The organism is Bradyrhizobium sp. 147 (assembly GCF_023073935.1).
GTDB lineage: Bacteria > Pseudomonadota > Alphaproteobacteria > Rhizobiales > Xanthobacteraceae > Bradyrhizobium.
This window is the reverse complement of the sequence record NZ_JADPKL010000055.1, coordinates 111,454-168,252: the sequence shown is the minus strand read 5'-3', so window position 1 is coordinate 168,252 and position 56,799 is coordinate 111,454. Positions and strand designations below refer to the sequence as shown.

Genomic DNA, 56,799 nt, shown 5'->3' with positions numbered 1-56,799 from the left:
CACGATATCTCGCGTATTTTAAATTATTTAATGGGTTGAGGGATGATGAGTACCTTTGATCAAGTTGTTTTCTATCGCGCCATTTCACTGCAGAAGCGATTTGCATTTCTCGAAGGTCAGATGGCCGAATTGGCCAACCTGCGGAATCGACTGGCGCACGCTGAGTTGCGGCGTTTTCGGTTGAGGGCGAGCAAATCGGCTTTCAAGAAGGTGGCCCGGCGCCGCACCTGTAGATAACCTTCCCTCTCAACCTACACAGAATTGCCAGGCTCCCGCTTCTAAGCCCAAGCTATGGCAACGCGTGGTCGGGTGATTCATGGAGCGGAAGCCGTTTGAAAGCATGTCTCTCGAAGAACTGTGGCAACTGCACACGGTCCAATGATGTTCTCGCCCAGCGGCTAGTGGCGAAGAAAGAAGAGCTCGAACGACGACTGGAGCTGCTTAACCGAGAATACAAGGCTCCGCATTAAGCCGCCTCAGTGGCCCGCCGGTTCGGGGGCCGCTTTGTTCTCGATTCTGGCACTGGGCCTGTTTCCGACATTACTGGCCCCTTTTGATTTCGCAAGGGCCTAATTTGAGTTGTGTATCGTTTGATACTTTGCTGGCCAACGTGCCTTGCTAGTCTTTCCCAAACAGAGGGGGTATGCATGGACCGGCTAAAGCACGCGCGGGGGCAGTTTGAAGTGCCGATCTGCCCTAATTGCCAGATCGGCATGAGGTGGTTTCGATCCGAGTTGGTGCGAGACAATCCACCGACGATGATCGCTCACCTCTTCGTCTGCCCTAATTGCAAGCGCGCTCAGCGCCAGGACCGCGAGATCTCGCCGGTTTGCGTTTCTCCCGGAAAGCTAGCGAGTCCGCGCCTTCGTGTAGTCGGCGAAAATAATTAAGGCCGCCTCAGTTGGCGGCCTGTTTCGCCTGACACGCGGCGCACGATCAAGGGCGACTGACGCATAGGCTTACTAGTGGGGAGACGGCCCCGGCTTCAGGGGGGCCTGTAGGGGTAGGCCGGGGCCGCTCCGCCAGCTCGGCAGGGAGCTAGCGGGACTCACAAGCTCCCTATGGCGGCCTTTGTTCCTCAGGAATCGGCGCGATGCCCCAAGATCGCAAGTCGGGAATTGCCTCGCTCAAAGTCGGGCCGGACATCGGCGCCGCGGCTTCCGCACCCCTGACAGACGAACCGCGGTTCGATATCAGATAGCCGCACCTCATCAGCCCAACGATCCGCGTCCAGTGCAACGTGATGGCCGCAGTGGCAATAGACCAGCACACCGCGCACTCCCATGCTCCGCATCTGGCCGAAGGTAATCTTCATCGGGCGGCCGTCTGCGTGTATTGGCGTGTGGCGTTTCGGGCGAGGCATGCCGCCATCAAAGCGGGTTCGTAAGTACCTCGTAAATTATGGATTCCTAGTGGCTCGGAACGCGCGCGAGCTACTGCAGATCGTATTGTGGAAAGGTCGGCTCAATCGGCAGCTAAGGTAAACATCCGGCTCACTTGGACAGACAAAGCAGCAAGCCCAGGACGAGATCCCGAGAGACAGCCAAACTTTGACTAAATGGGGGCTTGTGCTCGCCGAAAGGTTGCATGATGCTCACGCCCATATTTCTGGGGCGAATCATGGCGAAACTCTCAACCAAAGTCGCGACGCGGATCATCACTCAACTCAAGAGATACCAAAGCGTATTAGCGGGGCTGCTGAAGCGCTCTCCGATGACGCCGCCACGGTCACTGTCGTCAACGATATGCTTTCCGACATCTGCGGCTATGACAAATATCTACATGTCACCAGCCAATATGCGATCCGCGGCACCTATGTTGATCTTGCTGTGAAAGTTGATGACGACATCCGGTTCATTATCGAGGTCAAGGCCATTGGGATCGATCTCAAGGATGCCCATGTCAAGCAAGCCATCGATTACGCTGCCAACGAGGGTATTGAGTGGGTAGTGCTCACGAACGGCGCCCACTGGCGAATCTACAAGGTGCATTTCCGCCAGCCGATTGAGAAAATCCTCGTTTGTGAGTTTGACGCTATCGAGGAAAGCGCCAAGAGCCCTGAAGCTCTTGAATGCTTCGGAAATCTGAGCCGCGAGGGCTTCTCAAAGAGCACAATGGCCGAGTTCCTGCTGCACAAGCAGGTCACGAACAAGTTCACAGTCGCAGCCGTTCTGCAGACTGACTTCATCCTGGAGATTTTGCGCCGCGAGATTCGTCGGATGAGCTCCGGCGTGAAGGTGGAGGTCGACTACCTGAAGACGTTGTTGCGCGAGGAGGTCATCAAACGCGACTTGATTGATAGTGATGAAGCGAAATCGGCTCTCCAGAACATCAAGCGTTTGCAGCGGGCTGCGACGCGGAAAAAGGCTGCACCGAAAGCTGCAGATGAAGAAGCTCCGATAGTCGCCCCGGTTGAAGATGCTTCCACGTCCACGCCGCGAGCGGTCGCCATTCCTTGACTAACGGGGAGTTTTCGTTTGGGCGGTTTGATGGTTAGTGCGTTAGAGCGGTTTGATCGGAAGTGGGCTGTTATTGAATAAGAGCGCTGGAAGTGCCGAAGCCTTTCAACCAGTCCTTCAATTCGATTGAGCAGTTGGAGAGAGCGACGCCTGAGCAGGTCGGTGTCGCAATAGTACTTCATATGCAGGTAAATGGTGGGCGGTTCTCACCGCACAACTTTCAATCCGAAATCAACCACTTCTTCGGCCATCAAGGTTCGCCGCCGTGGCTGATGCAGAGGGTTTCGGAAGGAATGATGTGGGCCCAGCAGATGCTCCTCGCGGTGCCTGACCTGAGCCAGCCTCACGCCGTATGGTACGTTTTGAGCAGAACGGGCGTTGAGTTCGAGCCGACGACTGATCTGGAGAGACTTCAAATCGAGCGGCTTCTTCCGGAGTTTCTGTTACATCCCGATGTGCGAGACGCATCAGCGGAGATATTCAAGATAGGCCGTTACGACGCTGCCGTGTTCGAGGCGTTCAAGCTAGTGGAGACTAAAATACGAGAAGCCGCAGACTTGCCGGCGGAGGCACATGGCATGCCGATGGTGGCCAAGGCGTTCAATGCGGAGAACGGGCCCTTGATGCTCTCAGCTGATCCCGCCGGCGAGCGTCAAGGGATGCAGCAATTCATGACGGGTGCAGTGAGTGTGTTTAAGAACCCAAGAAGCCATAGGAACGTTGATCTTTCAGACCCTAAAGAGGCGGCTGAGATGCTCATCATCGCCAGTCACCTTCTGCGGATCGTTAACAGTAGGCGTGCTCAATCGAGCGCCTAGTTCAAGCGGCGATGCAAGAGGCCATTACGCTACGGCGGCTGGTAGGCTGATGCGGCCCTAGAAGGTGCTGTAACTCAAACAAAAAGGGCCCGCAAAGCGGACCCTGTCCAAGCACTGCAAAATAGAAACTCTTAATGGAAATTAGCCATTCTCGCGTCTTGATGTTGGCGTTCAGAGGTCACCTGCTCATCATCTTGCAAAGCGACACGATCATGGGCGACGACGACGCGCTCATTCGTGCGCCTGGCTGTGCGCTCGGCGACCTGCCTCACCTTTCCAGATCTTCCTTCCGAATTGGGACCTTTGCCACTTTCCCCTCCTGATTTGGCCACGAATCAGATTGCACTGAATTTTGATAAGGTTCCCAATGACGTCCACGACCAAACCGACACTTTTGCCCGAGCTGGTATTCGGCATCGTGGGCCCCACGGGGTGAACATCGACGCAATCCGCGACAGTCTGACCGCCGCGTTACGCGCCCTTAGCTATGAGGCCTTCCCGATACATCTGACCAAGGAGATGCTCAAGGCGCATCAATACCAGTTGCAGAAATTTCCTGTCGAAGATCCGTCGGAGCGGAAATTTCTATGCTGAGGTGACGTACAAAATCGGGTACGCAAACGCTCTGTGCAAGGAATTTGGTGATGCGGCAACGATCGCGCGGATCGCGATGCGGGCCATCTCAGATGAACGTCGAAGAATTTCCCGCAATCCCGCGACCCATCTCGTTTACACCGATCGGCTTTTCACTCGCGGCGAGAACCCTCAACAAATTTAATGCACGTTGAACGGTCGTAACCTCACTGCCGGTTCGATGGCGATCGCTTGGGGGACGTTTGCTCATCGAAGCACCTCAGATTGCTTGCTCGAGGCGCAATAGACCGCCGCCGGCGGCGCTGGGCCACCGTAGGGCCGGTCATCCCGCACATAAGCCCAGATCCGGCCGGTCGTGCACTTGCTCTTGGAACGACGATCATTGGCTCGAACTACCTGCTGCCCGGCAACAATCCGTTCTACGAGCTTTCCATGAAGCTGTGGGAAGGGCTGGAAAGCACCCTTGTCAATTCGCTGTAACAACATGGCTTCTTGCAGAGTTTATCGCGCGCGAAGAAGCGGCAGCTGGCGAGGGCGCGCTCAGGGAACGGGAGCTGCGAGGCCCAAAAAGGGAATGCAGAAGCCTCACTGAGTAGGTGAGGCAGATCAACCGGCGGTACCGCGCGCCCGCGCCGCGCGATTCCCGGAGAGAACGATTGCCGGGCTGTGCAGGCCACCGAACTCACAACGACCTTGTCGGATATGACGCAGCCCCGATCGTCAGCCTTGAGACAATTCGTGCACGTGACGCGACGCTCGATTCAAGCGTCTCGCCGATAGTTGTATCAAGCGCTTGCAGAAGCGCCGCGATTTCAGTTCGGCACGCCGCTTGCTTCATGCAAGGAGCATCACGAAGCAACCGATGATGTAGGGGCGGACCCAGCGCGTGTACCCAGCGCATCTACTCTGCGCCGGGGCCGCCTCTTCTACTCTCTCAACGCGGCACGAGCCGATTACGTTTGTCTGCTAGCTCGACTCATGCATTCAACGCACCGCCCGCACCATTTCTAGTTGGTCGTGAAGAGGGCCGGCACATGGGAGCTTCATCGCATGTATGACGTAATTGGTATCGGAATTGGTCCGTTTAATCTCAGCCTTGCCGCTCTCATGAAGCCGACCGGACTACGGTGCTTATTCCTTGACGATAAGCCGAGTTTTGCCTGGCACGCCGGGATGGCATTTTCGAACGCTAAGTTACAAGTGTCACATGTCAAAGACTGTGTGTCGCTCGTAGATCCAACCAGTTCGTTTTCATTTCTCAACTTTTTGCACCGAAGTGGGCGGCTCCACGCGTTCGTCAATCGACGGTCCGGTGCAGTCTCTCGCAAGGAGTTTTTTCAGTATTTCGCCTGGGTCGCAGATCAGCTTCCGTATCTTAGATTTGGGCAAAAGGCACTGGATGTGCGGCCCGAAATATCACATTTCCGCGTCACGACCACTGAGGCGGAATATCAGGCCCGACATGTCGTACTTGGGCTCGGAATCTGCCCCGACGTGCCGGATTGCGTGCGTCCCTTGTTGGGCGAACGCGTCTATCACGTGGCAGACTATCTCAATAGGGCGCCACCGGCCGCAGGAGAACGAGTCTTGCTCGTCGGCGGGGGACAAAGCGGCAGCGAGGTGATGGAACAGCTGCTCGCGGGCCCACCCCTGAAGCAGATACTTTGGGTTACGCCGCGCGACAACCTTGAACCGAGGGACGACTGCGCATTCACCAACGAGTATTATACGCCTGCCTATTTCCGCCACTTTCAAGCTCAGCCGCTCTCACGTCGGCGCGAATGGGTGCAGGTCAAGAGGCTGAGCAGCGACGGCGTATCGCTGGATCTCGCAAATCAACTCTTCGACAAAATCTATGAACGTCGCTTCGTCGACAGTGAGAACGACGGCGTCCGGTTGATCGTCAGTGCTTGCCTCGAAGGTTTGCGGCAGAATGGAGCGGGCTTCGAAGTTACGCTCAAGTGCACCGAGACCGCAGCAACACGCAGGGCGCCGGTCGACCGTGTGATCTTGGCCACCGGTTTTGTCCCCCACACGCCGCCATTCTTCGACTGCATCATGCAGCTCGCCTGTATTGAGGATAGTTTGCCCAGGATCAGATCGGACTATTCACTGGAGAGCCGGATAGCCCTGCCAGGCAAGATCTACTTCCAGAACAGAACCAGCATCCAGCATGGTTTGCAGAACGCGAATCTGTCTCTCGTCGCCTATCGCAACGCAACGATCGTCAACAGCATCATGGGAAAGGAGTTCTATCCGGTGGACATGGATCCATCGATGTTGTCGCGTCTGGCTGAGCTGGAGGAGGAATGATGAGAAAGCTGCGCGATAACATCGTGGCACGCCATTTTAGGGCCTCTAAATTTGCCCTCGAGAGTGGCGAGTCCACGCGCTTGGATTGCCACGCCGACAACGAGATGTTGTTCGTGTTCTCCGGCACCGGCTCCGTCACCTATGGCGACGGGTCGCTCTCTACCACACAGCTCCGCCCCGGAGACATGCTGCTGATGTCTCCGTTCACTGCCCATCTTATCAAGAACGATGGGGCGGAACTCCTGGTCGTGGGAAATGCTTGGTGGGAAGACCCGCAGACCGTTGACGAAAGCGTCAAAGCCCCCACCAAGGCGCCGCGCACCCGCCTCGTTTTGCCGAGCTTTACAACGCCGAACGGGCGGATGCATGTTGGGCATCTGGCGGGGCCGGTCGTCGCTGCCGACATGTTTACGCGAGCGCAAAGGACACTTGGGCTCGACTGTTACCAGCTTTGTGGGACATTGGGCTTTCAGACGCATGTGGCGATCACCGCTGCGCGCGAAGGGCGGAGCTACCACGAAACCTCGCGCGCCTACTCGGATGATTTTCTCGCTAACTACCGTCTGCTGGGGGTAGACTTCGATGTGTTCGCGACGCTCGACGAATTGCCGCGTTTCGAACGGGTCGCTCGCGAGTTCTTAGCCACGCTGGACGCCGGCGACCATCTCATCGAGAAAACTGCCCGCGTTCCGTATTGTGAGTACGGACACGGATACTTGTTCGAAGCCCACGTGCGCGGCTCCTGCCCGCACTGTGGCGAAGGGATCAGCTCGGAATGCGAGAACTGCGCGCTGTTCGTGCCGGATGAAGAGCTGATGGATCCGGTCTGCAATCATTGCAACCGGCCGGCAGCGTGGCGGCCGCTGAAGCGCATGTTCGTGCCGCTGGAGCCGCATCGCGCCGTGCTCGAGCGATACCTGATGTCGGGGGCCTACGTCGGCAAAATGCCGGATTTCGTCGCCCGGGTGTTGCAGCGCAAGCTGCCGGACATTCCGCTCGGAATCTGTTCATCGGACGGACTTGCTCTCCCGTTGCACGGGCAAGAGGACCAGAACCTCTATTCGGCCGTCGAGCTCGCCCCCCGCTTCTTGACGGCACAGGATATGCTTGCCTCCCGTGCGGAGCTCGGCTCGGACGAGGTCGAGCTCGTGCTCTTTTTTGGCTCCGACAACGCGTATCTGCGCTGCATCACCTTCCCAATCCTGCTCCACCTTTACGACGCGAGCAGATTTCGCATCGTGGGTTTTTTTGGCAACGAATTCTACCAGCTTGACGGCCGTAAGCTCTCCACCTCGCGGGGCCATGTCATATACGCCGACGATCTCACCCGCCAGGGAATTCCGGCCGACTGGCTGCGCCTATATGTCTGCCATACCCGTCCATCGGTTGCCCCGACGAGCTTTAGCTTTCGTGAGGCCTTTGACTGGATCGAACGGCGCCGCGGCCTGCTGGCATCCGTCATTCATCACATCAGCCAGTCGGTCGAAACGCGTCACCGCGGGACGGTGCCGGAGGCCGGCACTTGGGAACGCCTGCATCGCGCATTCTATCAACAGCTTTGCGAGCGTCAGCAAGAGGGCCGGCGGCTATTCTCGGTCGAAGGATTCGACCCGCGGCGGATCGCGGAGCTAATCGACCGCTTGCTTCACGACCTTGATGGATTCGCAACAGAAGCGCTTGGCGCGCGCTATCACCCGGGCATCGAGCGCGCCGCCTGCGCCCTCAGCGTTGCCGGCCTGCGGCTGTGGGCGACGCTTGCCTGGCCGGTGATGCCCGGGCTCTGCACCGCCCTCCTGGGGCGCCTTGGCATTCGAGAACCGCCATATCTGAACCACGCTTTGCAATGGGTTCCGGCGGGGCGATCCTTCGACACCGGAGGCTGGGCTGTATGACGGAGTTTCTCCTCTATATCAATTATCGCCGACTCATACGAGAAAGCATTCGTGCATTCGAAGCGGCACATCGGCTCGGATACCACGTCGCTGTGCTTGGTCAGCCGCTGCCACCGGAACTTGCCTGCTACGTCGACGAGTGGCGCCAATGTAATCCCGCAAGCCTTGTCTCGCTCGAGAGCGCCGTCGAGGAGATCAGAAAGTGTATCCAAATTGCCGGTGTGGTCTGCTTTACGGAAACTGCTGTGGAAGCCTGCGCCATCCTTGCCGCGAAATTGCGGCTGCCCGGGTTGCCGCACGCATCCGTGTCCGCGGTGCGGGACAAATCGATACTGCGCGAGCGAACTCAGTCGGTTTCCGGCCTCACGCACCGCCTTTTGCAGAATGATAGCGATCTGGAAGAGTTCATCAGTGTGGCGGGACTCCCGGTCATCGTGAAACCGGTGAACGCCTCGGGCAGCACCGGAATCTACCTCCTTCGCGAGCCTGCCGACCTGAATGTCTTTCATTCCACTAGCAAGAAGATCGCCAATCCGTCGTACGACCCGACTTTGCGACGGGAAACGCTTACGTTCCTGGCGGAACGTTATATCGGCGGGCAGGAGGTGAGTGTGGAAGGGTACGTTTGCAGCGGTGAAGTCACCGTTGTCGGGATCACGCACAAGCTCACCTCGGATCCTTATTGCCTGGAGGTGCGGCATATTTTCCCTGCCGACCTCGAGGGTGAGATGCGCAGCATGATTGAAGCAAAGACCAAAGATTACGTGCTGGCGCTGTGCCTGGACAATGCATCCTTCCACCTCGAAGGCAAGTACGACGGCCCGCAGTTCGCGCTCATTGAGGTTGCTGCCCGGCCGGGAGGCGATTACATCGCGTCGCATCTGGTCCCGCTTGCGTTGCACTATGACTTCTACGAAAACCTTGCTCGCATTGCGGTGGGCACGGCGCCTCTGCCTCCGCCCGCGCCGCAGCGGGTGGCCGGGATCCATTACGTCTTGGCCAAACAGGAAGGGCGGCTGCTCGGCTACCGCGGCCTCGAGGCGGTTCTCGATCACCCTTGGGTCGAGCAGGCGATCGTCGAAACATCGATTGGTACACACATTGTACTTCCGCCGAGCGATTTCCGTCTTCAACGTCTGATCGCGGTGATCAGCACCGCGCCGAGCCAAGCGCTGCTCACGAAGCACCTCGATTGGGTATCGGAGACGATCACCCCAGTCTTCGCCCTCGAGTGAAACATGCAGACGGACGTCATAGGCGCTGGTGCGATGGGCAGGGGAATGGCGGCGCTGCTGCGCGACGCCTTTCCGCACTGGACGGTCCGCCTCATCGACCGCGATATGAGCGCGCTCACGGCTGTGCGCGAGGCATGGAAATGTGAGATATTGTGCACCGACCAGCCGCAGCAGGCAGAACTCGCCCCCGTCGTGATCTGTGCCGCCACTTGGCCGGTCACGCTGGGTGTGATCGAGAGCCTAGCGAGCCACGCTGCACGTGGTTTGCTGGTGAGTATCAGCCGGCCTGCTGCCGAGGACGTGCCACGCGTGCAGCAAGCGCTGATCCAAGCTCCGAGTCTTGCGACGGTTCTGCCCTGCGGGCTGGAGCCGGGGCTGACGGAGATCCTGGCGGGCTATCTGCTGGAATCCACTGAGGAGGTGCAGTCCCTTCGTATCTGCTGCGGTGGGATCGTAGTGCCACGCCCGGCCAATCCTCTCGGCTACAAAAGACTCTTCGGCACTTCGCACCTCCCCCTCGCCAAGCGCGACGCCTATTGCATCCGCGATGGCGCCCTTTGCGTCGTTCCGCGGTTTTCCGATGTTCAACAACTCGCTTGGCCCGGCATCGGGGTGCTCGAGCACTGGCATGACGGGATGCAGCCGCGGCTCTCGGAGCATCCGAAATTGTCGCGGCCGGGTGTCGATGCCGACCAACGCACATTGCGTTGGGCCAGATATGTCGAACTGGTCGCATTGCTCGATCAACTCGGCGTATTGGCCGAGGATGCCGTGGACCAAAATACGGGCCTCACCCCAAAGCAGCTTTTCGAGCGGGCCACCCAGCGCACCTTCGGCTTGGCGGAGAACGAACAGACAAAGACGCTTCTGGCAATCGATCTCGCCGGAAGTCGGCACGGGCGACGGTCTGTGCAGGGTTTGCGGCTCACCTTCACCGACCGCGTCGACGTGCGCTCGATGGCTCTGGCCACCTGCTTGCCCGTGGTGTTCCTGGTCAACTGGCTGACGGGCGCCGGAAAAGCCGTTGGCGGATTTCACTATCCGGAGACCATTATCACCCCGCAGATAGCGCCGGTCATGCTCGACTGGCTCGAGCGTCGAGGTGTCGAGATAACAATGGACAGATGTGATGACGATGCGGAAGAAGGCACTGCTGGTCTTGGGCGGAGAGAGCGAGATTCAGTCCCGTCACCTCTATGATCAGGCGCGGGCGCAAGGCTTGCGGGTGGTGTTGACGGACACGCCCAAGCGTCTCGAGCAGGCCATTCAATTGCATGATCTCGCCGATGAGGTCCACCCTCTCGACTTCGAGGATGTGAGCGGCTGTCTCAGGTGGGTTGGCAAATATCCCCGACGCGAGCTTCTTGCCGGAGCATTCAGCTTCAAAGAAAAAGCGCAGCCGGCGATCGCCGCGCTGGTTCGCCGCTTTGGATTCAATGGCCCCAGCGAGCGTGCGCATGAGTGCACCACTAACAAGTTTGTCTGCCGAGACACCTTGCGGGCGGCCGGATTTGCCCAGCCGGAAGCTAGGCTGTGCCGATCCGGCGAGGCAATCGATCAGGCGTTCGCCGAGCTCTCGCGCCGGCATCGCAAACTCATCCTTAAGCCGATGATCGGGTATGGCAGCGAGAACGTCTTTCTGGTGGATAGCGCGACGGCTCTTGCCACTGCGCTTGCGCAGCTCAGGCCGGCAAGCGAGCGGCCCTTCTTGCTCGAATCGTTCGTCGAGGGCCGGGAGTTCAGCGCGGAGGGCTTGTGTGTCCGTGGCTTGCCGAGGGTCTTGAGCTTGACGCAAAAATTCGTGATCGGCGGTGGCAATTTCGTCGAGTGCGGCCATGTGGCGCCGGCCGATCTTCCGCCTGCTTTGTGTGAGCGCGCGATCACGGTCGTGCAGAGCGCCGTGCATTCCGTCGGTCTGACTTTCGGCATGTTTCATGCGGAGTTCTGGGCTTGCGATGCCGGCGAGATCGTCATGGGGGAAATTCACTCCCGACCCGGAGGCGACTACATTACGCACCTGACACAGCACGTGACCGGGATCGCTTATTACGGCAGCGTGTTTGCCCAGATGCTGTGCGCTGATGCCGGCGTGGTGATGCTTCCCGCGGCCCACTGCGGAGCCGCCGGCATCCGATACTTCGTCCCGCCCGCCGGCAGGGTGACGGAAATCACCGGATATGATCGTCTGCCCGAAATGCCTGGCTATGCCGGTGCCGCGCTGTTGATCAAAGTCGGTGACACCGTGAAGCCCGTCCGCCACTCGTTCGACCGCGTTGGTCATGTGCTTGCCACCGGGGCGAGCGCCACCGAAGTTAAGGACCGGCTCGAGCGCATGATCATGGCGGTCGCCATCACCGTTCAATGATGAACAGCCCGCGCGCAATCATGCTCAAACCGAAGCCCACGCAGCGTATGTTCTGGAACGTGTTCGCCCAGAATTTTCTCAATAACTACGGCTACTTTGCGCCGCTCTCTGTGCTCGGCATCTATCTCCTCGACCGATCGCTCTCGGCGGCTCAGGTCGCTACTCTGTTGCTGCTCCTGTCCGCTTCCGGCCGAGCGTCGCGCGCCTTATTCGCTCCACTACTGGACCGCATTCCCACGCGTTATTCCCTGACGACAACCTATCTCGTGATGGGGGCGGGCTATATCATCGTGGCGGAGAGCGCCGCGTTTGTCGGGACCGCGCTCGGACTGTTTATGGTCGGCACCGCTTACGGGTCGTGTAGCTTGCTGCTGCGCGTAATTACGGTCCGCCTGCGCGAGGATCAATCTCTCCGTTTGATGCTAGTGAAGCTCGCCGTGGGGACGAATATCGCTGCCGCGCTCGGACCGTTGCTCTCGAGCCTGCTGTACGTGCAAATGGCGCCGAGCGCCCCCTTTCTCGTCACCGGCTTGGTGATGGTGTCGGGTGGGTTAGTCTGCCATGCCTTTTTGGGGAACGAGCTGCCAGTACTGGACCGCGGCGGCAAGTGGTGGAAGTCGCTGCTGCACAGTGCAACGCGGTCCGACCTTCGCTTGGTATTCGTGGCGACTGCCTTCACGTGGTTCGCCCTGGCACAGATCTTTTCGTTTGCGCCGATCATGCTAGGCCGCTTGTTGGCCGGCCCGGAAATCGTTTGGACGATTGCCGGCCTCAATGCCGCCTTGGTGGTAGGGGCATCGATGCCGCTGATGAAGGCGCTCGAGCGCGCGCATGTCGACGACGTCGGGTCGCTGATCTTGTCGGCGGTCCTGGTCCTGGCGTGTTTCGCGCTGCTATCAGGGTTCGTGAACCTGTTCACGCTCTACCTCGCCGTCGCATTGTTGACGGTCGTGGAGATTGTCGCCCTGCCGTCGTTGTCGGTGTTGCTTGTCCAGAATACCCCGGGAAGGGATCACCTAGCCTTGCTAGGCATCAACGCCATCGGTATGGGTCTCGGAGAAGCACTCGGCAATTTTGTTGGCGCTGTGCTCGGCAGCGCGGAGCTTCACAACACGTTCGCTTTCGCGGGAATTGCCGCCCTTTATGGTCTGGGTGCGATGTGGCTGTACCGTTTTCGCAGCAAGATGCTGGATATTGGTGGCCGGAAGGCCACGCAGGATGGCATTGACGTCGAGCGATCCTAGAGAATGCGTTTTCACCGCCGGCCTGGACTTCAACGATCGGCTCGACAAGCACGTGGTCCTGCTGCGCGGTGGCCCCCAGTCGCCGCGCAAAGCTATTTCTAAGACGGCTATCTGCTATCGTTCCGTGCTGGCCATTGCGCTATTTGTGAAGATGGGCATCCCATCCGAGTACTAAGATCGTTCTTCGTAAGGGGTGCATTTACCTGTCAATCACGTTAGCGGCTTCTACCTAGCTCGTGCAGCTCCACGGAGGCGCGATCACCGGATGCTCGTTCCGCTTGATCACGGCAAGAAAGAAGTTGGATAGGGGAAATAGGAGCACACTTTAGGCCGCCCGTTGTAGGCTCGATCGGCAGGATCCGATCGTCATCATCGCAATCAAACCGCGCCCACAAACCGACGAATAAACCGCGGGAACAACAAGCAACACCGGCTCGGAAGTTGGGCTTTCGCCCCGCTCCAAGGAGGCGCCCTGATACTCCGAAAGCACAGTTAGAAAACATTCATGGTACTGGCTACGAACTGTCCTTGTTCAATTCACTCAACCGATACTCACCGTTTTCTTTGACCAGCACATGAGCGGCGGCAATTAGAGCATTTTCCGACCGGAATGAATCGGTGGGGATTCCCAAAGCGGCACGAGTCAAATTCAAGGGACATGCTGACGAAGGAGGTCAGCATGTATGACCAGCGCGCGTTTTCAGTTGATCTTCGCCAGAGGGTGGTAGCCGCGATTGACGGTGGCTTGTCCTGTCGACGGGCTGCTGAGCGTTTTGGTATCAGCGCGGCCAGCGCGATCCGTTGGCGCAGTCGCCTCGAGGAAGTGGCGACGTCGTTCCTAAACGTCAGGGCGGGGACCGCAAATCGCAGCGCATCTAAGCACACGCACAATTGATCTTAGACGCGGTGACAGCGAAGCCGGATATCACGCTCGCCGAGCTACAAGAGCTATTGAAGCGTTGTGGCATATCGGCCGGCATCGCGTCGCTCTGGGTGTTGCGTGTCCCTACAATCAAGAGTCTAGGTGCATCCCAAGCAAAGTTCAAACCCAAAGCGATGGCGCTTGCTGAGGAAGGTGCCTCTATGCAAGACAATCGGCTCCGAAGTGCGAGAAGTGCAATAAGAGAAATCCCCCTGTGACAGTATCTCTTGACGGCGAAATTCGCGATGGCCGCCATCATATGCAGGTCCGTATCTATTTCGAAGATACGGACGCCGGCCAGATTGTTTATCACGCGAATTTCTTGCGCTTCATGGAACGCGGCAGAACAAATTACTTGCGTCTGCTCGTAACGGATCAGCAAGAGCTCCTCAAAGAAGCGCAGGAAGATGCGCCAGGCTTTGCTTTCGTAGTCCGTTCGATGAGTATCGATTTTCTAAAGCCAGCAATCCTGGACGACCTACTTGAAGTTGTCACGGTTCCAGAAGAGGTAAGGGGGGCGTCGATTACCCTGCTGCAGGAGTGCAGGCGCGGGGACGATCTTTTGGTCACGGCCCGCGTGCGCGCGGCGTTTATCTCAGGCGGAAAAGCGCAACGTATCCCGAAGGGGCTGCGGTTCGCCATGGGAGGAGCATAGAAATCTACGTTTGTTTACGCTATAGCCCTCCAACGTCCCAATGAAATCAAGGCGCTGTGTTGCGATGTTGGCAAGCCAGAGTTCTCCGGCATCGTCTATCATGCCAATTATCTGCGCTATATGGAGCGCGGGCGGACCAATCATCTGCGGCTGATGGGCGCCGAGCAGCAGGCGCTATTCGATCAGCCCGAGACCGACGGCGCCGGCTTCGCCTTCGTGGTGCGCTCGATGCATCTGGACTTTTTGAAGCCGGCGCGGATGGACGACGTGCTCGACGTCGTGACCTGGCCGATCGCGGTGAAGGGCGCTTCCATCATGCTGGCGCAGGAGGTGCGCCGGGCTGAGGATGTGCTGGTGAAAGCGGAGGTGCGCGTCGCCTTCATCAGCGGCGGCCGCGCGCAGCCGATTCCGAAATCGATCCGCACCTTGATGAAGGCCGATCAGATTTCGTGATCGCCCGATTTGCAGTGGCCTATCGACTCCGCCAATTGCAGCGATAGATTGCGGCCCCAACCAACCGATGAGGCCATCATGTCGCGCCCGCCGCTTCCGCCCTTCACGAGAGAGACCGCTGCGCAAAAGGCGCGCATGGCCGAGGACGCCTGGAATTCGCGCGATCCGGCGCGCGTCGCGCTCGCCTATACCGAGGACAGCCGCTGGCGCAATCGTTCTGAAGTCTTTCAGGGCCGCGAGGCAATCGTTGCATTCCTCACCCGCAAATGGGAGAGGGAGCACGACTACCGCCTGATCAAGGACCTCTGGGCGTTCGACGGCAACCGCATCGCGGTGCGCTTCCAGTACGAATGGCACGATGCCGGCGGCCAATGGTATCGCTCTTACGGCAATGAGCAGTGGGAGTTCGATGAGAACGGCCTGATGAAGCGGCGCGAGGCTTCGATCAACGACATTGCGATCGCCGAGAAGGACCGCCGCTTTCACTGGCCCGCGCCGGGGCCGCGGCCGGCGGATGTGCCGGGGCTGGGAACGGATCCGTTCTGATGTTTCGCGAGATAGGGCGGCGAGCGCGCTGCACCCTCTCCCCTTGTGGGAGAGGGTGGCTTCGCGAAGCGAAGCCGGGTGAGGGGTCTCTCCCCACGAATTCAATTCTTATTTGGATGCGCTGAGACAGACCCCTCATCCGGCGCTTCGCGCCATCTTCTCCCACAAGGGGAGAAGGGAAGAAGTGCTCGCGGCTAGTGGGTGCGACTAAGGCGCCGAGCGCCTCGTCAAGAACCTTGTGATCGCCCCACCGAGCTTGGCGTTGTCCATCGGCTCTGACAGCGATGCCCGCGCTGTTGTGACGACATCATCCGGCGCCTTGCCGTCGCGCAGGTCGCAACACACCTGTGCAAACGCCACGTCGAACTCCGGATGCGGCTGCACGGTCAGCGTGGTGCCGTTGGCGTAGAGCAGGCCGGCATGCGGCGTGAAGTCCGACGAGAGAATCGTCAGCGCCTCGTTCGGGGGCTCGATCACCTGGTCCTGATGCGAGGCGGCGATTGCGATGGCTTCGCCGTCGATCACGCCGTTCTCCGGCAGCACCTGATAGACATGCCGGCCGATGCCCCAACCCTTCTCCGACTTGCGTACAGTGCCGCCGAGCGCTCGTGCGATCAGTTGATGGCCGAAGCAGACGCCGACCATCGGCGTCTTCTTGGCGTAAGCCGTGCGCACGAAATCTTCCAGCGGCGCGATCCAGTCGAGCCTGTCATAGACGCCGGCCGCCGCGCCGGTGATCAGGATGGCCTCCAAGCCGCGCGGATCGGGCAGTGCATCCCCATTCGGAATGCTGACGATGTCGATTGTAGCCATGGGGTCCTCGGCGCGGATCATGCGCTCGAACATGTCCGGAAACGAGCCGTGCCGCTCGCGATGCTCTTGAGGAACCAGCCCGGTCTCGACGATGGTGATGCGTGCCATATGCTACCTGCGGGGGCAGGCAGCATACAACGGGACCCGCACGGCGTCCAAATCAACCAGGCGCAAAACCATTTGCGGACTTGTCCTCGAGCTCAGTGAGCGCCTTGCGCATGGTCTCGACCAGATCCAGCGCCACCGGCGAGGGGCTGCGCTGGGCCGGGAAGACGGCCGAGAACTCGAAGTCGATGCGCGGCAGGAAGCGACGCACGACGACGCCGCGCGTTGCAAATTCCCGTGCGGTGAAGGGATCGCAGATCGACACGCCAAGCCCCGACGAAACCATGCCGCACATGATCTCCGACAGCGTGGTCTCCACCCGCAGCACGCGGCGAACGTCGCTGCGATGGAAGACCTGGTCGACCAGGTGCCGGCTCGATGATCCCGCAGAGAGCGAGATGAACGTCTCGCCCTCGAAATCGCCCGGCTCCAACACTTCCTTCTCCGCCAAACGATGTCCGGTCGGCAGCACCGCGACACGCGCCAACGCCGGCAGCCGCAGGCTCGGCAGGCCGGAATGGGCGATCGGCACCTCGGCAAAGCCGATGTCGCATTGATTGTTCAGCACCCAGTCGACCACGATCGGCGAGATCACGCCGAAGAAGGCGAGGTTGAGGTTGGGCCGCTCCTTCAAGAACTGCCCGGCGAGCCGCGGCAGATAGCCGTTCGCGAGCGCCGGCAGCGCGGCGATGCGCAGCGAGCCGGTGCGCCGGCCGCGGATTTCTTCGGCCGCCGCGGTGATGCGTTCGAGACCGACGAACGAGCGCTCGACTTCGGTGTAGAGCGCCATCGCCGCCGCGGTCGGCACGAGACCGGTGCCGCGTCGTTCGAACAACTCCATCTTCAGCAGCGCCTGGAAATCGCGCAGCAACCGGCTGACGGCGGGCTGCGTCACCACCATCAGCTTTGCCGCCTCGGTGACGCTGCCGGTCAGCATGGTCGCCCGGAAAGCCTCGACCTGCCGCGAATTGATCCGCGCCATCTCGAATTCCACTCATAACATTTCGGCATGCAGAGGGTGCCATTATTCATTGGACGATGGAAGCTTGGGTTTGCGATCTTTTTCATCAGAGCTGGAGCCAGCCCGCTTTTTCGGCAGATTGGAGGCGTTCAAACCTCCAAATCGCGCCAAAACCCGCCGAGCAGGGGCCGGAGCCCTGGTCGGAGAAGGGTTTGCGCGGAAGGAAATGCGGAAGGTGCTTCGGCCGGAGACTTGTCGGCACGTCACCTCATTCCGGTATGGAGATCGGTCCACATGAAGACTTTTCGCCTTCTGACCGCGGTCAGCATCGCGGCGCTAATTGCCGCCCCGTCGGCCGCATCGGCCCAGCAAAAGACGCTCTATGTCGCGGGCTATGGCGGCTCATTCGAGAAGACGATCCGCGACGAGGTGATCCCCGCTTTCGAGAAGGAGAACGGCGTCAAGGTCGAGTACGTCGCCGGCAACTCGACTGACACGCTGGCAAAGCTCCAGGCGCAGAAGGGTAACCAGCAGATCGACGTCGCCATCGTCGATGACGGCCCGATGTACCAAGCGATCCAGCTCGGCTTCTGCGGCAAGCTCGACGGATTGCCGGCCGATCTCTACGACACCGCCCGCTTCAAGGATGATCGTGCGGTCGCGATCGGCATCGTCGCGACAGGCCTGATGTACAACACCAAGGTGTTCAAAGAGAAAGGTTGGGCGCCGCCGACCTCGTGGAACGATCTGAAGGATCCGAAATACGCCAAGCAACTCGTCATCCCCCCGATCAACAACACCTACGGCCTCGAAGCCCTGGTGATGCTGTCGAAGATGAATGGCGGCGGCGAGACCAACGTCGATTCCGGCTTCAAGATCTTCAAGGAGCAGATCAATCCGAACGTGCTCGCCTATGAGCCGTCGCCCGGCAAGATGACCGAGCTGTTCCAGTCCGGCCAGGCCGTGATCGCGGTGTGGGGTACCGGCCGCGTGCAGAGCTTCGCCAATACCGGCTTCCCCGTCGACTTCGTCTATCCGAAGGAGGGCGCTGCGACGCTGCTGACGACGGCATGTCCGATCGCCAAGCCCAACGCTTCTCCGCTGGCCGCGAGCTTCGTCAAGATGCTGCTCGATCCCAAGATCCAGCTGGTGATGCTGAAGGACTATGGCTACGGCCCGGTGCTGAAATCGCTGGTGATCCCGCCCGAGCTCGGCAAGATGGCACCGATCGGCGAGCGCGCGGCGAAGCTCTATAATCCCGACTGGACCGTCATCAACGAGAAGCGCGAGGAGTGGACCAAGCGCTGGAACCGCGAGGTCGAACGCTGATCTGATCGTCAGTAGCGGAGACAGCGCATGGCCTATCTCGAGCTTGATCGGGTCGCAAAACAGTTCGGCGCGCAGACCGTGGTCGATGACTTCAGTCTGTCGGTGACGAAGGGGGAGTTCATCTCCTTCCTCGGGCCCTCCGGCTGCGGCAAGACCACGACGTTGCAGATGATCGCGGGCTTCCTCGATCCCACCCGCGGTGCGATCCGGCTGGAGGGCAAGGACCTCACCGCGATCCATCCGGCCAAGCGCGGCCTCGGCATCGTGTTCCAGAGCTACGCGCTGTTTCCGCACATGACCGCGGCGGAGAACGTCGCCTTCGGCCTTGAGATGCGCAAGGTGTCGCGCGCTGAAAAAGCTGAGCGCGTCCGGGCCGCGCTGGCGATGGTCGGCCTCGCCGGCTACGAGGACCGTCATCCGCGCCGCATGTCCGGCGGCCAGCAGCAGCGCGTGGCGCTGGCGCGCGCGCTGGTGATCAAGCCGAGCGTCCTCCTGCTCGACGAGCCGCTGTCCAACCTCGACGCAAAGCTGCGCGAGGAGATGCAGATCGAGCTGCGCCAGATCCAGCGCACGGTCGGCACCACCACGATCCTGGTCACCCACGACCAGAACGAGGCGATGTCGCTGTCCGACCGCATCGTGGTGATGAGCCAGGGCCGCATCGAGCAGATCGGCACGCCGCAGGAGACCTATGAGAAGCCGTCCTCGGCCTTCGTCTCGCAGTTCCTCGGCAAGACCAACGACTTTGCGGCGGTGATCGATCGGGCCGTCACGCCGGCGCGGCTGACCGCGGGCTCCTGGAGCGCGCCGGCGCCGGCGGGTTTCAGCGGCCCTGTCACTGTCAGCATTCGCCCTGAAAGGATCGGCTTCGGCGATGCCGGCCTTAGCGCCAAGATCGTCACCCGCATCTTCCAAGGTAATCACTGGCTGTTCCAGTGCGAGAGCGAATGCGGGCCCGCCATCGTAATCCATCAGAATGACGGCAAGGCGCAGCCCGCCGAAGGCGAGGCGGTGCGTCTGGCTTGGCGTCCCGAGGACATGAGTGTGCGTGCGAGGGCCGTCGCATGAGCGCGGCCGCCGAGGAACGTAACGCGCGTGCGCCGTGGGCTCTGACTGCGCCCGCCCTGATGCTGTTCGTCGGCGTGCTGCTGATTCCGCTGGCGATGACCGTGATGCTGTCGTTCCACGATTGGGGCCAGTACAAAGGCATCGAACCGGTCTTCATTCTCAAGAACTGGCACGAGATCGCGACCGATCCCTATTACGCCGAAATGTTCTGGCGGACCTTTCGAATCGCGATCCTGACCACATTACTCACCGCCGTCCTCGGCGCGCCTGAAGCCTACATCCTCAACCGCATGAGCGGTCGCTGGAAGAGCTTCTTCCTGCTGATCATCCTCGGGCCGCTGCTGATCTCGGTGGTGGCGCGCACGCTCGGCTGGGCGCTGCTGTTCGGCGGCAATAACGGACTGGTCAACAAGCTCTTGATGTCGCTCGGGGTGATCCGCTCCCCCATTCCCTTCATGTTTACTGAAACCGGCATGGTCGTTGCGCTCGCGCATGTGATGATGCCGTTCATGGTGCTGTCGGTATGGGCCGCGCTGCAGCGGCTCGATCCGCAGGTCGAGAACGCCGCGCTGTCGCTTGGCGCGGGACCCGCGACCATCATCCGCCGCATCATCATGCCCCAGATCATGCCGGGCGTGCTGTCGGGCGCCATCATCGTGTTCTCGCTCTCGGCCAGCGCCTTTGCGACGCCTGCGATCATCGGCGGCCGCCGGCTTAAGGTCGCCGCGACGCTCGCCTACGACGAGTTTCTCAACACGCTGAATTGGCCCCTCGGTGCAGCGGTCGCGACGCTCCTTCTCGTCGCGCTGGTGCTGATCGTCGTCGGCAGCAATGCGCTGATCGAGCGCCGCTATGCGGAGGTGTTCCGATGAGACGGAACGGGCCGCTGGCGTTGATCTTCCACACCATCTTCGTCATCGTCATGGTGTCACCGATCCTGGTGGTCTGCCTCGTCGCGTTTACACCCGAGGGCTTCCTGTCGCTGCCGATCAAAGGATTTTCGCTGCGCTGGTTCAGGACGATCGCCAACTACCCCGAATTCGTCCATGCGTTCTGGGTCAGCCTTGGGCTCGGCGCGTTGTCGTCCTTGGTGGCGCTGCTGTTCGCGGTGCCTGCGGCGCTGGCGATTGCGCGCTACCGCTTCCGCGGCCGCGATGCGCTGGCCGCGCTGTTCCTGTCGCCGCTGATGATTCCGCATGTCGTGCTCGGCATCGCCTTTCTGCGTTTCTTCACCTCCGCAGGCATGAGTGGCAGCTTCGCGGCGCTCATCATCGCGCATGTCATCATCGTGTTTCCGTTCGCGCTGCGACTAACGCTGGCGGCGGCGACCGGCATGGATCTTTCTGTCGAGATGGCCGCGATTTCGCTCGGTGCCAACGGCTGGACGTTGTTCCGCCGCGTGACGCTGCCCTTGATCCTGCCCGGCGTCGTCAGCGGCTGGGCGCTCGCCTTCATCCAGTCCTTCGACGATCTCACCATGACCGTCTTCCTCGCGGCGCCTGGTACCGAGACGTTGCCGGTGCGCATGTTCCTTTATATCCAGGACAACATCGATCCGCTGGTGACGTCGGTCTCGGCCTGCGTGATCGCGATCACCATGACCGCCCTCATTCTGCTCGACCGCTTCTACGGGCTCGACCGTGTGCTCGCCGGCAAGGGCGATACGGGACGATAGGAAAATCTATGTCTAAAGCGTTTTCGAGCGAAGTGGACGCCGGCTCGCGTAGAGACAACGCGTCAAAGCAAAAATCTGAATACGAGGTCGCCGTCGTCGGCGGCGGGCTGCTCGGCTCCGCCATTGCCTGGGGCCTCGGCCGGCTCGGCAAAAAAGTCGCGGTGCTCGACGAAGGCGACATCGCCAAGCGCGCCTCGCGTGCGAACTTCGCGCTGGTCTGGGTGCAGAGCAAGGGACTCGGCATGCCCGCCTATACCGTGTGGACCGTGCAGGCGTCGCAGGCGTGGAGCCGACTTGCGTCGGAGCTGAAGCAGCAGACCGGGCTCGACGTCTCTCTTCAGCAGAATGGCGGCTTCCATCTCACCCTCGGCGAGGACGAATTCGGCCAGCGCACCGAGCTGGTCAAGCGCATGCACAACCAGGTCGGCGCGGCCGACTACAAGATGGAGATGCTCTCCGCATCCGAAGTGAAGAAGTCGCTGCCGCTGATCGGCCCCGAAGTTTCCGGCGGCAGCTATTGCCCGCTCGACGGCCACGTCAATTCGCTGCGCACGTTCCGCGCCTTCCACACCGGCTTCAGGGCGTTCGGCATCGATTATTTTCCGGAACGTCCGGTGTCGGCGATCAGCAAGAGCAGCGGCGAATTCCGCCTGACCACGCCGAAGGGCGAGCTGCGCGCCGCGAAGGTCGTGCTTGCCGCCGGCAATGCCAACCGGACGCTGGCGCCGATGGTCGGGCTCTACGCGCCGATGGGCCCCACCCGCGGCCAGATCGTGGTGACCGAGCGCACCATGCCGTTCCTGCCACATCCGCTGACCACGATCCGCCAGACCGACGAGGGCACGGTGATGATCGGCGACAGCAAGGAGGACGAGCTCGACGACCGCGCGCTGAAGCATTCCATCAGCGCCGTGATGACCGATCGCGCGCAACGGATGTTTCCGCATCTGTCGCGGCTCAACGTTATCAGAAGCTGGGCCGGAATTCGCGTCATGCCGCAAGACGGCTTTCCGATCTACGACCAGTCGGAGACGCATCCCGGCGCCTTCGTCGCCTGCTGTCATTCCGGCGTGACGCTCGCCTCCAACCACGCGTTCGAGATCGCGCGCATGGTGGCGCAGGGCGCGCTCGAGCCGGAACTGGTCGGCGCGTTCTCGGCGAGTCGTTTTGGCGGTGCGGGCGCTGCGAACCACAGCGGTTATTAGAAAATAGGAGGGTCGATTTTGAATCGATGCTGGCCCAGAGCTCAAATCACCTCTCCCGTAGGGAGAGGTCGGATCGCATCGAAAGATGCGATCCGGGTGAGGGGTTACGGTCTTACCGGGCGCTGCGGCCCCTCACCCGGATTGCACTGGACGATGCTTCGCATCGCCAGGCGCAATCCGACCTCTCCCCGTTGGGGAGAGGTGAAGCCATCGCGGCCGCACCTGATTTTCCTATGCTCCACCAAGTTCAGAGAAGGAGCCAAAGGGGCATCCCATGTTTAGACGATCCGAACAGGACAAACGGCCACAAGTGCAGATTTTCGTCGATGGCGCTGCCGTTGCAGCACGTCAGGGCGACACTGTCTCTGCGGCGCTATTGGCCTCCGGCGTTGATGCGCGGCGGTCCACCGCAGTGAGCGGCGCGCTGCGCCTGCCCTATTGCATGATGGGGGTTTGCTTCGACTGCCTCGTCACCATCGATGGCATCGGCAATCGCCAGGGGTGTCTCGTGCCCGTCGCAGAGGGCATGAGAATCGAAATCCAAAAGGGCAAGCGGGAGATCGGCAAATGACTGTGGCTCCCAAGCGCGAAGCCTACGACGTCGTGGTGATCGGCGCAGGTCCGGCCGGCCTCGCGGCCGCTGCAACGTCAGCCGAAGCCGGCCTGTCGACGCTGCTGCTCGATGAGAATATCGGTCCGGGCGGTCAGGTTTTCCGCGCCATTGGCTCGACGCCCTTGACAGAGCGCAATCAGCTCGGCGCCGATTATTGGGCGGGCGCCGATCTCGTGCAGGCGCTGCGCGCCAGCAATGCCGAGGTCCTCCATCGCGCGACGGTCTGGAGCCTCGATCGCAACCTCGAGATCGCCGTCTCGATCGGCGGGGCCTCTGCCTTCGTCACGGCGCAGCGCGTGATCCTCGCGACCGGCGCGCTGGAGCGGCCGTTTCCAATTCCCGGCTGGACGCTGCCCGGTGTGATGACCGCGGGCGCCGCGCAGACGATGCTGAAGTCCTCGGCGCTGGTGCCTGACGGACGCACGGTGATCGCAGGGCAGGGGCCGCTGCTCTGGCTGCTCGCCGCGCAGATCCTGCGCCTCGGCGGCCGCATCGACCGCATGCTCGACACGACCGAGCGCGGCAATTATTTCGCCGCGCTGCCGCATGCCTTCGCCTTCCTGACCTCGCCCTATTTCAGCAAGGGGCTATTCATGATGCGCGAGGTGAAGGCGAAAGTGCAGGTCGTCTCCGGCGTCACCGAGCTCTCTGCATCCGGCGACGGTCAGCTCGCGAGCGTGAGCTATGTCGCCGGCGGCAAGCGCGAGACCATTCCTTCGGATCTGTTGCTGCTGCATCAGGGCGTTGTGCCCAACGTCAATCTGGCGATGTCGGCCGGCGTCGAGCATCGTTGGGACGAGCTGCAATTGTGCTGGTCGCCGGTGCTCGATGCGAATGGTGATTCGTCGGTCGCCGGCATCGCGATTGCCGGCGACGGCGCTGGCATCGGCGGCGCGAGCGCGGCCGTGGCGCGCGGCCGCATCGCGGCGCGCGCGGCCGTGGAAGCACTGGCGCCCGCGGCTGCCGCGAAGCTCGCGCCAATGTCGGCGCTTCGTGCCGATCTCGCTAAGGCCGAGCGCGGCCGCACTTTCCTCGATACGCTGTTCCGCCCCTCGCCGCAGTTCCGCATTCCCTCGGGCGATACCATCGTCTGCCGCTGCGAGGAGGTCACCGCAAAGGACGTTCTCGACGCAGTCGCGATCGGCGCGACCGGGCCGAACCAGCTCAAGGCCTATCGCCGCACCGGCATGGGTCCGTGCCAGGGCCGGCTCTGCGGCCTCACCGTCACCGAGCTGATGGCGCAGGCCCGCGGGAAGACCCCGCAGGAGATTGGCTATTACCGGCTGCGCGCGCCGGTGAAGCCGATCACGCTCGCCGAGCTCGCCGCCGTTCCCAAGAGCGAGGCCGACGTCAAGGCGGTGGTGCGCGGATGACCAGAAACGTGGATGCAATCGTCGTCGGCGGCGGCATCCACGGATGCTCGACCGCGCTGCATCTGTGCCTTGCCGGCATGAAGCCGGTGCTGATCGAGAAGGATTATGCCGGCCGTCACGCGTCCGGCGTCAACGCCGGCGGCGTGCGTCAACTCGCCCGGCACATCCCCGAGATTCCGCTCTCAATACGCTCGATGGGGATTTGGGAGAGGATCTCGGAGCTCGTCGACGACGATTGCAGCTTTGAAAGCTACGGCCAGGTCCTCGTCGCGGAGAACGAAGAGGAGCTGGCGGTCTGCCGCGCGCGCGTGGCCGAGCTCAACGCGCTCGGCTTCACCCATGAGGAGCTGATCGATGCGGCCGAGTTGCGGCGCTTGGTGCCGGCCGTGGCCGAGACCTGTCCCGGCGGCGTGGTGTCGCGCCGTGACGGCGCGGCCAATCCGGCGCAGACGATGACAGCCTTCCGCCGCAAGGCCGAGCAGCTCGGTGTCGTCGTGCGCGAGGGCGAGGCGGCCGGCAACATCCGCCGCAGCGGCGGTCTCTGGCACGTCGATGTCGGCCCGGACACCTATGCCGCACCGGTGCTGGTCAACGCGGCGGGCGCCTGGGCCGGGAAGATCGCCGCCGCGCTCGGCGAACCCGTTCCGGTCGAAACCGTGGCGCCGATGCTGATGATCACCTCGCGCGTGCCGCACTTCATCGATCCCGTCGTGATCCTGCGCGGCCGCAAATTGTCCTTCAAGCAATTCTCGAACGGCACCGTGCTGATCGGCGGCGGCCATCTGGCAACGCCGAACCTGGACCGCAACGAGACGGTGCTCGACTGGAAGAGCCTCGCCATCAGCGCCCGCACCGTGTTCGAGCTGTTTCCGGTGATGCGCAGTGCGATGATCGTGCGGGCCTGGGCCGGCATCGAGGCCAGGATGAAGGATGACATCCCCGTATTCGGCCCGAGCTCACGTCACGTGGGCCTCTATCACCAGTTCGGCTTTTCGCTGCACGGCTTCCAGCTCGGCCCCGGCGCCGGCGCCGTGATGGCGGAGCTGATCGTCAACGGCGGCACCCAGACCCGCGTCGGCGATCTCGGCATTGACCGCTTCCATCCTTCCACGCTCTAGAACAAGAGGACATCATGAGCATCACCCGCAGCATCCGCACGCCCATCATGCACCGCGCCGTCGAAGCCAATGGATTCGTCTTCCTCGGCGGCACCATCGCCGACGACACCTCGGTCTCGATGGGCGACCAGACCCGCAACATCCTCGGCAAGATCGCCAGCTATCTGAAGGAAGCGGGAACCGACAAGAGCCGAGTGGTCAGCGCCTCGATCTTCGTCACCGATCTGTCCAAGAAGAAGGAGATGGACACGGCCTGGACCGAGTTCTTCGGCGACAATCTGCCGACCCGCGCCACGGTCGGCGTCGCCGATCTCGGCGGCGGCGCGCTGATCGAGGTGGTGGTCACCGCCCTGAAGGGCTGATCGTGCAGACCGATAGGGACGTCAGCGCTCGCCGCGCTGTCGTCTCCTTGAAACTGCGGCTTGAATCTGCACTTCTGCCGCACGGTTCTGGTGAAGATTTTCAAAAGCCCGACGCCCTGCCCCCAGCGCGTCGGGCCGAAAGATTGACTATCGATCGGTGATCCCAATGCCATTGTTGTGACGCGTATCTCACCGCTTTTCCATTCCGGGAAACTACCGCGTCGGAACCGCTACGCTCTGCCGCCGGGTTCCAACGCCTCGCCGATCTCCAGCGGGTGGGCCATGGTCTCGTGCAGCGCGTCGCGATCGAGCTCGCCTTCGGAGATGCTGATGACGACGCAGGCAACGCCATTGCCGATCAGATTGGTCAATGCGCGGCACTCGCTCATGAACTTGTCGATGCCGACCAGGATCGCGATCGACTGAATCGGGATGTCGGGCACGATCGAGAGCGTCGCGGCGAGCGTGATGAAGCCGGCGCCGGTGACGCCCGAGGCGCCCTTCGAGGTGATCATGGCAATGCCGAGAATACCGAGCTCCTGCCAGAAGGTCAGATGGGTGTTGGTCGCCTGCGCCAGGAACAGCGTCGCCAGCGTCATGTAGATGTTGGTGCCGTCGAGGTTGAAACTGTAGCCGGTGGGGATGACCAGGCCGACGACCGAGCGCGAGGCACCGAGATGCTCCATCTTCTGGATCATCTGCGGCAGCACAGTCTCCGAGGACGAGGTGCCGAGCACGATCAGCAACTCGTCCTTGATGTAGGCGATGAAGCGCAGGATCGAGAAACCGGCGAACCGGGCGATCGCACCGAGCACGATCAGCACGAACAGGATGCTGGTCAGGTAGAACGTGCCGATCAGGGCGGCGAGGTTGAGCAGCGAGCCGAGACCGTAGGCGCCGACGGTGAACGCCATCGCGCCGAAGGCGCCGATTGGCGCCACGCGCACGATGATGCGGATGATGCCGAAGAACATTTTTGCGGCCTTGTCGATCGCGTCCGCAATGGGCTCACCGGCCTTGCCGAGGAAGGCGATGGCGAAGCCCGACAGGATCGAGATCAACAGCACCTGAAGCAGGTCGCCCCGCGCGATGGCGCCCAGATAGCTGTCGGGGATGATCGCCATCAGATGGGCGACGATGCCCTCTTCCTTGGCCTTGGTGACGTAGGTGGCCACCGATTTCGGATCGATCGTGGCGGGATCGATGTTGAAGCCACGCCCGGGCTGGAGAATCTCGCCGACGAGCAGACCGACCGCGAGCGCGACGGTCGAGACCGTCTCGAAATAGATCAGCGACTTGAGCCCGACCCGGCCGACGCGCTTGAGATCGCCCATCGAGGAGATGCCGTGCACCACTGTGCAGAAGATCACCGGTGCGATCATCATCTTGATCAGCGCAATGAAACCGTCGCCGAGCGGCTTCAAGGCCTTGCCGAGATCGGGATAGAAATAACCGATCAGCACGCCGAGCGCGATCGCGATCAGGACCTGGACGTAGAGGATCTTGTACCAGGGCTGATGCCGGCGGCGGACGGCTGGCTGGACCGCGACTTGTGTCATATTGTACGCCCCGGAACGTATCGATTTTGCTTGATTTGCATCATGTGATGGCCGTGGCGGAAGCGACAATCACATTTTTGTCGGATCGCACGACGATCGACCGCTGCACCGCAAGTCGGGGGAAACATGTCGACAACAGGCTCCGAAGAACGCGTGCAAGGCTATTTTCCGCGATGGAAACTCAAGACCTCGGGCGTGATCATGCCGGAGGAGCGGCTGTCTTGGGGTCAGACCGTTGTCTCCGGTCTCCAGCATTGCGTCGCAATGTCGGGATCAACGATCATCGCGCCGCTACTGATGGGGTTCGATCCCAATGTTGCGGTCCTGTTTTCCGGCATCGGCACGCTGATCTTCTTCGTCATCGTCGCAGGACGCGTGCCGAGCTATCTCGGCTCGAGCTTCGCATTCATCGCCGTCGTCATCGCTGCCACCGGCTATGTGGGGCAAGGGCCGAACCCGAACCTGTCAATTGCGCTCGGCGGCATCATCGGAGCCGGAGTGCTGTACGGCCTGATTGCGCTGATCGTGATGTGGTCTGGGGTTGGCTGGGTCGAGAAGCTGCTGCCGCCGGCTGTCACCGGCGCCGTGGTCGCTGCGATCGGGCTCAACCTTGCGCCGGTGGCGGTCAAGGCTGTGAGCGCCGGCACGTTCGACACCTGGATCGGGCTTGCGACCGTTCTGATTATCGGCGTGGTCGCCGTTGCCGCGCCGGGCCTGTGGCGCCGCCTGCCGATCATTGCCGGCGCCATCGGCGGATATCTTTTGTACTTGCTGTTCGCGAACGGACTCGGTTTCGGCAAACCGATCGACTTCGCGCAACTCTCGGCCGCGCCGTGGTTCGGCCTGCCCAACTTCACCGCGCCGAGCTTCCATGCCGATGCAATTTTCCTGATCGCGCCGGTTGCGATCGTTCTCGTCGCCGAGAACCTCGGTCACATCAAGGCCGTCGGCGCCATGACGGGCCGGAGCCTCGATCGCTATCTCGGCCGCGCCCTGTTGGCCGACAGCCTCGCGACCATCGTGGCGGCCTGCGGCGGCGGCACCGGCGTCACCACCTATGCCGAGAATATCGGCGTCATGGCGGCGACGAAAGTCTATTCCACCTTGTTGTTTGCGTTCGCGGCCACGGTGTCGATCCTGCTCGGCTTCTCGCCGAAATTCGGCGCGCTCATCCTGTCGATTCCAGGTCCGGTCATCGGCGGCCTCTCGATCGTGCTGTTCGGGTTGATCGCGGCGATGGCGGGACGGATCTGGGTCGAGAACAAGGTCGACTTTGCAAATCCCGCGAACCTGATTACCGTTGCGGTGGCGCTCACGGCAGGCGCCGGCGATCTTACGCTCAAATTCGGTGCGTTCACCATCGGCGGAATCGGTACCGCAACCTTTGGCGCCATCATCCTGTATCAGATTCTGACCTCGCCACTCGCACGCCGCGCCGAGCGGATCGAAGTAATGCGCTGAGGGATGGAACAAAAAGCCAGTTCCGCCGATGATCAAGCATCCCGGAGAGAACTCATGCCGCAAACCTCAACCTCCTTTCCCTCGCGCCTCGTGGGCCAATACGCGCTGGTGACCGGCGCCTCGCAAGGCATCGGCCGCGCCGTCGCCATCCGGCTCGCCCAGGAAGGCGCGACCGTCGCCATCAATTATTTCGATCATCCTGAAAGGGCCGAGGAGACGCTTGCGCTGGCGCGGACGGCATCGGGCGATCGGGGTCATGGCAGGCTCGATCACATCATCGTCAAGGCCGATGTCGGCAACGAGCAGGACATCGGCGCGATGTTCGAGACGGTCCTGGCGCGCTGGAAGCGCCTCGATTGCCTGGTCAACAATGCCGGCTTCCAGCGGGAATCGCCGAGCGATGCGCTCGACGTCGAAACCTATCGTCGCATCATTGACGTCAATCTCAATGGCGCCGTGCTTTGCGCCCAGAAGGCGCTCGCGCATTTCGTCGCCCGCGGCGGAGGTGGGAGTATCATCAATTGCTCCAGCGTCCACCAGATCATCCCAAAGCCCGGCTATCTCGCTTATTCGATCAGCAAGGGCGGCATGGGTAATCTGACGCGTACGCTGGCCCTTGAATTCGCCGGCCGCGGCATTCGCGTCAATGCGGTTGGACCCGGCGCGATCGACACGCCGATCAACGCGGCGTGGACCGGTGATCCCGAGAAGCGCGGCGTCGTCACCTCCCACATTCCGCTCGGACGTGTCGGCACGCCGGAAGAGATCGCCGCGGTGTTCGCCTTCCTCGCCTCGGATGATGCGAGCTACATCACCGGACAGACCATCTATGCCTGCGGAGGCCTGACGCTGTTCCCCGAATTCCGGGAGAATTGGGCGAGTTGAACGTCAGCTTGGGAGCGTGCGCATCTGCGGCGGCCCGACCCGGTTGCAACGATTAGATCGTGGTCGCGAGGCGAGCCTCCTCGCTGGCGTGCTGGCCACCAATGCCCGCGCGGCAAAGGCGGTCGGAGCCGGGTAGGGGTCTGCGGCGCCGTGTGCTATCGATCGTGGACGACGCTGCCGCTAGTGGCGAGCGCCGACACATGAAGGCTCCGTGACCACAACCATAAACATCAATGCCTACAGTGACGCGCTGGTGGTCCTCGGCACTGCCGGCGTCGTGGTGCCGATCGTCCGCCACTGGGGCATCAATCCGGTGTTGAGCTATCTCGGTGCCGGTGCCATCCTCGGCCCGCTCGGACTCGGCTCGCTCGTTCAGGACCTCCCGTTCCTGTACTGGTTCACCGTTGCGGACGCGCAGAACGTTGAAGGCATCGCCAATCTCGGCGTCGTGTTCCTGCTATTCCTGATTGGGCTCGAGCTGTCTTTCAGGCGGCTCGTGACGATGCGGCGCCTGGTGTTCGGGCTTGGCGGCCTGCAGGTGCTGGCGACGTCTGCGATCATTTTCGGCGCGACGCTTCTCGCGGGGAAGAATTCCCATACCGCCGTGATCCTCGGCGCAAGCCTTGCGCTGTCCTCGACGGCTATCGTGCTTGAGCTTCTGTCCAGCGACAGGCGGCTCGCGACCATTGCGGGGCGCGCCAGCTTCTCGGTGCTACTGGCCCAGGACCTCGCAGTGGTTCCCATTCTCGTGTTCGTCTCGGTGCTCGGCGCGGGCAGCGACGGCTCCGTCGTGGCGCACATCTCCAGTGCGATCTTGAAGGCCGTAGTGGCGGTCGCTTTTCTTATTCTGATCGGACGGCTGCTGATGCGTCCGCTGTTCCAGATGGTTGCGGGCACTCATTCGATGGAGTTGTTCGTCGCGGCGACCTTGTTCGTCATCGTCGGCGCAGGCCTTGCCGCGCACCAAGCCGGCCTATCGATGGCGCTCGGAGCATTTGTTGCAGGACTGATGCTGGCTGAAACGGAGTATGGCAAGGCCATCGAGGCCACCGTCGAGCCATTCAAGGGCCTGCTGCTAGGCATCTTCTTCTTCACCGTCGGCATGGCCATCGATGTCCGCGTGTTCATGCGCGAGCCTGGTTGGTTGCTGGCCGCCGTCATCGGGGTTCTGACCGGCAAGGCGATCATGCTCATCATCCTGGGCCGCCTCTTCAGGCTCTCGTGGCCGTCGGCGATCGAGGTCGGCTTCCTGCTGGCTCCTGTTGGCGAATTCGCTTTCGTAAGCATCGGGATGGCGGCGGCGCTCGGCCTGATCGAACCGCGCGTGTCGAGCTTTGTCGTCGCCATCACCGCCGCAACGATGGCATTGACGCCGTTTTTGGGCATGCTCGGGCGACGATTGGCCGCGAAACTGGGTGGCGAGCGAACCCTCGATCCCGAACTGAGGGTTCGGCCGCCCGGCGACCGGGCGCAGGCCATCGTGGTCGGCTACGGCCGCGTTGGAAAGGTCGTCTGTTCGCTGCTGACCAGCCACGGCCTAAACTACATCGCGGTCGACAACGAAGCAGTCGCCGTGGCGCGCGACCGCCGCGATGGTCATAAGGTCTATTTTGGTGATGCGACAGAACCGGGCTTTCTCGAAGCCTGCGGCCTGATGCAGACGACCGGTGTGATCATCACCATTCAGTCGCGACCAGCAATCGATGCTGTCGTCGAGCGGATCCGCGCCGTGCGGCCGGACGTGCTGATCGTCTCACGTGCGCGGGACGCCGATCATGCCCGTCACCTCTATGCGATCGGCGCAACCGATGCGGTGCCGGAAACCATCGAGGCAAGCCTGCAACTTTCCGAAGCGGCACTGATCGGCCTCGGAGTCGCGGTCGGGCATGCGATCGCCTCGGTGCACGAGAAACGGGACGAATTTCGGCTGACATTGCAGCAAGCCGCCCGCATTGCAGCAGAAGAGAAAACTCGTCTGCTCGATAGCACAGGGCGCCGGTCCCCGAGATAGCCACCTCTCCAGGCCGTGCGCTGCGGACCATCATCATCTGGCAAAACCCGCCCGCACGAACTACATCTGCGTCATGACAAGTGCTCCGCTGCCAAACCTTCCGCTCCAGGATTTCATCGGCCGACACGAACGTCTGTTCGTGCTGACCGGCGCGGGCTGTAGCACCAATTCGGGCATTCCCGACTATCGCGACAGCCACGGCAATTGGAAGCGCACCCAGCCGGTGAATTTCCAGGCCTTCATGTCGCACGAGCATACGCGCCGGCGCTATTGGGCGCGCAGTCTGATCGGATGGCGGCGGTTCGGCCAAGCCAAGCCGAATGATGCGCATCATGCGCTGGCCAGGCTCGAGGCGAACGGCCGGTGCGGGATGCTGCTGACCCAGAACGTCGACCGGCTGCATCAGTCCGCCGGCCACCGGCAGGTGATCGACCTGCACGGCCGACTCGATCTGGTCCGCTGCATGGGCTGCGGCTGCAGGACGCCGCGCGATGAGTTTCAGCACGCGCTTGGCCGCGCGAATCCGGCCTGGCTGACGCTCGATGCCGCCGATGCACCTGATGGCGACGCCGATCTGGAGCACGAGGAGTTTTCGTCCTTCGAAGTGCCGGCCTGCGAAACCTGCGGCGGCATCCTCAAGCCCGACGTCGTGTTCTTCGGCGAGAACGTCCCCCGCGATATTGTCGCCACCGCGCACGATCATCTGGCGCAGGCCGACGCCATGCTGATCGTCGGCTCCTCGCTGATGGTCTATTCCGGATTCCGCTTCGTGCAGGCTGCCGCGGAGCGCAAAATTCCGATTGCAGCGGTCAATCTCGGCCGCACCCGCGCCGACGATCTCCTGACGCTAAAGGTCGAGGAGCGCTGCGAGTCGGCGCTTGCATTCCTGCTCTGATCGCGCAGGCGTCGAACACGTCTTGCCTATTGCATAGGTGCCAAGCAGAATAGCCGGGCGTGGCGTTGTCCTCGTCGTCCATGGCATGGAAATTGCTGCGCTTTCGACCTCAGTCTTGACGATCAGCGCGGAGAATTTGGAATGCTTGAGGGAGCCGAGGTGCGGCTTGCCGTCGATATCGGTGGCACATTCACCGATATCGTGCTGGACGTGGGCGCGGCGCGCAAGACGCGCAAGGTGCTGACGACGCCGCAGCGGCCCGAGCAGGCGGTGCTGGACGGCATGCGCCTCATCCTCGCTGACGCGCGCGCGCATATCAGCGACATCGACGTCTTCATTCACGGCACCACGCTCGCGACCAATGCCATCATCGAGCGGCGCGGCGCGAAAACCGCGCTGATTGCGACGGAGGGCTTTCGCGACGTGCTCGATATCGGCACCGAGAGCCGCTACGACCAATATGACCTCAGCATCGACAAGCCGAAGCCGCTGGCGCCGCGCAGTCTGCGCTTCACCGTCCCCGAGCGTATCGACGCGCACGGTGCCGTTCGGCTCCCGCTGGACGAGACTTCTGTGCGCGCGCTCGCGCCGAAATTGCGTGAGCGAGGCGTCGAGAGCGTCGCGATCGCCTTCCTGCACTCCTACGCCAATCCCGAGCACGAACGCCGCGCTGCCGCGATCCTGGGCGAGGAGATGCCCGGCATCTCCGTGACCGTGTCGTCGGCCGTGTGTCCGGAAATTCGCGAGTATGAGCGGACCTCCACCGCGGTTGCGAACGCCTATGTGCAACCCCTTATCGACGGCTATCTGGCCCGCATGGCGGACGCCTTGCACGTCGAGCAGTTCCGCGGCGCCATCTATCTGGTCACCTCCGGCGGGGGCGTCACCTCGATCGAGACGGCGCGGCGCTTTCCGGTGCGTCTCGTCGAGTCCGGTCCGGCTGGCGGAGCGATTTTCGCGGCGCAGATCGCGGCGCGTCTTGGCGAGACCAAGGTGCTGTCCTTCGACATGGGCGGCACCACCGCAAAGATCTGCCTCATCGAGAAGTATCAGCCTGAGACCTCGCGCGTATTTGAGGTCGATCGCGCCGCGCGCTTCCTCAAAGGCTCCGGCCTGCCGGTGCGCATCCCCGTGATCGAGATGGTCGAGATCGGCGCCGGCGGCGGCTCGATTGCCCATGTCGACGCGATGAAGCGCGTCACCGTGGGTCCGGAAAGTGCGTCATCGGAGCCGGGGCCGGCCTGCTACGGCCGCGGCGGCCAGCGTCCGGCCGTGACCGATGCGGACGTTGCGCTCGGCTTGATCGATCCCGACGCCTTTGCGGCGGGTACGATCAAGCTCGACCCCGAGCTTTCCAAACAGGCGCTGCTGCGCGATGTCGGCGAGCCGCTCGGCCTGTCCGCGGAAACCGCCGCCTATGCCGTGCACGAGGTCGTCTGCGAGAACATGGCAAGCGCGGCGCGCGTGCATGCGGTCGAGCGCGGCGCCGTGGTCGGCCAGCACACGCTGATCGCGTTCGGTGGCGCTGCACCGTTGCATGCGGCGCGCGTCGCCGAGAAGATCGGCGTCTCCCGGGTGATCGTGCCATCGAATGCCGGTGTCGGATCAGCCGTCGGATTCCTGGCGGCGCCCATCGCTTACGAATTGGTGCGCAGTCGTCATGTCCGACTCGATGATTTCGACACCGAGGCGGTCTCCGATCTCTTGCAGGAGACGGCGACCGAAGCGCGTGCGCTGGTCGAACCCGGCGCCGCCGGTGCGCCCGTGCGGGAGCGGCGCGCCGCCTTCATGCGCTATGTCGGCCAGGGCCACGAGATCTCGGTCGAGCTGCCGAACCGGCGGCTGACGACCGCCGATCTCGCCGGCCTGCGCCAGAAATTCGAGGCGGATTATGCTGCGATGTTCGAGCGGCCGATCCCGGGGGCGGCGATCGAGGTGTTGAGCTGGTCGGTGCTCGCGACCACCGAGGCGCGCAATCCAGCTGCGGTCGCGGCCGTCGCGCGCAAGCCCGCCGGAAAGGCGGCCGGCAGCCGCAAGTTCTTCGACGGCCGCGCAGGCGAGGTGATCGAGATCCCGCTCTATCGCCGCGAAGACATGGCGCCCGGCGCGACCATTGCAGGCCCTGCCGTGATCGCGGAGGACGAGACCTCCACCTTCGTCTCGACCAGTTTTGACGCCCATATCGACGGTGCCGGTAGCATCGTCATGGAACGAAAGGCGGCCTGATCATGAGCAAGGCAAGCGGCGCGAGCCTGATCGACCTCCAGATCATGTGGCACCGGCTGATCGCCGTGGTCGAGGAGCAGGCGCAGGTCCTGCTCCGTACCGCCTTCAGTCCAATTGTGCGCGAATGCGGCGACCTCTCTGCCGGCGTGTTTGACCTCAAGGGCCGCATGCTGGCGCAGGCGGTGACCGGCACGCCCGGCCACGTCAATTCGATGGCAGAATCTGTCAAGCACTTCATCGCGCACTTCCCGCTCCAGACGATGAAGGAAGGCGACGCCTACATCACCAACGATCCGTGGATGGGCACCGGCCATCTCAACGACTTCGTCGTCACCACGCCGTGCTTCAAGGATGGCAAGGTCGTCGCACTCTTCTCTTGCACCAGCCATCTCATGGACATCGGTGGCATCGGTTTCGGTCCCGATGCCACCGACGTGTTCATGGAGGGGCTCTACATCCCCATGCTGAAGCTGATCGATCAGGGCGTCGTCAACGAGACGCTGATGGCGATGATCCGCACCAACACGCGGCTGCCTATAGACACCGAGGGTGATACCTATTCGCTCGCGGGCTGCAACGACGTTGGTTGCGAGCGCCTGGTCGAGATGATGACGGAGTTCGGCATCGATACGCTCGACGAGCTCGGCGACTACATCTGCGAACGCTCGCGCGAGGCCGTGCTGGCCGAGGTCGCGAAACTTCCGAAAGGAAGCTGGCGCAACACCATGGTTGTCGACGGCTATGACGCGCCGGTCACGCTTGTCGCGACCTTGACGATTTCGGACAAAGGCATTCACGTCGATTTCGACGGCACCTCGGCCGCCTCCAAGTTCGGCATCAACGTGCCCTTGTCCTATACCACGGCCTACACCGTGTTCGGCCTCGGCTGCGTCGTTGCCTCGCAGATCCCGAACAACGCCGGCTCGCTCTCGCCGCTGACGGTGTCGGCGCCGGCGGGTGCGATCCTCAATGCGCCGAAGCCGGCGCCGGTGGCCTCGCGCCACATCATCGGCCAGATGTTGCCCGACGTCGTGTTCGGCTGCCTGCGCCAGATCATCCCCGAGCGCGTGCCGGCCGAAGGCACCTCGTGCCTGTGGAATCTCAACGTCCGCGGACAGACCCGAAGCGGCGCCGGCGGCAATTACGGGTTCTCGATGGCGGTGACCTCCAATGGCGGCACCGGTGCGCGCTTCGACAAGGACGGGCTGTCGGCCACCGCCTATCCCAGCGGTGTGCGCGGTACGCCGGTCGAGATCGCAGAGACGCAGACGCCTTTGATCTTCTGGCGCAAGGAGCTGCGTCCGGATTCCGGCGGAGCAGGGCGCACCCGCGGCGGGCTCGGTCAGATCATCGAGGTTGGCAGCGGCGTCGATGCCCCGTTCGACATTCTTGCCGCGTTCGACCGTATCGATCATCCGCCGCGCGGGCGTGATGGCGGCGAGGACGGCGCGGCCGGCTATGTCGGCCTGAAGTCTGGAAAGAAGCTGCGGGGCAAGGGCTTTCAGCAGGTGCCGCCCGAGGATCGGCTGGTGGTGCTGACACCGGGCGGTGCCGGGATCGGCGCGCCCGTCGAACGCGATCGAGCGGCCGTCAAGGACGACGTCGAGAGCGGCCTCGTGTCTGCCGATAGCGCGATTGCAGTTTACGGGTACACACGGTGACGCGTCAGGCGTCGCGCGCGTAGCGAACGGAGGGGTGCAATGATCACGCGACGAAGCTTCACCGCGGGCGCAGCGACGCTGCTTGCGGCCGGCCACATCTCCACTCGCGCCCGGGCGGCGGGCGTGAGCTGGGACATGTCGACGGTCTGGCCTGACGGCAATTTCCACACCCAGAACGCTTTTGCCTTCGCCGAGGAGGTGAAGAAGCAGAGCAGCGGCACTGTCAACATCACGGTGAAGGCCGGCGGCCAGCTCGGCTTCAAGGGCCCCGAGCATCTGCGCGCCGTGCGCGATGGCCTGGTGCCGCTCGCCGACGTCCTCAACATCCAGCAGGTCGGCGACGAGCCCTTCATGGGCGTCGAGAGCATCCCCTTCCTGTGCGGCTCGATGGACGAGCTGAAGGTGCTGCACAAATATGTGCGGCCCGAATACGAGAAAGTCGTCACCCGCAACAACCAGAAGATCCTCTACATCGTGCCGTGGCCGACGCAATATCTGCATCTCAAGGTCAAGGTCGCCAACGTCGAGGGCCTGAAGAACATCAAGATCCGCGTCCCCGACAAGAACGCCGTCGACATGCTGAACGCGATCGGCATGGCCGCGGTCATGATTCCCTGGGGGGAGACCATCCCTGCGCTCGCTTCCGGCGCAGTGGCCGGCGTTTCGACGTCGTCAGTGTCGGGTGTCGACGGAAAATTCTGGGAGTTCCTGAAATACGTCTACCCAACCAACCACGTCTGGTCGTCGCAGATGCTCACCGTCAATCTCGATTCCTGGAAAGCGCTCAGCGCCGATCAGCAGCAGCTCATCGGCGGCATCGCCGCCAAGATGGAGCCGGGCTTCTGGGCCAACTCGCTCAAGGCCGATGTAGACAGCCTCAATCGTCTGAAGGAGGGCGGCATGGAGGTGGTGCCGGTCTCGGACGCGATGATGACCGAAATTCGGGCCAAGACCGCGCCGCAGCTCGATGCTTTCCTCAAACGCGTGCCGGCAGCCGACAAGCCGGTGCGGGCTTATCTCGCCGAAATGAAGCGTGGCTGATGGTGAAGGCGTCGTGAGCGTCTCGCCCGAAGCTCCGCAGAGCCTCAATGCAACGGCGCCGGCGCCGCTGCGCATCCTGCTCGACGGCATCGACCGCCTCGGCCGGCTCGACGGCTGGATTGGCGGCGGCTGTCTGTTGATGCTGGCCCTGCTGATGCTGTGCGAGGTCGCAACGCGCTTCCTCTCGAACTTCCTGTCGTTTTTCCCGCCGTCGATCTCGATCGCCTGGGAATACTCGTCCTATCTGATGGCGGCGTCCTTCACTTTTGGCGCCGCGATGACGCTGCGTGGCGGCGGTCACATCCGAGTCGTCCTGCTGCTCAAGAACGCGCCGGCCTTGGTGCAGCGCGTACTCGAAGTCCTGTCGGCGGCTGCCGGCTTCGCTTTCATGGCGTTCCTGACCTCAGCGATGGCGAAGTTTGCCTTCGGTGCCTATGTGCGCGGCCAGGTCTCGACATCGAGCGATACGCCGCTGTGGTTTCCACAAGCCGTCGTCACCTTCGGCATGCTGCTCTTGACGCTTCAGTTCCTGGCGCGCGCGATCCAGGCCGTGCTCGGCCTGCCGCTAGAGGATCACCGCATGAAGGCCTCGCCCGTAGAATGATCGCTCACGCGCCAGCCTCCGGACAGCGGATCCCATGACCATCGAAGTCGTTGCCCTTTTCGTGATCCTGTTCGCGTTGCTGGCGTGCGGCGTGTGGATCGGCCTGACGCTCGCGCTCACCGCGACGCTGCTGCTCGCGATGTTCCGCTCGATCCCGCTCGACAAGCTGCTGCCGCAATATGCCTGGAACATCCTGACCACGCAGGAGCTGCTGGCGCTGCCGCTGTTCATCCTGATGGGCGAGCTGTTGTTTCGTACCCGCTTGTCGCGTTCGCTGTTTCAGGGACTCGCGCCGTGGGCTGGGCTTTTGCCCGGTCGCCTGCTGCATGTGAACGTGATCGGCTGTACCATCTTCGCCGCGATCTCAGGCTCGTCGGCCGCGACCACGCAGGTGATCGGCCGCATGTCGCTCAACGAGCTGCTGCGCCGCGGCTATTCGCGCGACATCGCGATCGGCTCGCTCGCCGGCGCCGGCACGCTCGGCTTCCTGATCCCGCCGTCCAACATCATGATCATCTACGGCGTGCTCGGCGATGTCTCGATTTTGAAACTGTTCACCGCCGGCGTGCTGCCCGGCTTCTTGCTCGCCGCCACCTTCATGGCCTGGGTGATGCTGCACACGAGCCTCAACCGCAGCATGGTGCCGGAGACGGAAGCAAAGCTTTCGCAGGTGCCCTGGAGCGAGCGCTTTGCGGCGCTGAAGGATCTTGCGCCGGCCCTGTTCCTGATCGGCTGTGTGCTCGGCTCCATGTATGGCGGCCTCGCAACCCCGTCGGAAGCTGCGGCTGTCGGCGTCCTCGGCGCCGCGCTTGTCGCATGGGCGCAAGGAGCGATGTCGCGGCAGGTGATGCGGGACGTGCTGATCGGCTCGGTGGTCACCTGCTCGATGATTGCGCTGATCGTGCTCGGCGCCTCGATCCTCGGCAACGCGGCTGCCTTCCTCGGCATCCCACAGGCGATTGCCGCCTTCGTGAAGGGCTTGGGCCTGTCGCCCTTCATGCTGATCGTGGTGCTGGTCGTCTTCTATCTCGTCCTCGGCTGCTTCCTCGACGGCTTCTCGATGATCGTGATGACGCTGCCGATCGTGCTGCCGATCGTGAAGGCGGCGGGCTTCGATGAGATCTGGTTCGGCGTCTTCCTGGTGCTGGCCGTCGAGATGGCGCAGATCACCCCGCCGGTCGGCTTCAACCTGTTCGTGATCCAGGGCCTGACCGAAGATGGTCTCGGCTACATCGCCCGCGTGACGATGCCGTATCTGATGATCATGATCGGCTTCGTGCTGCTGCTGACGCTGTGGCCCGGCATTGTCACGCTGCTGCCGCGGGTGCTCTACGGATAGATCGTGCCGTCCCGGCCGGTGCCGGGACGGCATTGCGACGCCTCAGGCTTACGCCGCGGCCTTCTTCCGCGCGAGCTCGGCCTTGTACAGCTCGAACTCCTCCGCGATCGCGCGTGCGATCGACGGCCGCTGGCGCAGGCGCTCGTAATAGGCCTTCAGGTTCGGCCATTTCGCGAGCTCGATCGGCGGCGTCGCCATGGTCCAGTTGATCACCGTGACGAGATAGGCATCAGCGACACTGAAATGGTCGAGCAGGAATTCACGTCCCTTGAGATGATTGTCGAGATAGTCGAGCCGCGACAGGTTCTTCTCCAGCGCATAGGCCTTGGCCTCCTGCGGCGCCTTGCGGTCGAGCAAGGGGACGAACAAGGCCTTGTGTAGCTCGGTGCCGACAAAGCAGAGCCATTGATGCAGCCGCGTGCGCTCGATACCGGCGGCGGCGGCGAGGCCGGATTGCGGAAAACGATCGGCGACATATTGCAGGATCGCGGCGTTCTCGGTCAGCACCACGCCCTCGTCGGTGCGCAGAGTGGGCACGAGGCCAATCGGGTTCACGGTGCGGAAGTCGGAGCCGTCGTTCAGCACTGTCTTGGTCGGCGGATCGACTTCGAGATAGCTCGCTTCGGCGCCAGCTTCGTACAGCGCGACGCGGGTCGCCATCGAGCAGGCGAGCGGCGAGAAATAGAGATCCATCTGTAGCCTCCTGGGGCAATTCGTTCTGGGGTGTCGCTCAACCTGGCCAGATTGATTTTTATACTGTCTTGCATAATATAAGACCGGTCAAGGATTATCTTGCGAAATGGTACAAAAATCGAAGCCGCCGGTTGCTGCCAGCGGACCCAAGCGCCGCGGCCGGCCGCGTGCCTATGAGCCCGGCGTCGCGCTTGGCAGGGCGCTCGACCTGTTCCGCAAGCAGGGCTTTGCCGCGACCTCGCTGGACGATCTCAGCGAAGCCACCGGCATGAACCGGCCGAGCCTCTATGGGGCGTTCGGCGACAAGCGCGAGCTCTACATCAAGAGCTACCAGCGCTACCGGGAGGAAGCGCGCGCGTCGATGGCGGAGATCTTTCGCCAGGAGATGCCGGTGCGCCAGCGCCTGGAGCACATCTTCGCGTCCGCGCTAAACATTTATCTTTCGGGCGACACTGGTCCGCGAGGCTGCTTCACGGTGGTGACTGCGGCATCCGAGGCAGTGAGTGATCCCGAGATCCGCGCCATGGTGCTCGACGGTCTCACCGAGCTCGACAAGGCCTTTGCCAGTTGCTTCCGCCGCGCCAAGGAGAAGGGCGAACTGCCTGATAGCGCCGAGCCGGCGGTGCTGGCGCAGGTCGCATCCGCGACCGTGCACACGATCGCCATCCGCTCCCGCGCCCACGTTCCGCGCAAGGAGCTGGAGGCGATCGTCAGCGGCGCGATCGACCTGATGGTGGGGATCGGGGTCAAAAACTGAGCCGTCCGGTGCAGGCCGGGACGACATCGAGGGTGAGGCGCGGTCGTGCGTCTTGCCAAACCGGACGGAGCGCTAATACCCTCTCGCCCGATTCACCACGTTCTCCAGCACGCCGCCCGCTTCGAACCGCGCAATCTGCTCGGCGACGTAGGCCGAGATCGCATCCGCGTCAGTGTCGGCCGCATTGTGCGGCGTCAGCAGCACCTTGGGGTGGGCCCAGAACCGGCTATCCGCTGGCTGCGGCTCCTGGACGAAAACGTCGAGCGAGGCGGCGCCCAGCGTGCCGTCATCGAGGCAGGCCAGGATGTCGGCTTCGTTCTGCAAGCCGCCGCGGCCGGCGTTGATCAGCACCGGCGCGCCGAGCGGGCTCTTACGGTTGAGCTTTGTGAAGACGTCGCGGTTGAGGATGCCGTGCGTGTCAGGCGTCAGCGGCAGCAGGCAGACCAGGATGTCGGTCGTGCGCAGGAACGCGTCCATTCCGGCTGCGCCGTGGAAGCATTCCACGCCCTCGATCGCGCGCGGGCTGCGGCTCCAGCCGGTGACGCGGAAGCCGAGCCGGCGCAGCACGGCGGCCGCATCACTGCCCAGCGTGCCGAGCCCCATGATGCTCACTGTGACCGCGCTTGCAGGCCATTGATAAGTCGGCTCCCAGCGCTTCTCGCGCTGGCACTGGCGCAAATAGAGCTCCTGGCGATGGTGCATCAGCACATGTAGCACGACATATTCAGTCATGCGGTTGGTCAGGTCGGGCACTGCGACGCGCACCAGCGGCACATCGGGCAGGCTCCTGTCGGCCATCAGCGCGTCCACGCCGGCGCCCAGATTGAAGATCGCACGCAGATTGGGGAAGGCACCGAGATCGCCCGGCACCGGTTTCCACACGGCGGCATAGTGCACCTCGGCCGGATCGAGCCCCGCATCAGGCAGCAGCACCACGCGACGGCCGCCGCAGACCGTCTCGAACCGGGCCTTCCAGCGCTCCGGCAGCCAGTTCTGCTGCGTGCTGTTGATCAGGACGGCCAGTGTGCCCAGGGTCATTCGAAGTGCCTCGTCGAGTTCCGCTTGAGAAGGCCCTCCTTGGCACGATCTACCGGATTTTTCTTGCAAATTTTTTCCGCAGCCCTGTCGGGGCGAGGCATATTGGCGCGTCTTTAGAACAGACGAGGGAAGTGTCGCCTATGCTTTATGCCATTCTTTGCTACCACGATGAGGACTTCGTCGGCTCCTGGAGCAAGGACCAGGACGAGGCCGTGATGAAGAAGCTCGCCGTGGTGCAGGAGAAGCTCACCAAACAGGGCCGGCTCGGGCCGGTGGCGCGGCTGTTGCCGACCACCGCGGCGGCGACGCTGCGCAAGGAAGACCCGCCGCTGGTGCTCGACGGCCCCTATGCGGAGACCAAGGAGCAACTCCTCGGCTTCTACATCGTCGACTGCAAGAACCTCGACGACGCGCTCGACGTCGCCCGCGATCTCGGCGCTGCCAATCCCGGCGGCGCCTATGAGGTGCGTCCCGTCGGCGTGTTCAGGCCCGGAGGGAATCTGACGTGAGCGAGGCCGACACCGCCTGGATCGAGACTGCGCTGACCTCGGCGCGCCCTCAGGCGGTCGGGGCGCTGCTGCGCTATTTCCGCGATCTCGACACCGCCGAAGAGGCCTTTCAGAACGCCTGCTTGCGCGCGCTGAAAACTTGGCCGCAGAATGGCCCGCCGCGCGATCCCGCGGCCTGGCTGATCATGGTCGGCCGCAACGTCGCGATCGACGAGGTCCGCCGCGCCCGCAAGCAGCAACCGCTGCCGGACGACGACCAAGCGATCTCCGATCTCGACGACGCCGAGGGCGCGCTCGCGGAGCGGCTCGACGGCTCGCACTACCGCGACGATATTTTGCGGCTGATGTTCATCTGCTGCCATCCGCAACTGCCGGCGACGCAGCAGATCGCGCTGGCGCTGCGCATCGTCTGCGGCCTCACCGTGAAGCAGATCGCGCGCGCCTTTCTGGTTTCGGAGGCCGCGATGGAGCAGCGCATCACCCGCGCCAAGGCAAAGGTCGCCGACGCCGGCGTACCCTTCGAAGCGCCCGGCGCGGTCGAGCGTTCCGAGCGGCTCGCCAGCGTCGCGGCGATGATCTACCTGATCTTCAACGAGGGCTATTCGGCGAGCGGCGATACCGCGGAGCTCCGCAAGCCGCTGTGCGAAGAGGCGATCCGGCTGGCGCGGCTGCTGCTGCGGCTGTTTCAGAGCGAGCCGGAGATCATGGGCCTGACGGCGCTGATCCTGTTGCAGCACGCGCGCAGCGCCGCCCGCTTTGCCGCGGATGGGTCGCTGATCCTGCTGGAGGACCAGGACCGTTCGCTCTGGAACGGCACCATGATCGCGGAGGGCCTTGCCCTGATTGACAAGGCGATGCGTCACCGCCACAGCGGGCCCTACCAGATCCAGGCCGCGATCGCCGCGCTGCATGCGCGGGCATCGACGCCAGAGGAGACCGACTGGGCGCAGATCGACCTGCTCTACGGCGCGCTCGAAGTGCTGCAGCCCTCGCCGGTGGTGACGCTCAACCGCGCCGTCGCGGTCTCCAAGGTGCGCGGACCTCAGGCCGCGCTGGACCTGATCGAGCCGCTGGCGCCGAAGCTTGCCAACTACTTCCATTTCTACGGCGTGCGCGGTGCCTTCCTGATGCAGCTCGGCCGCAACGACGAGGCCCGCATCGCCTTCGACCGCGCCATCGCGCTCGCCAACACCTCAGCGGAAGCCGCCCACATCCGCATGCATCTGGATCGCCTGATCCGGGACAGCCAGCCGAAGCCGAAGGAAAGCGCCAAGGCGAAATAGGGCGCAAACCGTCGCGGTCGTCATGTCCCGGCTTGTCCCGGGCAGCCCAGTCTTGCCATCGGCGAAGAACGTCGATGGCCGGGGCAACGCCCGGCCACGACGTGGGGTGGGCAGCGTGCCAAAAATTTCGTTTCGATCTTGTCGGCCGGGGCCTCGCTCGTTCGTCCTATGCGTGTGTCCCGGGAGCCCATCCATGCTGAAAGCCATTGCCGTCATCGCAATCGTCCTCGCGGCCGGAATTGCGGCCGTGCTGGTCTTTGCCGTGACGAAACCCGACACATTCCGTGTCGAGCGCACTCTCGCCGTGAAAGCGCCGGCCGACGCGATCTATCCGCAGGTGGCCGATTTCCACCGCTGGACCGCCTGGTCGCCCTACGAGAGCCGCGATCCCGCCATGAGGCGGACCTTCGGCGGAGCCGCGGAAGGTAAGGGCGCGAGCTATGCCTGGGACGGGAACAACAATGTCGGCGCCGGCCACATGGAGATCCTCGAGGCGAACGCGCCTTTGAGGCTCCGCATCAAGCTTGATTTCGAGCGCCCGCTCGAAGGCCATAACAGCGCCGAGTTCACCTTTGTGCCGCAAGGTGATGCCACACTGATCACGTGGGCGATGTATGGTCCGGCCCCGTTCCTGTCCAAGCTGATGCAGGTGTTCATCAACATGGACAGCATGATCGGCAAGGATTTTGAGGCCGGCCTCGCCAGCCTGAAGAAGCTCACTGAGAAGCAATAAGTCTCACAGGAAGCGAAGAGGAGAGAAACGATGCTCAATCCCTATCTGTTCTATCAGGACACCTGCGAAGCTGCGTTCAACTATTACGTCAAGGTTCTCGGCGGCAAGATCGATGCCATGATGCGCGCCTCGGACGCGCCGCCGGAGGTGCCCGCCTCGCCCGGGCGCGAGAAGATGATCATGCATGCGCGAATGTCGCTGCCCGACGGCAGCGTATTGATGGCCTCCGACGCGCCGCCCGAGCATTTTCAAAAGCCACAGGGCTTTTCGATCTCGCTCACGGTCAAGGACCCCGCGGACGGCGAGCGCAAGTTCAACGCGCTCGCCGACGGCGGCAGCGTCACCATGCCCTACAGCAAGACGTTCTGGGCCAAGGGTTTTGGCATGTGCGTCGATAAGTTCGGCATTCCCTGGATGGTGAACTGCCCGGCGGAAGGAATGTGACGGGCGCGATCGCCCACATGGTCGATTGAATGTGATCCCCTCTCTCCAAAGCCGCGGGAGAGGGGACACATAATGGATCGTACGGAGCGTGGAGCCGCTCCGTCAGGCGCGGATCGGCCGTTCATCCTCTCATCGGATTGATCCGGTCACGTCCGCGCCCGGCGGCGACGCTTGCACTCAGCGAGGGCAAATCACGAGCTTCGTGCCGAGCTGCCTGTTATTGTCCGCTTCGATCTCGTCATGGACCGCCCACCACGCCTCGGAGTATGGCCGCAGGGTGCCGAGCACGCGTTCCCGCTCCCGATTGGGATCATTTGCCGCGGGGACGGGATTCGTTGCGTGCCGTTTCGCGATTTGAGGGCGGTTCGGGCGTTGTTGGGGTCTTGGCCGAGGCTATCCCACGCGATCGGGCGACGCTCCTGCGCCGGTGCGACTGCGCATCCGGGAAAACTTGCATCGCGTCGGTCAAATGGAACTTAAGGCAAACCAGTGGGCCGGCATGGCCGAGGAATGAATTGGCGATTCGCATCACTTTGCGCGAGCAGTGCGGCCGCTTCGTGAAACGATGCGGACTGCATCGCACAACAATTGACGCAATATTGGGCTGTGCTCTGCACGTCAGAATCGTTATTTGTGAGTCATAAAATCTACAAACTGGGATGGACGTCACTTGGAAGGGGAGCGACCGATGGCGGCGGCGCTACAGATCAATTTTGCTCTTTGGGGGATGCTCATCTGCGTCAGCATGAAGCTGGTGCCGGTGATTCAGACTCTCTTTTGAAGCTAGCCAGCGCGTGATGGCGAACAACCCCGGTGCGCACATAACGTGCGAGCACAGGGAACCCGCCCTATGGCCTCGGACCAGCCAAGCCAAGGGCCATTGGAGCGGCGGCTGGCAAATTGGTCAGCGGCAGCGCGGGTAGATCGCGGCGAGATCACGCCCCTTGAGCAAGAGCAGCCGCGAAGTGAGGCCGCCACGGCGGCTGATCCAGTCGCGCACCGGGCCGGGATAGGCCGCAAGCACCGCGACCGATGCCTCCGGCTCGGCATAGATGTGCCCGCGCCGGTCGATCGAACGTGCGGCATGGAAGCCGAGCACCGCCCGCTTGGTGACACAGATGCGCTCGCCTGGCACGATGCTCAGCACCAGGGTGCAGGCGGACAGGCAAGGACCATCGATCACCACGCGCTCGCCGCTCTCGCGCACCTGCTCGAACAGGTCGAGGAACGGCCCGACCTGTCCGCCCGGCGATTGGATGATGCGGATCTCCGCGGCCGCGGGCGCAGAGGCGAGCAGAGCTGTCGCGAGCAGCCAGGTTTTGAAGGTGACGCGTCGCATGGCACTCTCCGAACTCTCGACATCAAGGTGGGCAAAGCCACCGGTCGCGCGAATGCGCGCCCGATGACAGGCTCCGCGTGCCAGCATTGGCACCGCTGGTCCGGAACGAGGGTGGGCACGGCGCGTGTGCGCCTTTGCCCACCTTACCCGTGCCTACCCGTTGCGCCGCTGGCCGCGCAGTGTCGGCAGGCCGATACCCGCCGCATCGAAGCCGCCATCAACGGCTAAAATTTGGCCAGTGATGTAGCTCGCATTTGCCGAGCACAGGAAGTAGATCGCGTCCGCGAGCTCCTGTTCCAGGCCGTAACGGTTGAGCGGAATGGCGTCGTGATAGTCGGCGCGGATCTCCTTGGTGTGCACCTGCTTCGCCATCGCGGTGTCGACAGGCCCCGGAGCGACCGCGTTGACGCGGATATTGAGGGAGGCGAGCTCGACCGCGAGCTGCTTGGTGAGGTGCGCCAGCCCCGCCTTGCTGGTGCCGTAGGCCGAGCGCAGCGTCGAGGCGCGCACCGCCGAGATCGAGGTGATGTTGACGATGGCGCCGCCAATGCCGTCGCGCATCAAGGGCACCGCTGCCTTGGTGCAGAGGAACGGGCCGGTGAGGTTGACTTCGAGCACGCGGCGCCAGTCAGCCTCCGACGTCTCCATCAGCGGCGCGAACACCGCGATGCCGGCATTGTTGACGAGCGCATCCAGCCGGCCGAATTGCCGTTCGAGCGCGGTCATTGCAGTGGCAACCGCAGCCTTGTCTGAGACATCGCAGGTGAGCGCCAGCGTCGCCTCGCTCTGGCTGATCTCGGCGACCGCGCGGCCGAGCAGTTCGCTCTCGACGTCGAGCAACGCCACGCGCCAGCCCTCGGCGAGGAACTTCTTCGCGGTCGCAAGCCCGATGCCGCGCGCAGCTCCGGTGACGAGGGCGACTTTTTGTGGGGCTTGCGGCATTGGTGATCTGTCCCTGTCGGAAACGTAAGCCGCGCGGCGGCCAACGCATTTTACTTTGCTTTCGTTCCGACAAGAAGGGCAACCGAAAGTCAATCCCCGTCACATCGCGGTTGCCGGGGGGAGGGGGGATCGCTAGGTGCCGCTGATGCCGCGCCTGGCCTCGGGTTCGCCGGCATCAGGTCTCGTCAAGTTTCCCCGCGTGGCGGATCGAGGCTTCGCAAGGTCGAGTTCATCACGTCGGAAACGGGGGCTCGGCCGCATCGACAGCCGTTTTCGCCGAAGCCGCGGCGACTGGCTTCCAGATCGACCAAATTATCTCCAGGTCGGTGTCGGCTCGAGGAGATTGCATTCGTCTTACTTGGGAGCAGGGGCCGGACCGGCCCCCTTCCATGCATATCACGGAGCACGTCCATGCGTTTCATGGTGATCGTCAAGGCAAACCAGGATACCGAGGCCGGCAAGATGCCGAGCACGGAGATGCTGGCGGCCATGGGCAGGTTCAACGAGGAAATGGCCAAGGCCGGCGTGATCGAGGCCGGCGAGGGCCTGCATCCGACGGTGAAGGGCGCCCGGCTCAGATATTCAGCGCGGTCGGAGGCAAGCGTCACCCGCGGTCCGTTCGATCTCTCCCCCGATCTGATCGCCGGCTTCTGGCTGATCAAGACTGCATCGCTCGACGAGGCCATCGCCTGGATGAAGCGTGCGCCGTTCGACTCCGGCTCCGAGATCGAGATCCGCCAAGTGTTTTCGGCCGACGACTTTGGCGAAGCCTTCACCCCCGAACTGCGCGAGCAGGAAGAGCGCACGCGCGCCCATGCGGCGAAGAAATAGCTCTCCGCCGCCGTCATTCCGGGGCGCGGATAGCGCCAGCCGGATCCATCGGCGGCAGCAATAGCGATGAATGGACTCCGGGGCTCGTGACTTCGTCGCGCCCCGGAAGTGACAGCGAATAACGAGGAACTCCCATGCGATTTATGATGCTCATGATCCCACTCGGTTACGAGAGCGCACCGCCGGACGTGCAGCTCGATCCAGAACGCGTTGCCGCGATGATGCGCTACAACGAGGCGCTGAAGGATGCCGGCGTGCTGATCACGCTCGACGGCCTGCATCCGCCCTCGATGGGCGCACGGGTCTCGTTTGCGACCGGCGTGCCTGTCGTGACCGACGGGCCTTTCACTGAGGCCAAGGAGGTCCTGGGTGGTTACTGGATGATCGAGGTCGCCTCGCGCGAGGACGCGATCGCATGGGCCAAGAAGTGTCCGGCCTCGCCGAACGAAATCATTGAGATCCGGCAGGTGCAGGAGATGAGCGACTTTCCGCCCGACGTGCAGCACGCCGCCGCCGGATTCGACGAGCTGAAGAAGTAGCCACAGCGGTCGCGATGAATCGCGGCTAGCGTCAATCGATCAACAAGGAGAGAACCGATGAGCACCGAACAGAAATTTCTCGCCGTCTATCTCGGCAGCATGACGGGTGCGAAAATGGCGGCCTGGCGCGCGCTGCCCGAGGCCGAACGGAAAGCAAGGGAGCAGGAGGGCATGGCCGCCTGGCACGGCTGGGTCGAGAAGCACCAAGCCGTCATCGTCGAGATGGGCGGCCCGCTCGGGAAGACCCGCAGGATCGACGCAAGCGGCATCACCGAGGTCAGCAATGCCCTGACCGGCTTCACGGTCGTGCGGGCTGCCTCGCAAGAGGAAGCAGCCAGGCTGTTCGAGAACCATCCGCATTTTGCGATCTTCCCGGGCGAGGCGATCGAAGTCATGCCCGTGCTGCCCATTCCGCAGATGTAGCTTCGGTCGAACTCCTTTCCGGGCCGATACTGACGCATCGGCCCGGCCTGACGTGAAAATACGGGTTAATGACGCCTCATCGCCGCTAGTGACCTTCACGTCCGCCTCATGTAAAAGTCGTTCACATGAGCTGGCGCAAGGAGCAACGCCGCGCCGAGCGCGGCTATCACCACGGCAATCTGAAGGAGGCCCTGTTGCAGGCCGCTCTCGGGCTGATTGCCGAGAAGGGCGCGGCCGGCTTCACCTTTGCCGATGCTGCGCGCATGGCCGGGGTCAGCGCGGCGGCGCCTTATCGGCATTTTCGTGACCGCGACGAGCTGTTGTCCTCGATTGCCCAGCGCGGCTTCGAGCAGTTCGAGGCGCGCCTGACTTCGGCCTGGGACGATGGGCGTCCCGACACGGTCACCGCGTTCGAGCGCGTCGGCAAGGCCTATCTCGCCTTCGCCCGCGAGGAGCCCGCTTTCTATAACGCGATGTTCGAATCCGGCCTGCCGGTCGATGCCAATCCGGCGCTTCAGGCCGCCAGCGAGCGCGCCTTCAACATCATTCGCGCCGCCGCGGAGCGGCTCGCCGCATTGGCGCCTCCCGGCACGCCGCGGCCGCCGGCGATGATGATGGCGCTGCACATCTGGTCCATGGCGCATGGCGTGGCCTCCTTGTTTTCCCGCGGCGATGCCGCGCGACGAAAACTGCCGATGTCGCCGGATGAACTGCTCGAAGCCGAGGTGCTGATCTATTTGCGTGGTCTCGGCTTCCCGACGGATCGCCGCCCGCAGAAGAGCGCCGAGCCGCCGCCAGTGCCACCGGAGGCGTCCTCCGGTTCAGGCGTGCCGCCCGGCGGCCCCTGGGGCAAGCCGAAATAAAATTGCGCAAATAATTCGGCGACCCTGTCTGGCGGCTGGCTTGACAAAATCGCGGGATGGTCTAGCTATGTAAATGTTATTTACATTCACAACGGCGCTGATGCCGTCATGGAGATGGAAATGGCCTACACCGCTGATGTCAATCGATGGCGCGGCCCCTCGGACCAATACCAACAGTACCAGCGTCCTCACATGCTGGAGACGCCCTGGCATCCCGGCTGGATCGCCGTGACCATTCTCGGCTTCATCATCTGGTGGCCGATCGGACTTGCCCTTCTCTTTTTCACACTCGGGAGCAGAAGAATGTCGTGCTGGAGCCACCAGGATCGCTGGCAGAACAAGATGGAGAAGATGCAGTACAGGATGGACCGCATGCGCGATCGCATGGAGCGCCGTGGCTTCGGCTTTGGCTTCGGCCCGCCGTCATCCGGCAACCGCGCCTTCGATGAATATCGCGCCGAGACGCTGCAGCGGCTCGAGGAAGAGCAGCGCGAGTTCAAGGATTTCCTGACCCGGCTGCGTCACGCCAAGGACAAGGAGGAGTTCGACCAGTTCATGGCGCAGCACAAGACCCGTCCGACCCCGCCGCCGACCGACCAGCAGCAGGGTTGACACCTCTCAAAGCCTTCAGGCGCATGCCCCCAAAGTCCTGATGGCCCCGAGCCGCCCGCCTGCGCAACCCGCAGGCGGGCGGTTTGGTTTTCGGGGAAGGCGGCGGTCAGCCGCGACGTTCAGGTCGTGATCGCGAGCTGCGCGCGGACCGACGCCAGGAAGTGTTCGTAGGCGTGGTCCACGATTTCGTTGAGCGATCGTGTTCGCGCGAACATCGCCTTGGCCTCGGCGAGAAACTCGTCCCGGCTCGGGATCTTCGGCAGATGCAGATGCGTCAGCGCATCGACGCCTTCGTGCGCGCGGTTGAGGATGTCGTGCAGCGTCGGCAGTTGCAGCTGGGCGAGGTCTGCCCGGCGCCGCGCCGACGAAATCGCATGGGCCAAGGTCTGCGCATCGAACCGTCCGGCAAGTTCGCGGGCCGCCCGATTGATGACCCGCGCGCCGAGCGGCTGCTCGTTGCGCAGCACCTGTTCGGGCGGCGCCTTCATGTTCCAGACGACGCCGATCCACGACAAGACCTTCAGGATGTAATAGGTCACGTCGATCTCCCACCAGCGAAAGCCCTGTCGCACGCTGCTCTGGTAGGCGTGGTGATTGTTGTGCCAGCCCTCACCCAGGGTGAACAACGCCAGCAGCCAGTTGTTGCGGGAATCATCACCCGTCACGTACCGCTTGCGTCCATGCACATGGGCGAGGGAATTGATGCAGAAGGTCGCGTGATAGACCAGCACCGTGCTCCAGAGGAAGCCGACGACCAGACCTGACCAGCCCGCCACCAGGAAGCAGAGCGCTGCAAGCACAAAGGCCGGCAACAGCTCGAGCCGATGCAGCCACATCAGCTCCGGATAAGCGGCGAAATCGGCGATCTTCACGAGGTCGGTCGAGTCGTGCTGCCGCGAAAAAATCCAGCCGAGATGGCTGTAGAGGAAGCCGCGGTGACGCGGCGAATGCACGTCGGTTTCGGTATCGGAATGCAGGTGATGGTGCCGATGCTTGGCCGCCCACCACAACACGCTCTTCTGCGCGCTGCTCTGCGCGAGGCAGGCCAGGATGAACTGAAACACTCGGCCGGTCGCAAATGCCCGATGTGAGAAGTAGCGGTGGTAGCCGGCTCCGATCGCAAACATCCGCACGCAATAGAGTGAGACGCAGATCACGACGGCCTGCCAATCGATGCCTGACCAGATCGCTGCAACGCAGCCGAGATGGACCAGCAGAAACGGCAGGGCGGAGGGATACATGATGTCGTCATGCTGGTCGTCGGCGGCGGTGTTGGGCGACATGTTTTCAGAGTGACCTTGAACGAAGAGGATGCGTTTCGCTCCGGCGCGGCCAAAGTCGGCCGCCCGTGAAAAACCCCGCTGATGGCGTGCCACCGCGGGGTCGCGAACGAGATGCTTTGCCGGTACATTCGGCCAAACCGGTCGGCCGAAGCTCGACGAACCATATGGTCCTGAATGCCTGCTATGCAAGCACGTAGTCTCACGGAAACGGCACCGAGCGCACGCCAGGTCGAGCGCAGCGGCCGATCACCGAGGATTTCGACCATGCCACCGGCATGATTATCGGCGCCGAGGTGGTGATCGGCGGAGGTCACAAGCCTTTCAGAACATCAGCATCGGCACGGCGTCAGGCGGCCCGCCGGTGGTTCTCGCCGCCACGATCCGGCGTGACCGGCTCCGAACTGGTCTGGCCTGGCGCGTCCAGCACCGCGACGTGATGCCGATACACCATCTCCCAGCCCTTCCATCCCGTGAACAGGAGGATGCCGACGACGATGAGCGACAGCACCACGCCCCACGGCTTGACCGCAGCTTCAGTGCCTTGCGCGTAGCGGAGATAGAAGTTCACCAGCGCCAGCACGACCGCTGCGAGATTGCCGACCATATGGTACCAGGCATCATTCAGGCGGCGGATCCGGGGCTCGCTGAAGAAGTCCGTAAAGCCGGCCGCAGCAGCAACGAGCGCCATGACAATGCCGGCGCCGATCAGCCAGATCGCGGCGCGCGCCCAGAAAGCATCGCCGGTTCCGATGAACGCCAGATCGGCGACGGGCGCGCCGACCAGGAACGCGACGGGGAATGGAATCAGCATCGGGTGCAGAGGGTGGTCGCCGACCGCGGCGGTCGTTTTGGGGTTGATGCTCATGGAATACCTCGCCAAAAATGAATTTCCAGGACAACTTTTCCGGGCGAGGGCTGGTTCCTGCAGGCGCTGGACGGCGCTCTGCATGCTGTCTGCAGGTATGAAGCGGAACTCCCGTGCCCGACGCAGCGGACCCGCCTGCCTCCCATCCCCCTGCGCTGCCTGCCTTTCCCGGAGCCAAATTCGCTGCCGGTAACCCGCCATTAACCAACGCCGGGCTCTGGTAATTGCGGACAGTCGCGCCCGAAGCCGTGTCGAGGCCCATAGTTTTGACATCTTGGCGGGGAATGCAGGCGACCGGCTTTGGATGAGCCTTTGGACGAGCCCTGCACCCCAAAAAGACAAGGCTTTTGAGCGGGCTTGCCAGCCGCGCCGGTTCTAGCGCGGCTGTTGGGGAACACCGGCAGCCATTTGCTGGCCGAAGGATGTTGGGTAACGACCGCCTTGAGAGGATACTGCTTATGAATCCGGCCGACGTGGCTCAGTCAGCCCTTCCGGTTGCTGCCTCCGCCGACGTGTCGCTGATTGCGCTGTTCTGGCAGGCTCACTGGATCGTGAAAGCGGTGATGCTGGGACTTCTGTCCTGTTCGGTCTGGGTCTGGGCAATCGCCATCGACAAGATCTTTCTTTACGCGCGCACGCGGCGCTCGATGGACCGATTTGAGCAGGCCTTCTGGTCCGGCGAATCGATCGAGGAACTCTATCGCACGCTCTCGGCCAAGCCGACCCATTCCATGGCGGCCTGTTTCGTCGCGGCGATGCGCGAATGGAAGCGTTCCTTCGAGAGCCATGCCCGCTCGGTCGCGGGCCTCCAGATGCGCATCGACAAGGTGATGAACGTGTCGATCGCGCGCGAGGTGGAGCGGCTGGAACGCCGACTCCTGGTGCTCGCGACCGTCGGCTCCGCCGGCCCCTTCGTCGGCCTGTTCGGCACCGTCTGGGGCATCATGTCGAGCTTCCAGTCGATCGCGGCGTCGAAAAATACCTCTCTGGCGGTGGTGGCCCCCGGTATCGCGGAGGCGCTGTTTGCGACCGCCGTCGGCCTTATCGCCGCCATTCCTGCCACTATTTTCTACAATAAGTTCACCTCCGAGGTGAACCGGCAGGCCCAGCGGCTCGAGGGCTTCGCGGATGAATTTTCCGCCATCCTGTCGCGTCAGATCGACGAGCGGGGCTGACCGACGGCATGTATAGTGTGAAGGGCAAATTGGGCACCAGATCATGGGCATGAACGTCGCGAGTTCGTCCGGAGGCGGCGGGCGCCGCAGCCGGCGCAAGCCGGTCATGGCCGAGATCAACGTCACTCCCATGGTCGACGTCATGCTGGTGCTGCTCATCATCTTCATGGTGTCGGCACCACTGCTCACCGTCGGCGTGCCGCTCGATCTGCCGCAGACCCAGGCGAAAAGCCTCGAGCAGAACGACCAGAAGCCGATCCAGATGTCGGTCGACATCAAGGGCAAGGTGTTCATCAACGACGCGGAGATCGCGATCAACGAGCTGGTGCCGAAGCTCAAGGCGATCACGGACGCCCGCGGCGGGCTCGAGGAACGCATCTATCTGCGCGCCGACAAGAAGGCCGATTACGGAACGGTTGCCAGGGTGATGGGCCTGTTGTCCGGCGCGGGCTTCAAGAAGCTGGCGCTCGTCACGGAAGCGGATCAGGGGTAGGCCGTGAAGGTGAAGGTCGACAAGACACTCGTTGCGTCGATTGCTCTCCACGTCCTCGTGCTGGGATGGGGGCTCGTCACCTTTAGCAGCAAGGCCTATGTGGCGCCGGAAGAGTCGCTTCCGATCGACATCATCTCCTCGGATCAGCTCGCGAAGATGATGGCGGGGCAGAAGACCGGCGACAAGGACAAGCCGAAGCCGAAGGTGGAGAAGATCGCAGAGCCCAAGCCCGAGGAAGACGCTGTCGGCAAGATCACCGAGAAGAAAGAGCTGATCAAGACCAACTCGACGCCCGAGCCGCCGCCAAAACCCGTCGAGAAGCCGGTCGAAAAGAAGCCCGAGCCGCCGAAGCCGGTCGCCGAGGCGAAGCCGAAGGAAGAGCCGAAGCCGCAGGAAAAGAAGCCTGATCCGGCCAAGGAAGATCCGATCGCCGAGCTCCAGAAGAAGTTGGAGACCAAGAAGCCGCCGCCAAAGCCGGTTGAGCAAAAGGTCGCGGCGGTGCAGCCGCAGCAGCAGCCCAAGCCCAAGGAGCGCACCTTCGATCCCGCGCAGATCCAGCGCGACCTCGACAAGCGCGCGGCGACCCGGCACGAACTCGCCGGCGCGGCGCTGAACGCATCGGCCTCGCTGGGATCGGCGACCGGGACCGCCGCCAACAACGTCGCGACCTGGCGTGGTGCATTCCAGGGCGCGGTCAAGCGCTGCTTCACGCCCACCTATAACGGGCAGGACGCCGATCAGTATGAAGCCGACATCGACATTCCCATGAAGATCGACGGATCGCTGGCATCAGAGCCCATCGTCGTCGCGGTGAGGGGACCGTCGCGGTCGATCGCCCAGGCGGTGGCGGAGAGCGCCAAGCGCGCCATCGTGCAGTGTCAGGTCTACTCCTTCATGCCGAAGCAGCAGTACGAGAGCTGGAAGCTCATTCCCATGACTTTCGGCCTGAAAGATATGTTGTGACATCCAAACAAAAGATTTTTGCAATGAATGACGTCCGATCGATCAACCGCCGCCGCTTCATGACCCTGACGGGATCGACGCTCGCGATGCTCGGGGGCGGCCCGGCCTTCGCGCAGGGCCAGGAGCCCCGCCTTCGCATCGATCCCACGGCATTCCAGCCGATCCCGATCGCGATCACCAACTTCGTGCCGGGCTCGCCCGCCGACGGCGACGGCGGCAACGGCGTCACGCAGGTGATCACCAACAATTTGAAGCGCTCGGGCCTGTTCGCGCCGATCGATCAGGCCGCCTTCATCGAGCGCATCAGCAACATCGACGTCGCGCCGCAATTCCAGAACTGGAAAACCATCAACGCGCAGGCCCTCGTCACCGGCCGCATGACGCGGCAGCCGGACGGCCGCCTCAAGGCCGAATTCCGCCTGTGGGACGTGATCTCCGGCCAGCAGCTCGCCGGCCAGCAATATTTCACCTCGCCGGAGTATTGGCGCCGCATCGCCCACATCATCTCCGATCAGATCTACGAGCGGATGACCGGCGAGAAGGGCTATTTCGACAGCCGCGTGGTGTTCGTGGACGAAACCGGGCCGAAGGAGCGCCGCGTCAAGCGACTTGCGATGATGGATCAGGACGGCGCCAATGTTCGCTACCTGACGCGCGGCTCCGACCTCGTGCTGACGCCGCGCTTCTCGCCCAACTCGCAAGAGATCACCTATATGGAGTTCGGCCAGGGCGATCCGAAGGTGTATCTCTTCAACATCGAGACCGGCCAGCGCGAGATCGTCGGCAATTTCCCCGGCATGACCTTTGCGCCGCGCTTCTCGCCAGACGGCCAGCGCGTCATCATGAGCCTGCAGCAGGGCGGCAATTCCAACCTGTTCGTGATGGATCTGCGCTCGCGCTCGACCACGCGCCTCACCGACACGCCGGCGATCGACACTTCTCCTTCTTATTCTCCAGATGGCACCCGCATCTGCTTCGAGTCCGATCGCGGCGGCAGGTCGCAGATCTATGTGATGGCGGCGGGCGGGGGGCAGGCGCAGCGTATCTCCTTCTCCAAGGACGACACCAACGCCAGCTATTCGACACCCGTGTGGTCGCCGAAGGGCGATTACATCGCCTTCACGAGGCAAGGCGGCGGGCAGTTCGCGATTGGCGTCATGAAGCCGGACGGCTCCGGCGAGCGGCTGCTCACCTCCGGCTTCCACAACGAAGGC

The 56,799-nt window shown here is 62.8% G+C and carries 55 protein-coding genes and 1 pseudogene (1 of these 56 only partly in view); 46 read left to right on the top strand and 10 right to left on the bottom strand.

What is annotated here, in order from left to right; all coding sequences use genetic code 11:
- Positions 1–1,078 precede the first annotated feature (1,078 nt).
- Positions 1,079–1,363, bottom strand: a complete 285-nt coding sequence (locus IVA87_RS13165) for a hypothetical protein (RefSeq protein WP_247333773.1) — start codon at positions 1,361–1,363, stop codon at positions 1,079–1,081.
- Positions 1,364–1,550: 187 nt separating this feature from the next.
- On the opposite strand from IVA87_RS13165, the gene IVA87_RS13160 reads away from it, so the two are divergent.
- The 14 genes and pseudogenes from IVA87_RS13160 to IVA87_RS13095 all read left to right on the top strand — a co-directional run bounded on the left by IVA87_RS13160 (position 1,551) and on the right by IVA87_RS13095 (position 15,496).
- Positions 1,551–2,459 (top strand): type I restriction enzyme HsdR N-terminal domain-containing protein, encoded by a 909-nt coding sequence (locus IVA87_RS13160; RefSeq protein WP_247333771.1) that lies wholly within the window; start codon positions 1,551–1,553, stop codon positions 2,457–2,459.
- Between the two features lie 92 nt (positions 2,460–2,551).
- Positions 2,552–3,277: a TIGR02391 family protein gene (locus tag IVA87_RS13155; RefSeq protein WP_247333769.1), complete on the top strand. Its 726-nt coding sequence runs from the start codon at positions 2,552–2,554 to the stop codon at positions 3,275–3,277.
- A 237-nt stretch (positions 3,278–3,514) separates the two neighbouring features.
- A complete protein-coding gene (locus IVA87_RS13150) occupies positions 3,515–3,871 on the top strand; it encodes a hypothetical protein (RefSeq protein WP_247307116.1) in 357 nt (118 codons plus the stop codon).
- Positions 3,872–4,921: 1,050 nt separating this feature from the next.
- Positions 4,922–6,184, top strand: coding sequence for a SidA/IucD/PvdA family monooxygenase (locus IVA87_RS13145; RefSeq protein WP_247333767.1), 1,263 nt, complete (start codon positions 4,922–4,924; stop codon positions 6,182–6,184).
- Positions 6,181–8,076, top strand: coding sequence for a class I tRNA ligase family protein (locus tag IVA87_RS13140; RefSeq protein ID WP_247333766.1), 1,896 nt, complete (start codon positions 6,181–6,183; stop codon positions 8,074–8,076). The genes IVA87_RS13145 and IVA87_RS13140 overlap by 4 nt, the downstream gene beginning before the upstream one ends.
- Positions 8,073–9,311 (top strand): ATP-grasp domain-containing protein, encoded by a 1,239-nt coding sequence (locus tag IVA87_RS13135; protein ID WP_247333765.1) that lies wholly within the window; start codon positions 8,073–8,075, stop codon positions 9,309–9,311. The genes IVA87_RS13140 and IVA87_RS13135 overlap by 4 nt, the downstream gene beginning before the upstream one ends.
- Before the next feature lie 3 nt (positions 9,312–9,314).
- Positions 9,315–10,511: a saccharopine dehydrogenase C-terminal domain-containing protein gene (locus IVA87_RS13130; protein ID WP_247307102.1), complete on the top strand. Its 1,197-nt coding sequence runs from the start codon at positions 9,315–9,317 to the stop codon at positions 10,509–10,511.
- Complete coding sequence (locus IVA87_RS13125) at positions 10,441–11,676, top strand: ATP-grasp domain-containing protein (RefSeq protein ID WP_247307099.1); 1,236 nt, start codon at positions 10,441–10,443, stop codon at positions 11,674–11,676. The genes IVA87_RS13130 and IVA87_RS13125 overlap by 71 nt, the downstream gene beginning before the upstream one ends.
- A gap of 20 nt (positions 11,677–11,696) precedes the next feature.
- Complete coding sequence (locus IVA87_RS13120; RefSeq protein ID WP_247307096.1) at positions 11,697–12,920, top strand: MFS transporter; 1,224 nt, start codon at positions 11,697–11,699, stop codon at positions 12,918–12,920.
- Positions 12,895–13,095, top strand: a complete 201-nt coding sequence (locus tag IVA87_RS13115; protein WP_247333764.1) for a hypothetical protein — start codon at positions 12,895–12,897, stop codon at positions 13,093–13,095. The genes IVA87_RS13120 and IVA87_RS13115 overlap by 26 nt, the downstream gene beginning before the upstream one ends.
- A 504-nt stretch (positions 13,096–13,599) precedes the next feature.
- Positions 13,600–13,725, top strand: a pseudogene (locus tag IVA87_RS13110) (IS630 transposase-related protein); the annotation flags it as partial.
- A gap of 331 nt (positions 13,726–14,056) precedes the next feature.
- Positions 14,057–14,497, top strand: coding sequence for a YbgC/FadM family acyl-CoA thioesterase (locus tag IVA87_RS13105; protein WP_247307093.1), 441 nt, complete (start codon positions 14,057–14,059; stop codon positions 14,495–14,497).
- Positions 14,498–14,518: 21 nt separating this feature from the next.
- The gene (locus tag IVA87_RS13100) at positions 14,519–14,950 is read left to right on the top strand and encodes a YbgC/FadM family acyl-CoA thioesterase (protein ID WP_247307576.1); all 432 of its coding nucleotides are present in this window, start codon (positions 14,519–14,521) and stop codon (positions 14,948–14,950) included.
- A gap of 78 nt (positions 14,951–15,028) precedes the next feature.
- Entirely contained in the window at positions 15,029–15,496 is a 468-nt protein-coding gene (locus IVA87_RS13095) for a nuclear transport factor 2 family protein (protein WP_247307089.1), read from the top strand.
- A gap of 207 nt (positions 15,497–15,703) precedes the next feature.
- Here IVA87_RS13095 and IVA87_RS13090 read toward each other — a convergent pair whose 3' ends face one another.
- Together IVA87_RS13090 and IVA87_RS13085 are read right to left on the bottom strand one after the other, a co-directional pair.
- Complete coding sequence (locus IVA87_RS13090) at positions 15,704–16,417, bottom strand: type 1 glutamine amidotransferase (protein WP_247301487.1); 714 nt, start codon at positions 16,415–16,417, stop codon at positions 15,704–15,706.
- A gap of 52 nt (positions 16,418–16,469) precedes the next feature.
- Positions 16,470–17,396, bottom strand: coding sequence for a LysR substrate-binding domain-containing protein (locus IVA87_RS13085; protein ID WP_247301488.1), 927 nt, complete (start codon positions 17,394–17,396; stop codon positions 16,470–16,472).
- Between the two features lie 273 nt (positions 17,397–17,669).
- On the opposite strand from IVA87_RS13085, the gene IVA87_RS13080 reads away from it, so the two are divergent.
- The 9 genes from IVA87_RS13080 to IVA87_RS13040 all read left to right on the top strand — a co-directional run bounded on the left by IVA87_RS13080 (position 17,670) and on the right by IVA87_RS13040 (position 26,118).
- Positions 17,670–18,704: an ABC transporter substrate-binding protein gene (locus IVA87_RS13080; RefSeq protein ID WP_247301490.1), complete on the top strand. Its 1,035-nt coding sequence runs from the start codon at positions 17,670–17,672 to the stop codon at positions 18,702–18,704.
- Positions 18,705–18,731: 27 nt separating this feature from the next.
- Complete coding sequence (locus IVA87_RS13075) at positions 18,732–19,772, top strand: ABC transporter ATP-binding protein (RefSeq protein WP_247301491.1); 1,041 nt, start codon at positions 18,732–18,734, stop codon at positions 19,770–19,772.
- The gene (locus IVA87_RS13070; protein WP_247301493.1) at positions 19,769–20,644 is read left to right on the top strand and encodes an ABC transporter permease; all 876 of its coding nucleotides are present in this window, start codon (positions 19,769–19,771) and stop codon (positions 20,642–20,644) included. Before IVA87_RS13075 ends, IVA87_RS13070 begins: the two co-directional genes overlap by 4 nt.
- A complete protein-coding gene (locus IVA87_RS13065; RefSeq protein ID WP_247301495.1) occupies positions 20,641–21,447 on the top strand; it encodes an ABC transporter permease in 807 nt (268 codons plus the stop codon). The genes IVA87_RS13070 and IVA87_RS13065 overlap by 4 nt, the downstream gene beginning before the upstream one ends.
- Before the next feature lie 8 nt (positions 21,448–21,455).
- Positions 21,456–22,652 (top strand): FAD-dependent oxidoreductase, encoded by a 1,197-nt coding sequence (locus tag IVA87_RS13060; protein ID WP_247301496.1) that lies wholly within the window; start codon positions 21,456–21,458, stop codon positions 22,650–22,652.
- A 274-nt stretch (positions 22,653–22,926) separates the two neighbouring features.
- Positions 22,927–23,223 (top strand): (2Fe-2S)-binding protein, encoded by a 297-nt coding sequence (locus tag IVA87_RS13055; RefSeq protein ID WP_247280232.1) that lies wholly within the window; start codon positions 22,927–22,929, stop codon positions 23,221–23,223.
- Entirely contained in the window at positions 23,220–24,638 is a 1,419-nt protein-coding gene (locus tag IVA87_RS13050) for a (2Fe-2S)-binding protein (RefSeq protein ID WP_247301499.1), read from the top strand. Before IVA87_RS13055 ends, IVA87_RS13050 begins: the two co-directional genes overlap by 4 nt.
- Positions 24,635–25,756, top strand: coding sequence for an FAD-dependent oxidoreductase (locus tag IVA87_RS13045; protein WP_247301500.1), 1,122 nt, complete (start codon positions 24,635–24,637; stop codon positions 25,754–25,756). The genes IVA87_RS13050 and IVA87_RS13045 overlap by 4 nt, the downstream gene beginning before the upstream one ends.
- Positions 25,757–25,770: 14 nt before the next feature.
- Positions 25,771–26,118 carry a RidA family protein gene (locus IVA87_RS13040; RefSeq protein ID WP_247301501.1) on the top strand — a complete coding sequence of 116 codons (348 nt, stop codon included), beginning with the start codon at positions 25,771–25,773 and terminating at the stop codon, positions 26,116–26,118.
- 230 nt (positions 26,119–26,348) lie between these two features.
- Here the strand turns inward: IVA87_RS13040 and IVA87_RS13035 are convergent, their stop codons facing one another.
- Positions 26,349–27,677, bottom strand: coding sequence for a dicarboxylate/amino acid:cation symporter (locus IVA87_RS13035; protein WP_247301502.1), 1,329 nt, complete (start codon positions 27,675–27,677; stop codon positions 26,349–26,351).
- A gap of 126 nt (positions 27,678–27,803) precedes the next feature.
- Here IVA87_RS13035 and IVA87_RS13030 point away from each other — a divergent pair, with 126 nt between their 5' ends.
- The 9 genes from IVA87_RS13030 to IVA87_RS12990 all read left to right on the top strand — a co-directional run bounded on the left by IVA87_RS13030 (position 27,804) and on the right by IVA87_RS12990 (position 39,800).
- A complete protein-coding gene (locus IVA87_RS13030) occupies positions 27,804–29,138 on the top strand; it encodes a solute carrier family 23 protein (RefSeq protein WP_247301503.1) in 1,335 nt (444 codons plus the stop codon).
- A 54-nt stretch (positions 29,139–29,192) separates the two neighbouring features.
- Positions 29,193–30,023 carry an SDR family oxidoreductase gene (locus tag IVA87_RS13025; protein WP_247301504.1) on the top strand — a complete coding sequence of 277 codons (831 nt, stop codon included), beginning with the start codon at positions 29,193–29,195 and terminating at the stop codon, positions 30,021–30,023.
- A gap of 211 nt (positions 30,024–30,234) precedes the next feature.
- Complete coding sequence (locus IVA87_RS13020; protein WP_247333763.1) at positions 30,235–32,034, top strand: cation:proton antiporter; 1,800 nt, start codon at positions 30,235–30,237, stop codon at positions 32,032–32,034.
- Positions 32,035–32,107: 73 nt separating this feature from the next.
- Positions 32,108–32,929: an NAD-dependent protein deacetylase gene (locus IVA87_RS13015; protein WP_247333762.1), complete on the top strand. Its 822-nt coding sequence runs from the start codon at positions 32,108–32,110 to the stop codon at positions 32,927–32,929.
- A 141-nt stretch (positions 32,930–33,070) separates the two neighbouring features.
- A complete protein-coding gene (locus IVA87_RS13010) occupies positions 33,071–35,155 on the top strand; it encodes a hydantoinase/oxoprolinase family protein (protein ID WP_247301507.1) in 2,085 nt (694 codons plus the stop codon).
- A gap of 2 nt (positions 35,156–35,157) precedes the next feature.
- Positions 35,158–36,816, top strand: coding sequence for a hydantoinase B/oxoprolinase family protein (locus IVA87_RS13005; protein WP_247301508.1), 1,659 nt, complete (start codon positions 35,158–35,160; stop codon positions 36,814–36,816).
- Between the two features lie 39 nt (positions 36,817–36,855).
- Positions 36,856–37,857, top strand: coding sequence for a TRAP transporter substrate-binding protein (locus IVA87_RS13000; protein WP_247301510.1), 1,002 nt, complete (start codon positions 36,856–36,858; stop codon positions 37,855–37,857).
- Positions 37,850–38,461, top strand: coding sequence for a TRAP transporter small permease (locus tag IVA87_RS12995; RefSeq protein ID WP_247301512.1), 612 nt, complete (start codon positions 37,850–37,852; stop codon positions 38,459–38,461). The genes IVA87_RS13000 and IVA87_RS12995 overlap by 8 nt, the downstream gene beginning before the upstream one ends.
- A gap of 34 nt (positions 38,462–38,495) precedes the next feature.
- Positions 38,496–39,800: a TRAP transporter large permease subunit gene (locus tag IVA87_RS12990; protein WP_247301513.1), complete on the top strand. Its 1,305-nt coding sequence runs from the start codon at positions 38,496–38,498 to the stop codon at positions 39,798–39,800.
- Positions 39,801–39,848: 48 nt separating this feature from the next.
- Here the strand turns inward: IVA87_RS12990 and IVA87_RS12985 are convergent, their stop codons facing one another.
- On the bottom strand, positions 39,849–40,493 hold the full coding sequence (locus tag IVA87_RS12985) for a glutathione binding-like protein (protein WP_247333761.1): 645 nt from the start codon (positions 40,491–40,493) through the stop codon (positions 39,849–39,851).
- 106 nt (positions 40,494–40,599) lie between these two features.
- Here IVA87_RS12985 and IVA87_RS12980 point away from each other — a divergent pair, with 106 nt between their 5' ends.
- Positions 40,600–41,250, top strand: coding sequence for a TetR/AcrR family transcriptional regulator (locus IVA87_RS12980; RefSeq protein WP_247301515.1), 651 nt, complete (start codon positions 40,600–40,602; stop codon positions 41,248–41,250).
- Positions 41,251–41,322: 72 nt separating this feature from the next.
- Here the strand turns inward: IVA87_RS12980 and IVA87_RS12975 are convergent, their stop codons facing one another.
- Positions 41,323–42,288, bottom strand: a complete 966-nt coding sequence (locus IVA87_RS12975) for a glyoxylate/hydroxypyruvate reductase A (protein ID WP_247301517.1) — start codon at positions 42,286–42,288, stop codon at positions 41,323–41,325.
- 140 nt (positions 42,289–42,428) lie between these two features.
- On the opposite strand from IVA87_RS12975, the gene IVA87_RS12970 reads away from it, so the two are divergent.
- The 4 genes from IVA87_RS12970 (at position 42,429) to IVA87_RS12955 (ending at position 45,257) form a co-directional block, all read left to right on the top strand.
- Positions 42,429–42,797 carry a YciI family protein gene (locus tag IVA87_RS12970; protein ID WP_247301518.1) on the top strand — a complete coding sequence of 123 codons (369 nt, stop codon included), beginning with the start codon at positions 42,429–42,431 and terminating at the stop codon, positions 42,795–42,797.
- Entirely contained in the window at positions 42,794–44,080 is a 1,287-nt protein-coding gene (locus IVA87_RS12965) for an RNA polymerase sigma factor (protein WP_247301520.1), read from the top strand. The genes IVA87_RS12970 and IVA87_RS12965 overlap by 4 nt, the downstream gene beginning before the upstream one ends.
- A gap of 193 nt (positions 44,081–44,273) precedes the next feature.
- Positions 44,274–44,813: an SRPBCC family protein gene (locus IVA87_RS12960; RefSeq protein ID WP_247301521.1), complete on the top strand. Its 540-nt coding sequence runs from the start codon at positions 44,274–44,276 to the stop codon at positions 44,811–44,813.
- A gap of 30 nt (positions 44,814–44,843) precedes the next feature.
- Positions 44,844–45,257: a VOC family protein gene (locus IVA87_RS12955; RefSeq protein ID WP_247301523.1), complete on the top strand. Its 414-nt coding sequence runs from the start codon at positions 44,844–44,846 to the stop codon at positions 45,255–45,257.
- A gap of 904 nt (positions 45,258–46,161) precedes the next feature.
- Here the strand turns inward: IVA87_RS12955 and IVA87_RS12950 are convergent.
- Entirely contained in the window at positions 46,162–46,596 is a 435-nt protein-coding gene (locus IVA87_RS12950; RefSeq protein WP_247301525.1) for a hypothetical protein, read from the bottom strand.
- A 153-nt stretch (positions 46,597–46,749) separates the two neighbouring features.
- Positions 46,750–47,538: an SDR family oxidoreductase gene (locus tag IVA87_RS12945; protein WP_247333759.1), complete on the bottom strand. Its 789-nt coding sequence runs from the start codon at positions 47,536–47,538 to the stop codon at positions 46,750–46,752.
- Positions 47,539–47,949: 411 nt separating this feature from the next.
- Here IVA87_RS12945 and IVA87_RS12940 point away from each other — a divergent pair, with 411 nt between their 5' ends.
- From IVA87_RS12940 to IVA87_RS12920, 5 genes are all read left to right on the top strand, one after another.
- The gene (locus tag IVA87_RS12940) at positions 47,950–48,369 is read left to right on the top strand and encodes a YciI family protein (protein ID WP_247301527.1); all 420 of its coding nucleotides are present in this window, start codon (positions 47,950–47,952) and stop codon (positions 48,367–48,369) included.
- 134 nt (positions 48,370–48,503) lie between these two features.
- Positions 48,504–48,908 (top strand): YciI family protein, encoded by a 405-nt coding sequence (locus tag IVA87_RS12935; protein WP_247301528.1) that lies wholly within the window; start codon positions 48,504–48,506, stop codon positions 48,906–48,908.
- Between the two features lie 57 nt (positions 48,909–48,965).
- Positions 48,966–49,331, top strand: coding sequence for a hypothetical protein (locus IVA87_RS12930; protein ID WP_247301532.1), 366 nt, complete (start codon positions 48,966–48,968; stop codon positions 49,329–49,331).
- 125 nt (positions 49,332–49,456) lie between these two features.
- Positions 49,457–50,194, top strand: coding sequence for a TetR/AcrR family transcriptional regulator (locus tag IVA87_RS12925; protein WP_247301534.1), 738 nt, complete (start codon positions 49,457–49,459; stop codon positions 50,192–50,194).
- 120 nt (positions 50,195–50,314) lie between these two features.
- Complete coding sequence (locus tag IVA87_RS12920; protein WP_247280203.1) at positions 50,315–50,806, top strand: DUF2852 domain-containing protein; 492 nt, start codon at positions 50,315–50,317, stop codon at positions 50,804–50,806.
- Between the two features lie 119 nt (positions 50,807–50,925).
- Here the strand turns inward: IVA87_RS12920 and IVA87_RS12915 are convergent, their stop codons facing one another.
- Together IVA87_RS12915 and IVA87_RS12910 are read right to left on the bottom strand one after the other, a co-directional pair.
- Positions 50,926–52,089 (bottom strand): fatty acid desaturase, encoded by a 1,164-nt coding sequence (locus IVA87_RS12915; RefSeq protein WP_247301536.1) that lies wholly within the window; start codon positions 52,087–52,089, stop codon positions 50,926–50,928.
- Positions 52,090–52,435: 346 nt separating this feature from the next.
- The gene (locus tag IVA87_RS12910; RefSeq protein WP_247301537.1) at positions 52,436–52,954 is read right to left on the bottom strand and encodes a DUF2231 domain-containing protein; all 519 of its coding nucleotides are present in this window, start codon (positions 52,952–52,954) and stop codon (positions 52,436–52,438) included.
- A 458-nt stretch (positions 52,955–53,412) separates the two neighbouring features.
- Between IVA87_RS12910 and tolQ the strand changes: the two genes are divergently transcribed.
- The 4 genes in view from tolQ to tolB are tightly spaced (at most 43 nt apart) and all read left to right on the top strand, a layout consistent with a single transcriptional unit that may run on beyond the window.
- Positions 53,413–54,129 (top strand): protein TolQ, encoded by a 717-nt coding sequence (gene tolQ / locus IVA87_RS12905; protein ID WP_028180156.1) that lies wholly within the window; start codon positions 53,413–53,415, stop codon positions 54,127–54,129.
- Positions 54,130–54,172: 43 nt separating this feature from the next.
- Entirely contained in the window at positions 54,173–54,622 is a 450-nt protein-coding gene (gene tolR, locus IVA87_RS12900; RefSeq protein ID WP_028173005.1) for a protein TolR, read from the top strand.
- A 3-nt stretch (positions 54,623–54,625) separates the two neighbouring features.
- Positions 54,626–55,585, top strand: coding sequence for a protein TolA (locus IVA87_RS12895; RefSeq protein ID WP_247301538.1), 960 nt, complete (start codon positions 54,626–54,628; stop codon positions 55,583–55,585).
- 23 nt (positions 55,586–55,608) lie between these two features.
- Positions 55,609–56,799: the 5' portion of a Tol-Pal system beta propeller repeat protein TolB gene (gene tolB / locus IVA87_RS12890; RefSeq protein ID WP_247333758.1), read on the top strand. Its footprint extends 177 nt past the window's final position; 1,191 of the gene's 1,368 nt are visible here — the first part of the coding sequence; it begins with the start codon at positions 55,609–55,611; the stop codon falls past the right edge of the window.

Bases quoted from the DNA above. Each gene is read 5' to 3' on its own strand.
- IVA87_RS13165 (WP_247333773.1), bottom strand. From the start codon at position 1,363: ATGCCTCGCCCGAAACGCCACACGCCAATACACGCAGACGGCCGCCCG.
- IVA87_RS13145 (WP_247333767.1), top strand. From the start codon at position 4,922: ATGTATGACGTAATTGGTATCGGAATTGGTCCGTTTAATCTCAGCCTT.
- IVA87_RS13140 (WP_247333766.1), top strand. From the start codon at position 6,181: ATGATGAGAAAGCTGCGCGATAACATCGTGGCACGCCATTTTAGGGCC.
- IVA87_RS13135 (WP_247333765.1), top strand. From the start codon at position 8,073: ATGACGGAGTTTCTCCTCTATATCAATTATCGCCGACTCATACGAGAA.
- IVA87_RS13130 (WP_247307102.1), top strand. From the start codon at position 9,315: ATGCAGACGGACGTCATAGGCGCTGGTGCGATGGGCAGGGGAATGGCG.
- IVA87_RS13125 (WP_247307099.1), top strand. From the start codon at position 10,441: ATGACGATGCGGAAGAAGGCACTGCTGGTCTTGGGCGGAGAGAGCGAG.
- IVA87_RS13120 (WP_247307096.1), top strand. From the start codon at position 11,697: ATGCTCAAACCGAAGCCCACGCAGCGTATGTTCTGGAACGTGTTCGCC.
- IVA87_RS13115 (WP_247333764.1), top strand. From the start codon at position 12,895: ATGGCATTGACGTCGAGCGATCCTAGAGAATGCGTTTTCACCGCCGGC.
- IVA87_RS13095 (WP_247307089.1), top strand. From the start codon at position 15,029: ATGTCGCGCCCGCCGCTTCCGCCCTTCACGAGAGAGACCGCTGCGCAA.
- IVA87_RS13090 (WP_247301487.1), bottom strand. From the start codon at position 16,417: ATGGCACGCATCACCATCGTCGAGACCGGGCTGGTTCCTCAAGAGCAT.
- IVA87_RS13085 (WP_247301488.1), bottom strand. From the start codon at position 17,396: ATGGCGCGGATCAATTCGCGGCAGGTCGAGGCTTTCCGGGCGACCATG.
- IVA87_RS13080 (WP_247301490.1), top strand. From the start codon at position 17,670: ATGAAGACTTTTCGCCTTCTGACCGCGGTCAGCATCGCGGCGCTAATT.
- IVA87_RS13075 (WP_247301491.1), top strand. From the start codon at position 18,732: ATGGCCTATCTCGAGCTTGATCGGGTCGCAAAACAGTTCGGCGCGCAG.
- IVA87_RS13070 (WP_247301493.1), top strand. From the start codon at position 19,769: ATGAGCGCGGCCGCCGAGGAACGTAACGCGCGTGCGCCGTGGGCTCTG.
- IVA87_RS13065 (WP_247301495.1), top strand. From the start codon at position 20,641: ATGAGACGGAACGGGCCGCTGGCGTTGATCTTCCACACCATCTTCGTC.
- IVA87_RS13060 (WP_247301496.1), top strand. From the start codon at position 21,456: ATGTCTAAAGCGTTTTCGAGCGAAGTGGACGCCGGCTCGCGTAGAGAC.
- IVA87_RS13055 (WP_247280232.1), top strand. From the start codon at position 22,927: ATGTTTAGACGATCCGAACAGGACAAACGGCCACAAGTGCAGATTTTC.
- IVA87_RS13050 (WP_247301499.1), top strand. From the start codon at position 23,220: ATGACTGTGGCTCCCAAGCGCGAAGCCTACGACGTCGTGGTGATCGGC.
- IVA87_RS13045 (WP_247301500.1), top strand. From the start codon at position 24,635: ATGACCAGAAACGTGGATGCAATCGTCGTCGGCGGCGGCATCCACGGA.
- IVA87_RS13040 (WP_247301501.1), top strand. From the start codon at position 25,771: ATGAGCATCACCCGCAGCATCCGCACGCCCATCATGCACCGCGCCGTC.
- IVA87_RS13035 (WP_247301502.1), bottom strand. From the start codon at position 27,677: ATGACACAAGTCGCGGTCCAGCCAGCCGTCCGCCGCCGGCATCAGCCC.
- IVA87_RS13030 (WP_247301503.1), top strand. From the start codon at position 27,804: ATGTCGACAACAGGCTCCGAAGAACGCGTGCAAGGCTATTTTCCGCGA.
- IVA87_RS13025 (WP_247301504.1), top strand. From the start codon at position 29,193: ATGCCGCAAACCTCAACCTCCTTTCCCTCGCGCCTCGTGGGCCAATAC.
- IVA87_RS13015 (WP_247333762.1), top strand. From the start codon at position 32,108: ATGACAAGTGCTCCGCTGCCAAACCTTCCGCTCCAGGATTTCATCGGC.
- IVA87_RS13010 (WP_247301507.1), top strand. From the start codon at position 33,071: ATGCTTGAGGGAGCCGAGGTGCGGCTTGCCGTCGATATCGGTGGCACA.
- IVA87_RS13005 (WP_247301508.1), top strand. From the start codon at position 35,158: ATGAGCAAGGCAAGCGGCGCGAGCCTGATCGACCTCCAGATCATGTGG.
- IVA87_RS13000 (WP_247301510.1), top strand. From the start codon at position 36,856: ATGATCACGCGACGAAGCTTCACCGCGGGCGCAGCGACGCTGCTTGCG.
- IVA87_RS12990 (WP_247301513.1), top strand. From the start codon at position 38,496: ATGACCATCGAAGTCGTTGCCCTTTTCGTGATCCTGTTCGCGTTGCTG.
- IVA87_RS12985 (WP_247333761.1), bottom strand. From the start codon at position 40,493: ATGGATCTCTATTTCTCGCCGCTCGCCTGCTCGATGGCGACCCGCGTC.
- IVA87_RS12980 (WP_247301515.1), top strand. From the start codon at position 40,600: ATGGTACAAAAATCGAAGCCGCCGGTTGCTGCCAGCGGACCCAAGCGC.
- IVA87_RS12975 (WP_247301517.1), bottom strand. From the start codon at position 42,288: ATGACCCTGGGCACACTGGCCGTCCTGATCAACAGCACGCAGCAGAAC.
- IVA87_RS12970 (WP_247301518.1), top strand. From the start codon at position 42,429: ATGCTTTATGCCATTCTTTGCTACCACGATGAGGACTTCGTCGGCTCC.
- IVA87_RS12960 (WP_247301521.1), top strand. From the start codon at position 44,274: ATGCTGAAAGCCATTGCCGTCATCGCAATCGTCCTCGCGGCCGGAATT.
- IVA87_RS12955 (WP_247301523.1), top strand. From the start codon at position 44,844: ATGCTCAATCCCTATCTGTTCTATCAGGACACCTGCGAAGCTGCGTTC.
- IVA87_RS12950 (WP_247301525.1), bottom strand. From the start codon at position 46,596: ATGCGACGCGTCACCTTCAAAACCTGGCTGCTCGCGACAGCTCTGCTC.
- IVA87_RS12945 (WP_247333759.1), bottom strand. From the start codon at position 47,538: ATGCCGCAAGCCCCACAAAAAGTCGCCCTCGTCACCGGAGCTGCGCGC.
- IVA87_RS12940 (WP_247301527.1), top strand. From the start codon at position 47,950: ATGCGTTTCATGGTGATCGTCAAGGCAAACCAGGATACCGAGGCCGGC.
- IVA87_RS12935 (WP_247301528.1), top strand. From the start codon at position 48,504: ATGCGATTTATGATGCTCATGATCCCACTCGGTTACGAGAGCGCACCG.
- IVA87_RS12930 (WP_247301532.1), top strand. From the start codon at position 48,966: ATGAGCACCGAACAGAAATTTCTCGCCGTCTATCTCGGCAGCATGACG.
- IVA87_RS12925 (WP_247301534.1), top strand. From the start codon at position 49,457: ATGAGCTGGCGCAAGGAGCAACGCCGCGCCGAGCGCGGCTATCACCAC.
- IVA87_RS12920 (WP_247280203.1), top strand. From the start codon at position 50,315: ATGGCCTACACCGCTGATGTCAATCGATGGCGCGGCCCCTCGGACCAA.
- IVA87_RS12915 (WP_247301536.1), bottom strand. From the start codon at position 52,089: ATGTCGCCCAACACCGCCGCCGACGACCAGCATGACGACATCATGTAT.
- IVA87_RS12910 (WP_247301537.1), bottom strand. From the start codon at position 52,954: ATGAGCATCAACCCCAAAACGACCGCCGCGGTCGGCGACCACCCTCTG.
- tolQ (WP_028180156.1), top strand. From the start codon at position 53,413: ATGAATCCGGCCGACGTGGCTCAGTCAGCCCTTCCGGTTGCTGCCTCC.
- tolR (WP_028173005.1), top strand. From the start codon at position 54,173: ATGGGCATGAACGTCGCGAGTTCGTCCGGAGGCGGCGGGCGCCGCAGC.